This is a genomic window from Micromonospora sp. NPDC048170, from assembly GCF_040652795.1.
GTDB lineage: Bacteria > Actinomycetota > Actinomycetes > Mycobacteriales > Micromonosporaceae > Micromonospora.
The window spans coordinates 57,672-111,132 of sequence record NZ_JBEZMR010000023.1; the positions used below are offsets into that span (position 1 = coordinate 57,672).

Annotated in this window: 52 protein-coding genes (1 of these 52 running past the window's edge); 19 read left to right on the top strand and 33 right to left on the bottom strand. The window is 72.2% G+C overall.

Annotation, left to right across the window (positions count from 1 at the left end; all coding sequences use genetic code 11):
• The 6 genes in view from AB0D32_RS24075 to AB0D32_RS24100 are tightly spaced (at most 8 nt apart) and all read left to right on the top strand, a layout consistent with a single transcriptional unit that may run on beyond the window.
• Positions 1-562, top strand: partial view of a hypothetical protein gene (locus AB0D32_RS24075; RefSeq protein WP_357094343.1) — the 3' portion only. It extends 419 nt beyond the left edge of the window; 562 of the gene's 981 nt are visible here — the last part of the coding sequence; the start codon falls outside the window, past its left edge; it ends in the stop codon at positions 560-562.
• Positions 559-2,124 (top strand): class I SAM-dependent methyltransferase, encoded by a 1,566-nt coding sequence (locus AB0D32_RS24080; RefSeq protein ID WP_357094349.1) that lies wholly within the window; start codon positions 559-561, stop codon positions 2,122-2,124. The genes AB0D32_RS24075 and AB0D32_RS24080 overlap by 4 nt, the downstream gene beginning before the upstream one ends.
• Entirely contained in the window at positions 2,125-3,057 is a 933-nt protein-coding gene (locus tag AB0D32_RS24085; protein ID WP_357094354.1) for a TIGR03560 family F420-dependent LLM class oxidoreductase, read from the top strand.
• A gap of 8 nt (positions 3,058-3,065) precedes the next feature.
• A complete protein-coding gene (locus AB0D32_RS24090) occupies positions 3,066-4,163 on the top strand; it encodes a thioesterase domain-containing protein (protein ID WP_357094357.1) in 1,098 nt (365 codons plus the stop codon).
• Positions 4,160-4,954 carry an alpha/beta fold hydrolase gene (locus tag AB0D32_RS24095; RefSeq protein WP_357094360.1) on the top strand — a complete coding sequence of 265 codons (795 nt, stop codon included), beginning with the start codon at positions 4,160-4,162 and terminating at the stop codon, positions 4,952-4,954. Before AB0D32_RS24090 ends, AB0D32_RS24095 begins: the two co-directional genes overlap by 4 nt.
• Positions 4,951-5,826, top strand: coding sequence for a hypothetical protein (locus AB0D32_RS24100; RefSeq protein ID WP_357094363.1), 876 nt, complete (start codon positions 4,951-4,953; stop codon positions 5,824-5,826). Before AB0D32_RS24095 ends, AB0D32_RS24100 begins: the two co-directional genes overlap by 4 nt.
• A 405-nt stretch (positions 5,827-6,231) precedes the next feature.
• On the opposite strand, the gene AB0D32_RS24105 is transcribed toward AB0D32_RS24100, so the two are convergent.
• Complete coding sequence (locus AB0D32_RS24105) at positions 6,232-7,068, bottom strand: hypothetical protein (RefSeq protein WP_357094367.1); 837 nt, start codon at positions 7,066-7,068, stop codon at positions 6,232-6,234.
• Between the two features lie 374 nt (positions 7,069-7,442).
• Positions 7,443-8,693, bottom strand: coding sequence for a S8 family serine peptidase (locus AB0D32_RS24110; protein WP_357094501.1), 1,251 nt, complete (start codon positions 8,691-8,693; stop codon positions 7,443-7,445).
• A gap of 642 nt (positions 8,694-9,335) precedes the next feature.
• Between AB0D32_RS24110 and alr the strand changes: the two genes are divergently transcribed.
• Positions 9,336-10,478, top strand: a complete 1,143-nt coding sequence (alr, locus tag AB0D32_RS24115) for an alanine racemase (RefSeq protein ID WP_357094371.1) — start codon at positions 9,336-9,338, stop codon at positions 10,476-10,478.
• Positions 10,475-11,536 (top strand): D-alanine--D-alanine ligase family protein, encoded by a 1,062-nt coding sequence (locus tag AB0D32_RS24120; RefSeq protein ID WP_357094374.1) that lies wholly within the window; start codon positions 10,475-10,477, stop codon positions 11,534-11,536. Before alr ends, AB0D32_RS24120 begins: the two co-directional genes overlap by 4 nt.
• Before the next feature lie 27 nt (positions 11,537-11,563).
• On the opposite strand, the gene AB0D32_RS24125 is transcribed toward AB0D32_RS24120, so the two are convergent.
• From AB0D32_RS24125 to AB0D32_RS24140, 4 genes are read right to left on the bottom strand one after another with little or no spacing between them, the layout of a single operon-like run.
• On the bottom strand, positions 11,564-12,070 hold the full coding sequence (locus AB0D32_RS24125) for a hypothetical protein (protein ID WP_357094378.1): 507 nt from the start codon (positions 12,068-12,070) through the stop codon (positions 11,564-11,566).
• Positions 12,067-13,530: a HAMP domain-containing sensor histidine kinase gene (locus AB0D32_RS24130; protein ID WP_357094381.1), complete on the bottom strand. Its 1,464-nt coding sequence runs from the start codon at positions 13,528-13,530 to the stop codon at positions 12,067-12,069. The genes AB0D32_RS24125 and AB0D32_RS24130 overlap by 4 nt, the downstream gene beginning before the upstream one ends.
• Entirely contained in the window at positions 13,527-14,222 is a 696-nt protein-coding gene (locus tag AB0D32_RS24135) for a response regulator transcription factor (protein ID WP_357094383.1), read from the bottom strand. Before AB0D32_RS24135 ends, AB0D32_RS24130 begins: the two co-directional genes overlap by 4 nt.
• A 37-nt stretch (positions 14,223-14,259) precedes the next feature.
• On the bottom strand, positions 14,260-15,393 hold the full coding sequence (locus AB0D32_RS24140) for a phosphatase PAP2 family protein (RefSeq protein WP_357094388.1): 1,134 nt from the start codon (positions 15,391-15,393) through the stop codon (positions 14,260-14,262).
• Between the two features lie 209 nt (positions 15,394-15,602).
• Here AB0D32_RS24140 and AB0D32_RS24145 point away from each other — a divergent pair, with 209 nt between their 5' ends.
• Together AB0D32_RS24145 and katG are read left to right on the top strand one after the other, a co-directional pair.
• Complete coding sequence (locus AB0D32_RS24145; protein ID WP_357094392.1) at positions 15,603-16,031, top strand: Fur family transcriptional regulator; 429 nt, start codon at positions 15,603-15,605, stop codon at positions 16,029-16,031.
• A gap of 23 nt (positions 16,032-16,054) precedes the next feature.
• Positions 16,055-18,331, top strand: a complete 2,277-nt coding sequence (gene katG, locus AB0D32_RS24150) for a catalase/peroxidase HPI (RefSeq protein ID WP_357094395.1) — start codon at positions 16,055-16,057, stop codon at positions 18,329-18,331.
• A gap of 120 nt (positions 18,332-18,451) precedes the next feature.
• Here katG and AB0D32_RS24155 read toward each other — a convergent pair whose 3' ends face one another.
• The 5 genes from AB0D32_RS24155 to AB0D32_RS24175 all read right to left on the bottom strand — a co-directional run bounded on the left by AB0D32_RS24155 (position 18,452) and on the right by AB0D32_RS24175 (position 22,135).
• The gene (locus tag AB0D32_RS24155; RefSeq protein ID WP_357094398.1) at positions 18,452-19,552 is read right to left on the bottom strand and encodes a hypothetical protein; all 1,101 of its coding nucleotides are present in this window, start codon (positions 19,550-19,552) and stop codon (positions 18,452-18,454) included.
• Between the two features lie 101 nt (positions 19,553-19,653).
• Entirely contained in the window at positions 19,654-20,253 is a 600-nt protein-coding gene (locus AB0D32_RS24160; protein WP_357094402.1) for a class I SAM-dependent methyltransferase, read from the bottom strand.
• Positions 20,254-20,334: 81 nt separating this feature from the next.
• Positions 20,335-21,285 (bottom strand): M56 family metallopeptidase, encoded by a 951-nt coding sequence (locus AB0D32_RS24165; RefSeq protein WP_357094407.1) that lies wholly within the window; start codon positions 21,283-21,285, stop codon positions 20,335-20,337.
• Positions 21,282-21,674, bottom strand: coding sequence for a BlaI/MecI/CopY family transcriptional regulator (locus AB0D32_RS24170; RefSeq protein WP_357094410.1), 393 nt, complete (start codon positions 21,672-21,674; stop codon positions 21,282-21,284). The genes AB0D32_RS24165 and AB0D32_RS24170 overlap by 4 nt, the downstream gene beginning before the upstream one ends.
• Positions 21,671-22,135, bottom strand: coding sequence for a hypothetical protein (locus AB0D32_RS24175; protein WP_357094414.1), 465 nt, complete (start codon positions 22,133-22,135; stop codon positions 21,671-21,673). Before AB0D32_RS24175 ends, AB0D32_RS24170 begins: the two co-directional genes overlap by 4 nt.
• Positions 22,136-22,223: 88 nt before the next feature.
• Here AB0D32_RS24175 and AB0D32_RS24180 point away from each other — a divergent pair, with 88 nt between their 5' ends.
• Positions 22,224-22,985: a thioredoxin domain-containing protein gene (locus tag AB0D32_RS24180; RefSeq protein WP_357094418.1), complete on the top strand. Its 762-nt coding sequence runs from the start codon at positions 22,224-22,226 to the stop codon at positions 22,983-22,985.
• Entirely contained in the window at positions 22,982-23,860 is an 879-nt protein-coding gene (locus tag AB0D32_RS24185) for a cytochrome c biogenesis CcdA family protein (RefSeq protein ID WP_357094421.1), read from the top strand. The genes AB0D32_RS24180 and AB0D32_RS24185 overlap by 4 nt, the downstream gene beginning before the upstream one ends.
• Before the next feature lie 53 nt (positions 23,861-23,913).
• Here the strand turns inward: AB0D32_RS24185 and AB0D32_RS24190 are convergent, their stop codons facing one another.
• The 7 genes from AB0D32_RS24190 to AB0D32_RS24220 all read right to left on the bottom strand — a co-directional run bounded on the left by AB0D32_RS24190 (position 23,914) and on the right by AB0D32_RS24220 (position 29,787).
• Positions 23,914-24,816, bottom strand: coding sequence for a sulfite exporter TauE/SafE family protein (locus AB0D32_RS24190; RefSeq protein ID WP_357094424.1), 903 nt, complete (start codon positions 24,814-24,816; stop codon positions 23,914-23,916).
• On the bottom strand, positions 24,813-25,415 hold the full coding sequence (locus AB0D32_RS24195; RefSeq protein ID WP_357094427.1) for a rhodanese-like domain-containing protein: 603 nt from the start codon (positions 25,413-25,415) through the stop codon (positions 24,813-24,815). Before AB0D32_RS24195 ends, AB0D32_RS24190 begins: the two co-directional genes overlap by 4 nt.
• A 112-nt stretch (positions 25,416-25,527) precedes the next feature.
• Positions 25,528-26,928, bottom strand: a complete 1,401-nt coding sequence (locus tag AB0D32_RS24200) for an MBL fold metallo-hydrolase (protein ID WP_357094430.1) — start codon at positions 26,926-26,928, stop codon at positions 25,528-25,530.
• 138 nt (positions 26,929-27,066) lie between these two features.
• Positions 27,067-27,336 carry a metal-sensitive transcriptional regulator gene (locus AB0D32_RS24205; protein WP_357094433.1) on the bottom strand — a complete coding sequence of 90 codons (270 nt, stop codon included), beginning with the start codon at positions 27,334-27,336 and terminating at the stop codon, positions 27,067-27,069.
• A gap of 136 nt (positions 27,337-27,472) precedes the next feature.
• Complete coding sequence (locus AB0D32_RS24210) at positions 27,473-28,393, bottom strand: M56 family metallopeptidase (protein ID WP_357094436.1); 921 nt, start codon at positions 28,391-28,393, stop codon at positions 27,473-27,475.
• The gene (locus AB0D32_RS24215) at positions 28,390-28,749 is read right to left on the bottom strand and encodes a BlaI/MecI/CopY family transcriptional regulator (RefSeq protein WP_357094439.1); all 360 of its coding nucleotides are present in this window, start codon (positions 28,747-28,749) and stop codon (positions 28,390-28,392) included. The genes AB0D32_RS24210 and AB0D32_RS24215 overlap by 4 nt, the downstream gene beginning before the upstream one ends.
• Before the next feature lie 111 nt (positions 28,750-28,860).
• Positions 28,861-29,787 carry a F510_1955 family glycosylhydrolase gene (locus AB0D32_RS24220; RefSeq protein WP_357094442.1) on the bottom strand — a complete coding sequence of 309 codons (927 nt, stop codon included), beginning with the start codon at positions 29,785-29,787 and terminating at the stop codon, positions 28,861-28,863.
• A 187-nt stretch (positions 29,788-29,974) separates the two neighbouring features.
• On the opposite strand from AB0D32_RS24220, the gene AB0D32_RS24225 reads away from it, so the two are divergent.
• The gene (locus AB0D32_RS24225; RefSeq protein ID WP_357094445.1) at positions 29,975-30,571 is read left to right on the top strand and encodes a sigma-70 family RNA polymerase sigma factor; all 597 of its coding nucleotides are present in this window, start codon (positions 29,975-29,977) and stop codon (positions 30,569-30,571) included.
• A complete protein-coding gene (locus AB0D32_RS24230) occupies positions 30,568-31,404 on the top strand; it encodes a hypothetical protein (protein ID WP_357094448.1) in 837 nt (278 codons plus the stop codon). Before AB0D32_RS24225 ends, AB0D32_RS24230 begins: the two co-directional genes overlap by 4 nt.
• A 160-nt stretch (positions 31,405-31,564) precedes the next feature.
• Here the strand turns inward: AB0D32_RS24230 and AB0D32_RS24235 are convergent, their stop codons facing one another.
• A complete protein-coding gene (locus tag AB0D32_RS24235) occupies positions 31,565-31,837 on the bottom strand; it encodes a GlsB/YeaQ/YmgE family stress response membrane protein (RefSeq protein WP_357094504.1) in 273 nt (90 codons plus the stop codon).
• A gap of 247 nt (positions 31,838-32,084) precedes the next feature.
• Here AB0D32_RS24235 and AB0D32_RS24240 point away from each other — a divergent pair, with 247 nt between their 5' ends.
• Positions 32,085-32,465, top strand: coding sequence for a YccF domain-containing protein (locus AB0D32_RS24240; protein ID WP_357094507.1), 381 nt, complete (start codon positions 32,085-32,087; stop codon positions 32,463-32,465).
• A gap of 218 nt (positions 32,466-32,683) precedes the next feature.
• Here the strand turns inward: AB0D32_RS24240 and AB0D32_RS24245 are convergent, their stop codons facing one another.
• Positions 32,684-34,552 (bottom strand): ABC transporter ATP-binding protein, encoded by a 1,869-nt coding sequence (locus tag AB0D32_RS24245; protein ID WP_357094450.1) that lies wholly within the window; start codon positions 34,550-34,552, stop codon positions 32,684-32,686.
• Positions 34,553-34,747: 195 nt separating this feature from the next.
• Here AB0D32_RS24245 and AB0D32_RS24250 point away from each other — a divergent pair, with 195 nt between their 5' ends.
• Entirely contained in the window at positions 34,748-35,245 is a 498-nt protein-coding gene (locus AB0D32_RS24250) for a pyridoxamine 5'-phosphate oxidase family protein (protein ID WP_357094453.1), read from the top strand.
• On the opposite strand, the gene AB0D32_RS24255 is transcribed toward AB0D32_RS24250, so the two are convergent.
• Positions 35,217-35,987, bottom strand: a complete 771-nt coding sequence (locus AB0D32_RS24255) for a DUF2306 domain-containing protein (RefSeq protein WP_357094456.1) — start codon at positions 35,985-35,987, stop codon at positions 35,217-35,219. The two genes, AB0D32_RS24250 and AB0D32_RS24255, sit on opposite strands and share 29 nt — an antisense overlap.
• Positions 35,988-36,214: 227 nt before the next feature.
• Here AB0D32_RS24255 and AB0D32_RS24260 point away from each other — a divergent pair, with 227 nt between their 5' ends.
• Both AB0D32_RS24260 and AB0D32_RS24265 read left to right on the top strand, forming a co-directional pair.
• On the top strand, positions 36,215-36,982 hold the full coding sequence (locus AB0D32_RS24260; protein ID WP_357094459.1) for an RluA family pseudouridine synthase: 768 nt from the start codon (positions 36,215-36,217) through the stop codon (positions 36,980-36,982).
• 282 nt (positions 36,983-37,264) lie between these two features.
• Entirely contained in the window at positions 37,265-38,215 is a 951-nt protein-coding gene (locus AB0D32_RS24265) for an alpha/beta fold hydrolase (protein WP_357094461.1), read from the top strand.
• On the opposite strand, the gene fxsT is transcribed toward AB0D32_RS24265, so the two are convergent.
• From fxsT to AB0D32_RS24325, 12 genes are all read right to left on the bottom strand, one after another.
• A complete protein-coding gene (fxsT, locus tag AB0D32_RS24270) occupies positions 38,209-42,120 on the bottom strand; it encodes an FxSxx-COOH system tetratricopeptide repeat protein (RefSeq protein ID WP_357094464.1) in 3,912 nt (1,303 codons plus the stop codon). The genes AB0D32_RS24265 and fxsT overlap by 7 nt on opposite strands.
• The gene (locus AB0D32_RS24275) at positions 42,117-43,328 is read right to left on the bottom strand and encodes a TIR-like protein FxsC (protein ID WP_357094466.1); all 1,212 of its coding nucleotides are present in this window, start codon (positions 43,326-43,328) and stop codon (positions 42,117-42,119) included. Before AB0D32_RS24275 ends, fxsT begins: the two co-directional genes overlap by 4 nt.
• Positions 43,315-43,992: a TIR-like protein FxsC gene (locus tag AB0D32_RS24280; RefSeq protein ID WP_357094469.1), complete on the bottom strand. Its 678-nt coding sequence runs from the start codon at positions 43,990-43,992 to the stop codon at positions 43,315-43,317. The genes AB0D32_RS24275 and AB0D32_RS24280 overlap by 14 nt, the downstream gene beginning before the upstream one ends.
• A gap of 77 nt (positions 43,993-44,069) precedes the next feature.
• Positions 44,070-44,867, bottom strand: coding sequence for an AAC(3) family N-acetyltransferase (locus tag AB0D32_RS24285; protein ID WP_357094472.1), 798 nt, complete (start codon positions 44,865-44,867; stop codon positions 44,070-44,072).
• Entirely contained in the window at positions 44,864-47,149 is a 2,286-nt protein-coding gene (locus AB0D32_RS24290; protein WP_357094510.1) for an FxsB family cyclophane-forming radical SAM/SPASM peptide maturase, read from the bottom strand. Before AB0D32_RS24290 ends, AB0D32_RS24285 begins: the two co-directional genes overlap by 4 nt.
• Before the next feature lie 314 nt (positions 47,150-47,463).
• Positions 47,464-48,366, bottom strand: a complete 903-nt coding sequence (locus AB0D32_RS24295) for a DUF4231 domain-containing protein (protein ID WP_357094475.1) — start codon at positions 48,364-48,366, stop codon at positions 47,464-47,466.
• Between the two features lie 70 nt (positions 48,367-48,436).
• Positions 48,437-48,883: a SitI3 family protein gene (locus tag AB0D32_RS24300; RefSeq protein ID WP_357094478.1), complete on the bottom strand. Its 447-nt coding sequence runs from the start codon at positions 48,881-48,883 to the stop codon at positions 48,437-48,439.
• A gap of 14 nt (positions 48,884-48,897) precedes the next feature.
• Positions 48,898-49,320, bottom strand: a complete 423-nt coding sequence (locus AB0D32_RS24305; protein ID WP_357094513.1) for a hypothetical protein — start codon at positions 49,318-49,320, stop codon at positions 48,898-48,900.
• A gap of 155 nt (positions 49,321-49,475) precedes the next feature.
• Positions 49,476-50,003, bottom strand: coding sequence for a DUF6244 family protein (locus AB0D32_RS24310; RefSeq protein WP_357094481.1), 528 nt, complete (start codon positions 50,001-50,003; stop codon positions 49,476-49,478).
• Between the two features lie 159 nt (positions 50,004-50,162).
• Positions 50,163-51,221 carry a tryptophan--tRNA ligase gene (gene trpS / locus AB0D32_RS24315; protein WP_357094485.1) on the bottom strand — a complete coding sequence of 353 codons (1,059 nt, stop codon included), beginning with the start codon at positions 51,219-51,221 and terminating at the stop codon, positions 50,163-50,165.
• A gap of 87 nt (positions 51,222-51,308) precedes the next feature.
• Positions 51,309-51,485, bottom strand: a complete 177-nt coding sequence (locus AB0D32_RS24320) for a hypothetical protein (RefSeq protein WP_357094487.1) — start codon at positions 51,483-51,485, stop codon at positions 51,309-51,311.
• 42 nt (positions 51,486-51,527) lie between these two features.
• Positions 51,528-51,977, bottom strand: coding sequence for a PRC-barrel domain-containing protein (locus AB0D32_RS24325; protein ID WP_357094489.1), 450 nt, complete (start codon positions 51,975-51,977; stop codon positions 51,528-51,530).
• Positions 51,978-52,418: 441 nt separating this feature from the next.
• Between AB0D32_RS24325 and AB0D32_RS24330 the strand changes: the two genes are divergently transcribed.
• Complete coding sequence (locus AB0D32_RS24330; RefSeq protein WP_357094491.1) at positions 52,419-52,682, top strand: hypothetical protein; 264 nt, start codon at positions 52,419-52,421, stop codon at positions 52,680-52,682.
• Positions 52,683-53,461: the final 779 nt, after the last annotated feature.

Here is a 53,461-nt window from a genome sequence, read left to right on the forward strand (position 1 = left end):
GGGCACGTCCGAGCTGTTCGAGCACTGGCGGGTCTGCAACGCCACCGCCGTCATGTGGTACTACGGCGGCGACAACGGCGAGTACCTGTACTGGCCGAACGGCGCGAGCGAGCCGGCGACCGCCCTGCCGGAGGCCACGGTCGCGCTGGTCGGCGACAACGAGCGGGTGTTCCACGGCATCGGTGACGTCGGACGCCCGGACCAGTACCTCGAATCGGGCACCATCACGCCCACCTCGGAACTCCGCTGGGACGACGGCCGTTGGGTCCTCGTCGACGGCGACCGCACGATCCTGGACTGGTCGGTGGACGAGGTGCGGATCTCTGTCGTCTGGAAGGCGACCTGCTTCGTTGACGAGGCGGACGCCGCCCGGTACGACGAGCACACCGACGACCTCACCGTCGACCAGGTCACCGACATCTTCCGTGCCGACCTCGCCCGCCGGGGTATCGACGTTGCCGCCCCGGCCGACCCGCTTACCGACAACGCCTGGTTCCGGGCCCTGATCAGCACGTACGGTTTCCCGAAGCAACCCGGCTCCCGGCGCCGGGCGAACCGATGAGCGCCACCGCGATCGGCCCGGAGGCCACCGTTGGCCAGCGGATGCGGGGCGAGGCGCTGCGCCGGGCGTTCCTGCACCAGGACGGGCTGGCGGTGACGGCCGCGCTGGCGGCCCTCGACCAGACGGGAACCCTCGCCCGGCTATCGGCGGGCGCTGCCCTGCCGGTGGGGGAACTCGTCGCGGGAGCCGCACCCGGGGCGGTCGCCGCCTGCCTCCGTGCGGCCCACTCGGCCGGGTGGCTGACGGTCGACAACGCCGATCCCGATCCGCACCGGGCGACGGTCCGGCTGGCCGACCACAGCCCGGCGGCGATGACCGCGCTGGCCGGGTACCGGATGGTGTGGGAAGCCGTCGAGGGCGCCCTCGACGGTGCCGACTGGGCGGATGGCGCCGACGTGGTCGCCCGGCTCGCCGAGTGCGTGCCGGTCGTGCAACGGGCCCGCGCGGACGTCGCCGGCAGCGCGCTCGACCCGCAACGGGCCGAGATCGTCGCCCGGCATGTCGAGGGGGTGCTCGCCACGGCCGCCCTGCCCCGGATGGCCAACGTCCGACAGGCTTCCGGTGCGGAGGCGACCGCAATCCTGTGTGCCCTGGATCTGAGCGACGGCAGCTCGCCCACCACCCTGGCCGGGTACACCGCCTTCTTCCAGCCGATCTACGGTCTGATCGGGTCGTACGCGCGGCCGATCCTCGGCGTTCCGGCCGCGCTGGCCGGCGGGGCGGCCCTGACCCCCGACGACGTCAACGGCGGGGTCGACCGGCGGATCAACGTCGTCGCCAGCGGCGCTGCCCACCGCGGGTACTTCCAGGCGGCGAACACCGCGCTGCGGCGCATCTTCGACGAGCAGCCCCTGGCCGACCAGCCCCGGGCGATCGTCGACGTGGGCTGCGGGGACGGCCGTTGGCTGCGGGAGATGTTCGACACCGTCACCACCCGCACCGAGCGGGGACGGCACCTCGACCGGCACCCGCTGACCGTCATCGGTGTGGACTACAGCGAGGCCGCGCTCGACGTGGCCCGGGAAGGACTGCGCTCCGCCCCGGCCGTGCTGCTTCGCGGCGACATCGGCGACCCGGCCGCGATCACCGCGTCCATTGCCGCCGCTACCGGCCTGGCCGACGACGACCTGCTGCACGTACGGGCCTTCGTCGACCACAACCGGTCGATCAGCGGTGTCGACGACGAGGCGGTGCGGCCGTCGACGGACGCGGACCCGGAGATCTGCGTCAGCCCGGACGGTGCGCTGCTGTCCCGGCAGGCGATCGTGGGGGACTGGACCCGGCACTACAGGCGGTGGTCGCAGTTCTCCCGGCGGCACGGGCTGCTCGTCATCGAGGGGCACACCGTGGCCCCGGTGGAGCTGAACGGCCGGGCCGGCGGCAGTCACGGCTTGGCGTTCGAGTTCTACCACAACCTGTCCGGACAGGGGCCGCTGCGCTGGGAGTCCTTCCAGGCCGTGACGGCGGCGGCGGGATTCGACCGCAGTCACCTGTCGCTGACCTATCCCAACCATGCGCGGCCCACCACGAGTGTGCAGCGCCTTGTTCCCTCGGCGGCGTAGATGAGATTCAGCATGTGGCCCAGCAACCAGGCGTCGTGGGCCGAGGTGCTGCACCTGACGACCCTCGCCGAGTCGGCGGGGTGGGACGGCGTCTGGTTCTCCGATCACCTGATGCCGTTTCTCGGCGACGTGCAGGACCCGATCCTGGAATGCTGGTCCACGGTCGCGGCGTTGGCCGCCGCCGTGCCCCGGATCCGGATCGGGACGCTGGTCAGTGGCAACACGTACCGGCACCCGGCCGTTGTGGCGAAGATGGCCGCCACCATCGACCAGATCAGCGGCGGTCGGTTCACCCTCGGTCTGGGCGCCGGCTGGCAGGAGAACGAGCATGAGGCGTACGGCTTCGAACTGGGTCCGCCCGCCCAGCGGCTGGCCCGGCTCGCGGAGTCCTGCGAGATCATCGTCTCGCTGCTGAACCAGCCCCTCACCGACTTCGACGGCCGCCACCACCGGCTCCGGGGAGCGCCGCTGTCCCCGAAGCCGGTGCAGGACCGCCTCCCGCTGCTGGTGGGAGGCGGGGGTGAGCGGGTCACCCTGCGCATCGCGGCGCGCTTCGCCGACCAGTGGAACGACTGGGGAACCCCCGAGACGCTTGCCCACAAGAACGCCATCCTGGACCGGCACTGCGCCGAGATCGGTCGCGACCCGATGGAGATCCGCCGTTCCGCCCAGGTGCTGTTCTACCTCGGCGACGACCCGGACGAGCTGGCCCGCCGCCAGGCTGCCGGCCCGCCCCTGCCGGCGGTGGCCGGGGACGCGGCCACACTGCGCGCGGCGGTGGCCGACTATGCCGCAGCCGGAGTGACGGAGCTGGTCGTGCCGGACTTCCACCTCGCCTCGCTCGCCGAGAAGGAGAACCTGCTCACCACCTTCCTGCCGCTGGTGACCGCCGGGCTCGCCGGCGAGCACCGGTCGGCGCAGGGACGATCGTAGGAGTGGCCATGCACGTTTCCCTGGTGAAACGACACCGGGACCACGTCGAGTCCCGGCTCGCCTCCATCTGGGAGAGGGTCCTCGACGTCGACGTGGTGATGCCGCAGGACAACTTCTTCAATCTTGGTGGGGACTCGGTCAAGGCGCTGATCGTCTGTACCCGGGTCAAGGCCGAGTTCGGGTTCCGGCTGAGTGTCAACGACATGTTCGAGATGCCCACGGTCGCCCAGTTGGCCACCATCCTGCGCAGTGGCGGACAGGAACGACCAGAGACGAACCTCGTCGAGATCGCCGCCGTCGACAACGACGCCTGGCCGTTGTACTTCGTGCACGCCGCGCCCGGCGAGGTGATGTTCCTGCGGTGGATCCGCCCGCACACCCTGTCCCGGACCGTCCACGGGGTACGCGCCTCCGGCTTCCAGCTCTCCGTGCAACCCGCGAAGACCGTCGAGGAGATGGCCGAGCGCTACGTGGACGCGATCCTCGCCCGGTCCGGGACCGCGCCAGTGATGCTCGCGGGTTACTCCGCCGGCGGGGTCATCGCCTACGAGATGGCCCGCCGGTTGGCCGCCGCCGGTGTGCCCGTGCCCTACCTCGGGCTGGTCGACCCATCGGTGCCCGACATCGAGGAAGCCGACCCGGAGAGCCTCCTGCCCCGGCTGATGAAGACCCGCTTGGCGTTCCTGCTCGACCTCTACCAGCTGCCCAACTCGTGGGTCGGACGGACCGACGCCGTCTCGGCGCTGCGCGACGCCGGTGCCGTTCCCGCCGACTACTCCGCCGACCTGTTCGAACGCACCCTGGAGATCTGGGCGCGGAACGTGCTGGCGACCCGGTGCTACCGCCCCGACACGCCGTACCAGGGGCCCGCCGTGCTCTACACGAGCGCGGTGGAGGTGAAGGGAGACAGCGGGCAGCTCGGCGACTTCGTCGCCTCGGGTGACCCGTACGCCTCCGAGTGGGGCGCACTGCTCCCGACGCACACGCCGGTCTGGCTCAGCGCGGAAAACCACTTCGAGATCATGAATGATCCGCAGCTCTTCCCCCGGATGCGTGACGACCTCGACGCCGCGCAGGCGCACTGCATGGCGTGGGTGGGGCGATGACCGGCACCGGAGTGACGTGGTTCTCCCGCCCGGTGCGGCGGCCCGACGCCGGGACGCTGCTCTATTGCCTCCCGCACGCGGGGGGCAGTCACACCTCGTTCCGGTCCTGGCCGGCGGCACTGCCGGCAGGGGTCGAGGCACGGCTCGTGCAGTTGCCCGGCAGGGCGACCCGCCGCAGGGAACCCGCACTGACGTCGATGGAGACGCTCGTGGGGGCACTCGGGCCGGCACTCCTCGCCGACGCGGATCGCCCGATGGCCCTCTACGGGCACTCGATGGGTGGGCTGGTCGCGTTTGAACTGCTCAGGTGGTTGCTGGCGCACGGGGGACCGCTGCCGCGGATCCTCTTCGTGGGGGCCCGCCGCGCCCCGCACCTGCCCCGGCCACCGGGGGGCACGAGCCACCTCACCGACGACGAGTTCCTTCGGCTGATGGTGCAACGTGGCAGCCTGCCGGCCGCCCTGATCGAACATCCGACGGCCGCCCGGCTGGTGTTGCCCGCGTACCGGGCCGACATCAGGCTGTCGGAGGGTTACGAATACCGGGACGAGGCGCCACTGCCCGTTCCGATCCACGCGTACGCCGGGACCGAGGACACCGCGGTGCCGTACGACGCCGTCGACGCCTGGCGGCGGCACACCGCGGCGGCCTTCTCCATCACCGCCGTCCCCGGTTCGCACTTCTTCGCCGGCGAGTGCCCGGAGCCGGTGATCCGGATGATCGGCGACCTGCTCGAACAGCCCGCGCGTCCACACCCCGAACCGGTGCCGCACCATGAAGGAGACCGATGAACGAGTCCCCCAGGCTCTACGACCTGCACGTCCACACGACGAACTCCGACGGCCGGTGGACGCCGGAGGAGGTGCTGTCCGGGGCGGGGCACCTGGCCGGGCTGGCTATCACGGACCACTCTGGACTGACCTGGTCCGACAAGCTCGCCACGCTCGCCCGTGACCACGGCACCCAGCTGCTCTTCCCCGGCATGGAGATCAGCACCACCCACAAGGGCAACAAGTACCACGTGCTTGCGTACGGGCGGGGGATCCGGGAACCGGACTTCGAGGAATTCGCATTCCACCCCACCCGCACGAAGAACGCGATCTACATGGCCGTCCTGGCCGAGCTGCGCCGGGAGGGCTTCGCCCTGCCCGACGGCGGCGACATCCTGGCAGCGCCGGAGCACCCGGGCAAGTGGATGCTGTCGAAGACGCTCATCGGTGGACACCTGGTCGCCGCCGGCATGGACCCGGACGAGGCGCGACGCGTGCTGACCGAGAAGTACGACCGGCTCAAGCAGGAACACCCGGACCGCTACCTGCCGACGATCGAGACGATCCGCCGCGTACGCGAGGTCGGCGGTGTGCCGGCCATTGCCCACGCATGGTGGGAGTGCCCCTCCGGCCGCAACTCGTGGGCCGGGGTCGGCACCGCGCTCGCGGAGTTCCGTGCCGCCGGGCTGCTCGGTCTGGAGGTGTCCACCCGGCATGTCACCGTCGGCACCGAGGCGGAGCGCAGGGAGGTGGCTGCCGAGCTAGGGCTGGTGCCGACCGCCGGGTCGGACTTCCACGCCAACGGCAAGACCGCCCTCGGCCAGTTCGGCCTGGACGAGGACGAGATGGCGGAGTTCCGGCGTACCGCCGAGGCGGCCGGCTGCCTGCTCTGACCCGCCGGCGGCAGCCCCCCACCGTTGGTCGGGGCACTGGCGGCCGGCAATGCGGACCGTCAGGATCGGCGGAGCCAGCAGGTGAGACCGGCCGACTCGTCGGTGACCAGGTCGCGGTGCTCCGCGAGCGCCAGCGCCGTCTCCTCCGGGGGTGGTGGTGTACCGCAGCGCGATCCGGTCGGTCACGTCGAGCCCGGAGGCAGCCTTGCCCCAGCCCTCGCGCGGCGTCTCGACGACGACCACCTCGTCCGGCGTGAGGGTGACCGGCTCGTCCCCGACCAGCACCGTCGCCGGCAGCGGCGCAGCCGGACAGGTGCCTGCGGTGAAAGCCGTGGAGGCCAACCCGGCGCTTCCGGTCCTACCGCTGGCCAGCGCCTCCCCGGCACCGCGACGGGGCGCCACCGGTCACGGCTGACCGGCCCGGCTCGGCAGTGCCCCCGCTACTAGGTCGGCGACTTCCCGGCTGCCGAGCAACTCGAGTCGTGGCAGGTCCAGCCGTCGCGCGCCGAGTTCGTCGAGCTGCCCGTCCAGCTCGGCCGGGACCGGTTCGTGGGAACGGACCACCAGCGCCGCAGCCGGGTCCGTCGCCGGTGCCGCCGCCGCGATCGTCAGGTAGTCGAGATAACCCGTCATCCGGTGAACCAACTGGTCGGCGAACTCCGTGTCGATGTCGAGCTCCGCGCAGCCGCGCGTCGCCAGTTCCGCGTACGAACTGCTCAGCCAGCCGGCGAGGTCACCGATGTCGGTGGCGCCGGTGCCGGTGGCGTCTGCCCGGGCCCAGGCGCGCTCGTTCGCCTTCTCGACGACATCCTCCCCGAGGCCTGGCGCGAGTCGGGTGAGGGCCTCGGAGTACTCGTACCAGAGGGTTCGGGGCAGCACCGGCAGCGGCTCGAGGAGGACCAGCGCGGGAGGTCGCGGCCCGGGGAGGCGCTCGGTGAACGCGGCGGCGAGGCGGCAGCCCGCGCAGTACCCGACGACGGCCACCACCTCGGGACCGAACTGGTCGGCGGACGCCAGCCAGGCGTCGAGTCGGGCGCTCGGTCCGGCGGCGCCGCCCGGTTCGCCGGTCCATGCGGTGCGGCTCGAGACCAGCACCGTGTACCGCTGTGGAAGCAGCGGGACGAGGTCGGCGAAACCGGCGGTGGTCCGTCCGGCATCCGCGCCGAAGTCGACCGTGAGTACGACTTCGTCCCCGGTGCCGACCCTGAGCGTGTGCCAGCCCGGAATGTCCACGCTTCCCACCCGACCAATCCCGTCAGCGTTTCTGCCTTGCAGTTCGTCCGCGTATCGCGGTCATTGCACTGTGTGACGTACGGTATGGAGTGCCGGGCCGATGGTAGCAGCGTCTTCACATTGCTTCCGGAGGTGTTTGTACTGGCCGGGTCACGGGCCGTTCGTCGGGGTATCAGGCGTCCGTGGATCGGGTCCGCCGGGGGCCGGTGCCGTGGCGAAGAGGTCTGAATGTCAGTGATCGTCGAGATCCGTGAATTGGGAAAACGTCGCTGTCGTATTCGGTGGGGCCGGGGATCGTATCCGAGGATCAGCGCCCGGCGAGATCTGGCTCTCTGGCGGGCGCTGTACCGATGGGATCGCCGCACCACGTGGGCGCGTAGTGGTCAGAGCGCCGGGGACAGGTACAGGAGACGGTTGGGCGACCCGGCCCCCGGGTTGATCACGACCGGGCTGGCGACGCTGAACAGGTAGCTGGCCACCTGGGCCGGTGTCCAGGTCGGATTGTTGCTGAGCACCCGAGCGGCGACGCCGGCGACGAGCGGCGCGGCGTGTGAGGTGCCGCTGATCGTCTGGGTCGCGGTGATCGAGTTCCACCAGGCCGACGTGATGCGCTCGCCGGGAGCGAAGATGTCCAGGCAGGGACCGAAGTTTGACCAGCTTGCCCGGTTGTCGTTCGTCAACGTCGCGCCTACGGTCAGCGCGGTCGGCACCGACGCGGGTGAGACGGTGCAGGCGCTCACGTTCGAGTTGCCGGCCGGGACCGTCACCGTGATGCCGTCGGCGACCGCGTTCGTCACTGCCGTGTTGAGCGCGACGGTGGGGCTGGTCAGCACGCCGATGTTCGCCACGGCCGGTTGCCCGGCGAGGTGGTTGGCGATCATCCAGTTGATTCCGTTGATCAACATCGACAGGGTGCTCGGCAGGGTGCAGTCGAACACCTTGACCGCGACCAGCACGACGTTCTTGGCCGCCCCGTAGGTCGTCCCGCCGACGGTGCCGGCGACGTGGGTGCCGTGCCCGCTGCAGTCGTTGGCCGGGAGCACGCCGTCGACGGCGTCGTAGCCGTACACCGCCTGGCCGCCGAAGTCGACATGGCTGATCTGGATCCCGCTGTCCACGATGTACGCCCGGACGCCGGTCCCGACACTGGTGAAGTTGTAGGTACCACTGAGTCCCAGCGAAGCGTCGATCCGGTCGAGGTTCCACGGCGCGTTCGTCTGGGTGGTGGCCAAGCTGGTCAAACGGTCCTGCTCCACGACCGCTACCGCCGGGTCGGCGGCCAGCCGGCGGGCCACCAGCTCGGAGGTCCGCACGGAGAAGCCGTTCAGCGCGTCGTGCCAGACCTGGTCCGGGCGGAAGCCGTACCGGTCGGCGAGGCGGGACACGCCAGCCTGCCGATCGCCGACCGTACCGCCACTGTCCTTGAGGGTGACCACGTAGCTGCCGGGCACGGCGGTGGCGTTGCCGGTGCCGAGGATCTCGCCGGTCGTCCCGGACCGCGGTTCGGTGGCGGGTGTCGCAGTGGCCGGTCCGGCAGCCACGGTGAGGAGCATGACCGTGGCGGCGAGCGTGGCCATGGCGGCCGTTCCGGCTCGACGCCCGCGGGCGAAGATCGTGTGGCGGTGGAGTCTCATCTCCCAGCCTCCCTTTGTTCCGGCCATTCCGGCGGGCGTACGACCCGCCGATTGAATGGTCCGAACGGTTTTGCTGGATCGTACCGTCGATATATGTCCGGGTTCCATCGTGGAATTCATGAATCCAATAGATGAAGGTCTTTTTTAACGTGGGGTGAGAAGAGTCCTGGCTCGATGTATCAGGGCTGCTTCCGGTGGCCTCGACTGCGGCTGCTGCTGTCATGGGCAGCTATGTGCCCGCTCATTCGTTTCGCGGATGCTGCTGCCGGAGCGGCGGGTGGCGGGTGCCAGGCCGCCCGGCGTCACGTTGGCGACGCCGCAGAAACGGGAACTTGTCGCAGGGCGTGACGGTGCACGAGTTGACGTCTCGGCGACGTCCATTACCGGCTCGTGACATATTGCGGATCACCTGCGGATATGCGGGTGACAGCGTCAGCCGTGTGATCCGAGACCCCGCATCCGTCGCACGACCCCCGGGCCAGGGGGTGACGCTCGTCCAGTCGTACGGCCCGCTGTCCGGCCACGGCCGGCCGCGTCGGGCGGCGAGGGCCGGCGCAGGCACGGCCATCCACTATGGAATGACAGGGTCGGGCGCACGCTGGCTGTTCGGCCTCCCGGGCGTCGCCGCTCGGAGCCGGCGCGGTGAGCGCGTTGGCAGAGGCCGTGGTCGACCTCGCGGCGGTCGCCGGCAACGTGCGGACGATTGCGTACGTCACGCGTACCCCGCTGATGGCCGTGGTGAAGGCGGACGCGTTCGGTCACGGCGCGGCGATGGTGGCCCGGGCGGCGCTGGGCGCCGGTGCCGGCTGGCTGGGGGTGACCTCGGCGGCGGAGGCCCTGGCCCTGCGTGCGGCGGGCGTCACCGCGCCCACGCTCAGCTGGTTGCACCGCCCCGACGACGACTTCGCCGCGTTGATCGGCGCCGACGTCGACATCGGCGTGTCGACGCCGACCCACCTGCACGCGGTCGCCGACGCGGCCCGGCGGCTCGGCGCACCCGCGACCGTGCAGCTCAAGGCGGACACCGGTCTGTCCCGCAACGGCGCCGGCGAGGACGACTGGCCCGAGCTGGTCGCCTGGGCTCGGAAGTACGAGTTGGCCGGCGGCGTCCGGGTACGCGGGGTGTGGTCCCACCTGACCAACGCCGACGTACCGGGACGTCCGGTCCTGGAGCGGCAGGTGGCGAGGTTCGAGGAGGCGCTCCGGATCGCGCGCGGCGTCGGCCTGGACCCCGACCTGGCGCACCTCGCGAACTCGGCGGCCGCGCTGTCCGCCCCGAAGACCCGCTTCGACCTCTGCCGGATCGGGCTGGCCCTGTACGGCGTGGACCCCTTCGGCGGGACCGGAGCCGGCGAGTTCGGGCTGCGCGCCGCGATGACGCTCCGCACGCGCGTGGTCAACGTGAAGCGGGTGCCGGCCGGCACCGGTGTCTCCTACGGACCCGAGCACGTGACCGTGGGGGACACCACTCTGGCCCTGGTGCCGCTCGGCTACGCCGACGGCCTGCCTCGGGCCGCCGAGGGCCGCGCCGCGCTGTGGCTCGCCGGCCGGCGCTGTCCGATCGTCGGCCGCATCGCCATGGACCAGTGCGTGGTCGACGTCGGCGATCTTCCCGTGTCGATCGGCGACCCGGTGGTGGTCTTCGGCCCCGAGCGGGGCGACCGCGATCAGCCCACGGTCGCCGAGTGGGCGCGGTGGGCGGGCACCAACCCGAACGAGATCTTGACCGGCATCGGGGCCCGGGTGGCCCGCGAGTACCTGCACGGAAGGGCGACGACCTCATGAGAACACGACTGGCGATCCTCTACGGCGGGCGCAGTGGCGAGCACGACGTGTCCTGCCACTCGGCGGCGAGCATCCTCGCCGCCCTGGACCGCGACCGGTACCAGGTCACCGACGTGCTCATCGACCGGGACGGCGGGTGGCAGGTCGACGGCCGTTCCGCACCGTTCACCACGGCCCTGCGCGTGCTGGGCGCCCAGGACGTGGTGTTTCCCGCCCTGCACGGCCCGTACGGCGAGGACGGCACCGTCGCGTCGCTGCTTGACTGGCTCGGCGTCCCGTACGTCGGCAACGGGGTCTTCGCCGGTGCGGCCGGCATGGACAAGGCCGCCACCAAGAAGCTGCTCGTCGCCGAGGGCCTGCGGGTCAGCCCCGGCGTGACCCTGCGTCCCGGCGACGACCTCTCCCCGGCCGACCGGCGGTGGCTGGGCCTGCCGGTCTTCGTGAAGCCCGCCCGGGCCGGGTCCAGCCTGGGCGTCACCAGGGTGGACGACTGGGCGCGACTTCCCGACGCGCTGGCCACGGCCCGGGCAGCCGATCCCAAGATCCTCATCGAGCAGGCGGCCCGTGGACGCGAGATCGACGTGGCCGTGTTGCAGCATCCCGACGGCCGGGTGGAAGCCGGCCCTCCCCTGGAGATCCGAGTGCCCGACGCCGAGTTCTTCGACTACGACGCCAAGTACGACGGTGGGGCGGTCTTCGAGATCCCCGCCCCGCTCGATTCCGCCACCACCGAACTGCTCCAGGACCGGGCGGTACGCGCCTTCCACGCCCTCGGCTGCCGTGGGCTGCTCCGGGTCGACTTCTTCCTGCCCGCGAGCGGGTCGACCGAGCCCGTCGTCAACGAGGTCAACACCTTTCCCGGGTTCACCAGCGCGTCGCAGTACCCCCGGATCTGGCAGAAGGCCGGCATCGAGTTTCCGGCCCTGCTCGACATCCTGGTCTCCGGCGCGCTGACCGACCACGGCGGGACGTCGCCGGCCGGGTCGACCAGGCGTGGACCTTCCGGCCCCGCGTCGGCGCCCCGGCCCGCCGCCCGGTCGGCCGGCGTCATTTCGTGATCCTGTTCACTGACCCCCGAATCCCGGTCAGTAGCGGGGACAGAACCGGGGCTTCAGGTCACCGTCGGGACCAGAGAGGGTGACCGCGGCAAACCTCTGCCCGCTGCCGGCCGCCACTGCGGCGCCGTCCAGCGTGCAGACGATCTGGTCGACGGCGGTCGCCGACAACGTGGTCACCGGGCCCGACAAGGTCACCGAGAGGCGGGAACGGTCGGCGCTCGCCGCGACCCCGGACGCCGGGAGGGCGTCGGCCGGCACCTCGCTCGTGAAACCCTCGTCCTGTTCGTGCGCGTCCGGGCCAGCCGCCAACAACCGGAGCGCTTCGGCGGGCGGGACGCCCTCCTCGGCCGGCCGCACCACCAGCGTGAGCGTTCCGTTCCGGATCAGGTAGAGGCCGACGCCCTCGGACGGTCCGCCCCGGGCGGGACTCCCGGTGATCACCTCGCTGGGCTGGATCCCGCAGCCCGCGGCGAGCGGTGCGACCAGCACCAGAACGCCCGCGAGCAGCGCCCGTGCCGCGTTCCGGCCGGTCACCGTACGCCTCCGTCGCCCGCCGGATCCGCCACGCGCGGCAGGCGGAGCCTGAACACGGCGCCGCCGGCCGGCGCGTTGCCGGCGACGAGACTTCCCGGCTGCCCGGCGTACCGGTGCAGGCGGGCGTTCTCCCACGCGACGGCCAGCCCGAGGCCGCTGCCCTCAGACCGGGTCCGCGCGGTGTCCGCCTTGTAGAACCGCTCGAACACGTGCGGCAACACCTCCGGTTCCAGGCCTGGTCCCTGGTCGGTGACCTCGATGGTGAACCAGTCCGGTTCGGCGTGCAGTCGCAGCGACACCGGCACGGCGCCGTGCCGGAAGGCGTTGCCGACCAGGTTGGCGACGATGACGTCCAGCCGGCGCGGATCCAGGCGGGCCATGACGTCCGGGGGCAGCTCCGCCCGCACCTGGTCGGCCCAGCCCCGCACCCGCAGCGTCGCGGTCACGGCCGCGGCCACGTCGACGTCGTCGAGGGCGAGTCGCGCCGTGCCCGAGTCGAACCTGCTCACCTCGATGAGGTCGTCGACCAGCCGGACGAGGTTCTGCGTCTCCTGGCTGACGAGTCGGGCGGCCCGGCCGGCGTCGCCGGGCAACCCGTCCGCCTCCTCGTCCAGGACGTCGGTGACAGCCGTCATTGCGGCCAGCGGCGTACGAAGCTCGTGCGACACGTCGGCCACGAAGCGCCGGGCGTCGGACTCCATCCTGCGCAGCTCACCGACCTGCCGCTCCAGCGTCTGGGCGGTGTTGTTGAAGGTCCTCGCCACGTCGGCCAGCTCGTCGGTGCCCCGGACGACCAGCCGGGTCCTCAGATCGCCCTGACCGAGCCGGTGGGCGGCCCGGCCCAGTTCGCGTACGGGCCGCAGCACCCCAGCAGCCGCGAGCAGGGCCAGCAGGACCGCGAGGCCCAGCGACAGTCCGCCGGTCATCCACGCCAGCGTGGCGAGCTGGTCGATGCTCTGCTTCTCGGGGATCAGGCTGTGTACGGCGTAGACCTCCAGCCCGGACGGCCTGGACGTGCCGTCCGGCTCGTCGATCATCAGCTGGGTCCCGATGAGAAGGACGGGTTGGCCCTTGAGCGAGACGCGTTGCCAGGCGACCTTGCCGCCCCGGACCACCTCCCGCAGCTCGGGGGTGAACGGCTCGGGCAGTTGGCTGCCCCGCGTCCGCATCCCGTGGTAGTGCAGCACCACAGACGAGTCCCGGTCGGACAGGATCGCGGCCATCGAGTCGAGTTCGTCCTGGGTGGGCGGCAGCCGGCGGAGCGGGTAGACCTTGCTGAGCTGGTCGGTCAGCGACACCACCGCCGCGTCCTGCGCCTGTTGGAGGATGACTCTCCGCGCCTGGAAGTAGCTGCCGCTGGCGACTACCGCCGTGGTGGTCAGACCGAGCAGCGTGAAGGCCAGCAACAACCGGACCCGGAGGCCCGAGGCGCGACCGACCGCCCAGCGCCACCGCTTCACAGCGGCCCGAACCGGTAACCGAACCCGCGTACCGTCTGCACGAAGACCGGCGCCGACGAGTCGTCCTCGATCTTCGCCCGCAGTCGCTGCACGCAGGCGTCCACGAGCCGCGAGTCGCCGAGGTAGCCGTGCTCCCACACGGCCTCGAGCAGTTGCTGGCGGCTCAGCACCCGGCCCGGCGTACGGGAGAGCTCGAGCAGCAGGCGCAGCTCGGTCGGAGCGAGGCCGACCGGCATGCCGCCCTTGCCGACCACCAGCGCGGCCCGGTCGATGGTCAGGGCGCCGTGCTGCTCCACGCCCGCCGGCGCACCGCCGGCCCGCCGCGTCTCACCGCCGGTGCGCCGGAGCACCGCGCGGATGCGCGCCTCCAGCACCCGGGGCTGCACCGGCTTCACCACGTAGTCGTCGGCGCCCGCCTCCAGGCCCGCCACCACGTCCATGTCGTCGTTCCGGGCGGTGAGCATGATGATCGGCAGGTCGCCGAGGGCCCGGATCCGCCGGCAGACCTCGAACCCGTCGATCCCCGGCAGCATGAGATCGAGGACCACGACATCGGAGGCGCCCTCGTGCACGCGTACCAGCCCCTGCTCGCCGGTCGCCACCGCGTCCACCGTGTGGCCCTGCCGGGTCAACGCCAACTGAAGCCCGTCGCGCACCGTCTGGTGGTCTTCGATCAGCAGGACGCGGGGCATGTCGCCAAGTATCGCAGCATGAACCGAATTCACTTTCTCACCATGTGGGAGGCCCGGCATCGACCCTCGGGTCTCCTGCCGTCCTGACCGTCCCCTGCCGGGGCCCGTCGGGATGGTTCGGGCGGGTCACCGGGACGACGAAATCGGCCGAACGCACCAGGAACACCGCCGATCCCACGGCCAGCACCGTCAGCGCGGTCGCCGTCACGATGGCGACGAGCGGCCCGCGCTCCACCGAATCGCTCAGCCCAGGTACGGCCACCAGCAGCGCCCAGACCAGCACGAGCAGCACGACGGCTGCCTCGACCAGACGGTGCGGTGCGGTCCACCTGCCCGACCGGCCGCGCCGATCGCCGGCAGCCGGCGGGACGGCACGGCCGGCGACCCGTCTGCCGGCGTGGCACACCTCGGACCGGTCGACTCGGACGGCGCCGTACGGCTCGGGCCCGGGGGCCGTACCCGGGTCGACGTCGATCGCGGGGTGGGCTTCGCCGCCCAGGTGAGCCAGCGCCGCGGCGGCCAGGCAGAACAGCGACACGGCCAGCAGGACGCCGCCGAGGGTATCGCTGAACCGGTGCCAGCCCGCGATCATCGTGGCCGAGGCGACCACCGAGACGCCCAGCGCGCCCGGGACGGCGAGCCACCGGCGAGCCCACCCGGGCAGGACCAGCACGAAGGCCAGCAGCAGGGCGGTCGCCGCCGTCACGTGACCGCTCGGGAAGCTGTTGTGGGTGGTCGAACTCTCGATCTGGAAATCCGGGCGAAGAAGCACCAGCTTCGCCACGCCAGCCGCCGCCACCGCGCAGAGGACCATCCCGACGCCCGTCACGGCCACCACCAGCCGCCGCCGAGCCAGACCCGCCAGCAGCACCGAGCCGAGCAGGACGGCCAGGAGCACCGGGCTGCCGAAGAGGGCCAGCACGGTCTTGGCCGGGCCCACGAGGTCGCTCTGCTGCTCGTATCCGCCGCCCCGCTCCGCGCGGGGCAGGAGCAGCCCGTCGAGCCACTGACCGGCCGGCGTCCAGAGGAACACCGCGCAGCTCAGCGCAAGGGCGAGCAGGGAACCGAGCGCCGCCTTGACCAGGGGGCCGGGGCGCACCGGGTCCGCCCGGCGCGACGGGGCCGGCGCCAGGGGGCGGTCGATCCAGGAGTACGGCCATTCAGGGAACACGTCAGCCATGGTCGCCACGCCACGTCCGGGCACCGTCCGCGGAATGTCTTCGTTGTGTCACAGGTCCGGGGCCAGGGCCTTGGCGACATCGTCAGGCGATGCCGAGTGGGAGCCGGTGGTCGGTGGAGCCTGTCGGCTGATCGAGCCGGCGTCAGGTTGAGTCGAAGCAAAACCTGATTCATTCCAGAAGAGTGGACTATATTCATCAGGTGCCGTCCGACTTCGAGACTCAGCTGCGAGCGGTCTCGTTGCGCGTGACCCGGCCCCGGTTGGCGGTGCTCGCAGCGCTGCGCGACCATCCGCACGTCGACACCGACACGGTGATCGCGCTGGTACGGGCGGATCAGCCCACGGTCTCCCACCAGGCCGTGTACGACGTGCTGCGTGCGCTCACCGACGCCGGTCTGGTGCGCCGCATCCAGCCTGCCGGTGCGACCGCCCGGTACGAGTCCCGGGTGGGGGACAACCACCACCATGTCGTGTGCCGCTCCTGCGGCGCGATCGCCGACGTCGACTGCGCTGTCGGCCGCGCTCCCTGTCTCACCGCCTCCGACGACCACGGCTTCGTGGTCGACGAGGCGGAGGTCGTCTACTGGGGCATCTGCCCCGGTTGTGCGACCGAACGCACATCCCAGTGATCCGCCAGTTCGGAAGGAAGCAGATGAGCGACACCCAGGACAACGCTCCCTCCAGCGCGCAGGGCGTGGACCAGAAGGCGGCGGCCGGCTGCCCGGTCGCGCACGACTCCGTGACCGCGCACGGCAGCGAGAGCGAGAACCCGGCGATCGACTCGCCGACCCCGAAGACCGGGGGGCGTCCGCGTACCAACCGGGACTGGTGGCCCAACCAGCTTGACCTCTCGGTGCTGCACGCCCACTCGTCCAAGAGCAACCCACTGGGGGAGGACTTCAGCTACGCCAAGGAGTTCGCCAAGCTCGACGTCGATGCCCTCAAGCGGGACATCATCGAGGTTCTCACCACCTCGCAGGACTGGTGGCCGGCCGACTTCGGGCACTACGGCGGCCTCATGATCCGGATGAGCTGGCACGCCGCGGGCACCTACCGCATCCAGGACGGCCGCGGCGGCGCCGGTGACGGCGGCCAGCGGTTCGCCCCGCTCAACAGCTGGCCGGACAACGCCAACCTCGACAAGGCCCGCCGGCTGCTGTGGCCGGTCAAGCAGAAGTACGGCCAGAAGATCTCGTGGGCCGACCTGCTCGTGCTCGCCGGCAACGTCGCCCTGGAGTCGATGGGCTTCAAGACCTTCGGCTTCGGCTTCGGCCGGGAGGACGTCTGGGAGCCCGAGGAGATCTTCTGGGGGCCGGAGGACGCCTGGCTCGGCGACGAGCGCTACGTCACCGAGAAGGACATGGCGGCCGGCGTCGGGGCGACCGAGATGGGTCTCATCTACGTCAACCCGGAAGGCCCTCGCGGCAACGCGGACCCGGTCGCGGCGGCGCACTTCATCCGCGAGACCTTCGCCCGGATGGCGATGAACGACGAGGAGACCGTTGCGCTCATCGCCGGCGGCCACACCTTCGGCAAGACCCACGGCGCCGGCATCGCCGACGACCACGTGGGCCCCGAGCCCGAGGCCGCCTCGCTGGAGGCGCAGGGCCTGGGCTGGCTGAGCACCTACGGCAGCGGCAGCGGCGGGGACACGATCACCAGCGGTCTCGAGGTGACGTGGACCGACCGGCCGACGCAGTGGAGCAACCGCTTCTTCGAGATCCTCTTCGGCTACGAGTGGGAGCTCACCACGAGCCCCGGCGGCGCGAAGCAGTGGGTCGCCAAGGACGCCGAGGCGATCATCCCGGACGCCCACGACCCGTCGAAGAAGCACAAGCCGACGATGCTCACGACCGACCTGTCGTTGCGCGTCGACCCCGCGTACGAGAAGATCTCGCGCCGCTTCCTGGAAAACCCCGACGAGTTCGCGCTGGCGTTCGCCAAGGCCTGGTACAAGCTGCTGCACCGCGACATGGGTCCGGTCAGCCGCTTCCTCGGGCCGTGGGTCGCGGAGCCCCAGCTGTGGCAGGACCCGGTGCCGGCCGTCGACCACGAGCTCGTGGGTGACGCCGACGTCGCCGCCCTCAAGGCGAAGGTGCTGGAATCCGGTCTCACGACTGCCCAGCTCGTCTCCACCGCCTGGGCGTCGGCCGCCAGCTTCCGGTCCACGGACAAGCGCGGTGGCGCCGACGGTGCGCGGATCCGTCTCGAGCCGCAGCGCAGCTGGGAGGTCAACCAGCCCGAGCAGCTCGCCTCGGTCCTGGAGACCCTCGAGGGCGCACGGCGGGAGTTCAACGAGGCCGGCGGCGCGAAGATCTCGCTCGCGGACCTGATCGTGCTGGCCGGCTCGGCCGCCGTCGAGAAGGCGGCGCGCGACGCCGGCGTCGAGGTGACCGTGCCGTTCCACCCGGGCCGCACCGACGCCACCCAGGAGCAGACCGACGTCGAGTCCTTCCAGGTTCTCGAGCCGCGCGCCGACGGGTTCCGCAACTACCTGCGTCCCGGCGAGAAGACCCAGCCGGAGGTGCTGCTCCTCGACCGTGCCTACATGCTCAACCTGACCGCGCCCGAGATGACCGCCCTCATCGGCGGCCTGCGCTCCCTCGGGGCGAACGTCGGCGATACGCGGCACGGCGTGCTCACCGACCGGCCCGGCGTGCTCACCAACGACTTCTTCGCCAACCTGCTCTCCCCGGGCACCCGGTGGAAGGCGTCGGAGTCCGACGAGCACGTGTACGAGATCCGGGACCTGGCCACCGACGAGGTGAAGTGGACGGCCACTGCGGTCGACCTCATCTTCGGCTCCAACTCCCAGCTCCGGGCCCTCGCGGAGGTCTACGCCAGCCAGGACGCGCGCGACAAGTTCGTCGCCGACTTCGTCGCCGCCTGGACCAAGGTCATGGAACTCGACCGGTTCGACCTCGCCTGACCGGCTCTGACCGACGGCCCCGGTCGATCCACCAGCGATCGACCGGGGCTCGTCCGTCCATCGGACCCGGCCCGCTCACCGGAGGCCGTAGCGATCCCCCCGCCCTGGCGGACGAACCTCTCAACCCACCGCCGTCGGCCCGTCCCCGCCGGGCTGCGGCGGCTTGGCCTCCCGCCGTGCCGGGTCCCGGACCAGAGCCGCCGCCCACGCCCGCAGCCGCTCACCGGCGCCGGATCCCGCGACCACCGTGACACCCCGGCCGCTGGTCGCCATGCCGAACCCGATGAGCGCCGCCCCGACCAGAACGGCGCCGCCGGTCAGCACAGCGACACCGAAGCCACCGGTCGCCATCCCGAAGCCGATCAGCGCCACCCCGACCAGGGGGCGGCTGCCTGTGACCTCGGCGACGACGAAGCCGATGCCCGCCACCCCGACGCCGATCACCGCCACTCCGACCAGGACACGGCCGCCGGTCAGGACGACGATGCCGACGCCGATGAGTGCCACCCCGAGGCCGACGGCCGCCACCGTGGCCAGGACGCGACCGCCGGCCAGCTCGGCGACGACGACACCGATGAGTGCCACCCCGGCGCCGACGAGCAGCACCCCGCCCAGGATGTGGCCGCTGGCCAGCATGGCGACGGCGAAGCCGATGCCCGCCGCGCCGATGCCGACGGCCGCCACCGCGGCCAGGACGCGGCCGCCGGCCGGCACGGCGATCCCGAGGCCGATGCACGCCGCTCCGGCGCCGATGCCCGCCACCATGGCCAGGGCGCTGCCGTTGGCCGGCACGGCGGCACCGGCTCCGATGAACGCCACTCCGACGCCGATGAACGCCACCCCCGCCGCCAGTGTGAAAGCGTCGCGGCCGGTGCTGGAGACGAGCACAGCGGTGGTGGCCAGGGCCGCCGCGACCAGGGTCACCGTGGCGGCCCAGGACGCTGGCCCGACGGCAGCTGTGACCGCCCCCACCAGGGCCAGGGCCAGCAACACCCGGACGGTGTAGCCGACCAGCGGCGCCTGCGGCGGCAGTCCCCGCAGCCAGGACACCGCCGTCAACACCCCGCCGGCCACCGCCGCCGCAGCCACTCCCCGGTAGCCGACGTCGTTGCTCAGGACGTTGATCCCCATCCCGCCAGCCGCCCCGAGCAGACCGGTGGCCAGCCGCCCCCGCCAGTCCACCCGGGCCCGTTCTCCACCGGCCTCATCACGTGTCGCCACTCTGTCATCACGCGTCGCCACCCTGTCAGCATGACCGCAGCGATCGAGCCCGGCCACTGCCAGGCCTCACGATTCAGGCGGCGGGACCGGGGCGCAGGTGGTCACGGCCGGGTCGCGACGACCACCGTGTCCAACGCGTCGACCGTTCCGTCCGGGGTACGTACCGGCCGGTGGGCGGTCTCGGCCCGGTGGACCCGCAGGCCGGGAAGTTCGGCGACGACGGCATCGGGCGTCTGGAGGACGGCGGGGTCCTGGGGGCCGCCGGTGCCGGCGGTGAGATTGGCCAGGTCGTGGCCGACGAGGACGAACGATCCACCAGGGCGTACGGCGGTGGCCGCCCGGCGCAGGACGGCCGCCAGGTCAGGTCGGGGCAGGTGCAGATAGGCGACGAGGACCAGGTCGTACGCGCCGGACTCGGGCTGGTGGACGGTGACGTCGGCGACCTGCCAGTCGACGTCGACACCACGCTCCCGGGCGAGTTCCTGACCGCGCCGCACCGCCACGGCGGAGAAGTCGACGGCGGTGACCCGCCATCCCCGTTCGGCCAGCCAGACGGCGTTGCGACCTTCGCCCGCCGCCAGATCGAGCGCTCGGCCCGGCGGCAGGTCGGCGGTCTCCGCCACGACGAACCGGTTCGGGTCGGCGGTCCAGACCAGGTCGGGGGCGTTGGCGTAACGGGCGTCCCAGTCGGCACTGTCCACGAGCGAGATCCCTTCGTCGGTGGCTGTCGTTTCCCGGGCCATCATCCACGGCCCCGGCGAGTGGGCGGGGGTGATTCGGGCTCAGTTGCCGGCGGGGGCGGCCGGGTGTGAACAGGTCGTCCTGTGCATGGTGACCCCGGCGGCGGTTGCCGTGGTGGCCAGGGGGAACGCCAGAAGCAGGATGATCGTGGCGGTGCCGAACAGGTGTCGTGCCGGCGACCTGGGTGGGGTGGGGGCGAGGAGGCGGCGCACCCGGTCGACGGAGGTCGCGCCGGCGCCGAGGGCGTGACCGGGGGTGGTGCCGGCGAGCCGGACGATGGCGGCAGCCACGGTGTGCCGGCCGTGGCGGGCACCCGCCCGGTCGTCGGCGAGGTGCTCGACGAGGCGCCGGATCTCGTCCTCGGCGGCGCGGGCCAGGGGGAGTCCGGGCAGAGCCCGGTGGAAGGCCGCCGCCACGGCCACGAGCAGGTGGTGGCGACCGCGCAGGTGGGCGCGCTCATGCCGCAGCACGGCGTCGAGCTGCTGCGGGGTGAGCGCGTCGACCGCACCGCGGGTGACGACGACGTGCCCCGGCCTGCCGGGTAGGCAGTAGACCATCGGCGTGGCGTGCTCGACCAGGGTGCACCCGTCGGTGGGCCCCGCCTGGGCCACCGGGGCCAGGGCCGCCAGGTGCTGCCGGCGCCACCGCCGGGCCGCGCGGACGGTGGCGACCGCGCTGATCGCGAGGCGGCCGGCGAGCGCGGCGGTGGCGGCGAGAGCGAGCACGGCGAGGGTCTCGTTGGGAGCGCCGAGCCGGGCCAGCGCGCGGGCGCAGGCGTCGACGATGCCGTCGAACCCGGCGGCGAGCGCGGTGGGCGGCACGGCGGCGAGCAGCCCGGCGCCCAGGACGGCTCCGGTCGCCGACACCAGTGCGCCGAGCCAGAGGCCGATCGCGATGCGGGGGACGGCCCGACTCCACGACCTGGCGGTGACGGCGCGGGGCACCGTGACGGCGACGACGGTCGCCCAGGCGAGCAGGAGAAGGCTCGTCACGCCGGCTCCTGCCGGTCGTGCAGGATGGCGCGCAGCAGGGCGGCCTCGTCGGGACTCATGGCGTCCACGAACCGGGCGAGCGCGGCGTGCTGGTCGGCGGCGGAGGAGAGCGCGTCGGCCATCACCTGGCTGACGTGTTCCTCCCGGCCGATCCGGGGCCGGTACCGGTAGGCGCGGCCGGCCAGGTCGCGCTCCGCCCAGCCCTTGCGGTGCAGGTTGTCCAGGACGGTCATCACCGTCGTGTAGGCCAGGCCCCTGCCGGCGAGGGAGTCGACCATCTGCCGGACGGTCAGGGGCTCGTCGGCCGCCCAGAGCCGGTTCATCACCTCGGACTCCAGGGGGCCGAGGGAGCGTTCCGCGTTGCGGTCACGGCGGCCGGGCCCGATCACCGGTCGACTCCACCGCCCACGGCGGCGGGCACCGGGCACTGCCGTTCGCCGAGCACCCGTCGGCGCAGTGCCCAGCCGAGCAGGACGATCGAGGCGACGGCGAGCAGCGGCTGGGCCGGCGCGAACCAGGTCATCGCGCCGCTCGTTCCGAGGGCGAGCAGCACCAGCTTGTTGCAGACCGGGCAGCCCACCGCCAGCAACGACAGCACGCCGCCGACCGTGCCCACCCGCCCCTCCGCCCGGGGGGAACGCGGCGCGTCTCCGGGCCGGACGTAGGTGGCCAGCAGCAGACCCGACAGCACGGCGGTGGCTATCAGGACCGGCCAGGCCCACCAGGTCGCCGGAACGCTGCGGCCGAACAGCGGGGTGTCGATCAGGTCGGTCGGTACGGCGATCACCACCGCCGTGGCGGTGCCGCCGACCGCTGCGGCGAGCAGCCGGCGCGGGATCCAGGTCCGCATGGCGGCCCTCCTCAGCTTCGTACGAAGAATGATAGTACTAGTCTCACTAGTACTAAGCGCAATAGTAGATGTGTCTCGGGGAGCTGTCGTGAAGCCGTCCACCCGTTCCACCCCGCCTCGGCCCGGAAGCCGCGCGGGCGGGCCGCACGCGCTCCGGCGTACTGCCGGTTGGCTCGGTCCGGTGCTGGTCATCGCCGTGGTCGCGGTGCTGATCGTGCTCGGCCGGCCGCCGTCCGACCAGGGGTCCACCGCGCCCGGCGGGCAGGCGGCGGGCGCCGGAGAGGAGCGGGAGAACCCGTTCGCAGGGCTGGCCCGGCGAACGCCGGGGGACCCGGTGGCGCTGGGTGAACCGGACGCGCCCGTGGTGATCATCGAGTACTCCGACTTCCAGTGCCCGTTCTGCAGGCGGCACGCCCGGCAGGTCGAGCCCCGGCTGATCCGCGAGTACGTCGACAAGGGACTGGTCCGCATCGAGTGGCGGGACCTGCCGTACCTCGGGCCGGAGTCCCGCGCCGCCGCGGCCGCCGCCCGCGCGGCCGGTGCGCAGGGCAGGTTCTGGGAGTTCCACGGCGCGCTGTACGCCGAGGAACGGCGGGTCAACAGTGGTGCCCTGGACGACGAGACGCTGCGCGCCGCCGCCCGCGAGTTGGGACTGGACCTGGGGCGCTTCGACGCCGACCGCGCGTCAGCGGTCACCACGGCCGCGATCGACCGGGACGGGCAGGAGGCCACGTCGATGGGGATCACGGGCACGCCGGCGTTCATCGTCGGCGGCACACCGATCATCGGCGCCCAGCCGTTCGAGGCGTTCAAGCAGACCATCGACAGGGAACTGGAGTTGGCGCGGTGAGCGACGTCGGCTACCTGGCGGCCCTGCTCGGCGGCGTACTCGCCCTGTTGAGCCCGTGCAGCGCGATGCTGTTGCCGGCGTTCTTCGCGTACGCCTTCGGCAGCCGGCGCCGGCTGGTGGCCCGCACCGGCGTGTTCTATCTGGGGCTCGCCGCGCTCCTGGTGCCCCTCGGCATCGGGTCCTCCGCCGTCGCGGGCGTGTTCTTCCGCCACCGCGACACGCTCGTCCTCGTCGCCGGCCTGGCGATCATCGGACTGGGCGTCGCGCAGTTGGTGGGGCGCGGGTTCGCGTTCGGGCCGGCGCAGCGCTGGCTGGGCCGGCTGACCGGTGACTCCCCTGCCTCGGTGTTCGCCCTCGGGGCCGTCTACGGGGTCGCCGGTTTCTGCTCCGGGCCCATCCTCGGCGCGATCCTCACCGTCGCCGCCACCTCCGACCGGCCGGCCTCCGGCGGGGCGTTGCTCGCCGTCTACGCCCTCGGCATGACGGCGCCGCTGTTGCTGCTCGCCCTGGTGTGGGACAGGTGGCGCATCGGACAGCGGCGCTGGCTGCGCGGCCGGCTCCTGGCCGTCGGCAGGTTCCGGGTGCACAGCACCTGCCTGATCTCCGGACTGCTGTTCATCGCGCTCGGCGTGTTCTTCCTGGCCTTCGACGGCACCGCCGGGCTGTCCGGAGGCCTGGGGTTGACCGACGTCGAGGGCGCGGCACAGGAGTGGGTGACCGGTACGCTCGGTTCGGTGCCGGACGAGGCGGTACTGCTGCTCGTCGCCGCCACCGCGCTCGCCGTCCTGGTCCGCCGGTGGCGGCGCGGCGTCCCGGACGAGACCGACCCGGATGAAACCGCCCCGGACGACGCCCCGGCCCGATCCCGAACGTGATGTGCCGGGAATCCGGATCGAGGATTCCCGGCACATCACGTTTCGCGTCGGTCTCAGCGGCGGCCGGTCGCCACCAGGTCATGGTCGGCCTGGCGGCCCCGCCGTCGGCCCCGCTGTCGGCTTCGCCAGGCGGTGAAGCCGACGACCGTCGCCAGGGCCAGGCCGAGGGCGACCCACAGCAGCGGACTGGTCCGCACCTGGTCGGGCATCTGCTGGGCGAGGACGAACACGCCCATGACCACCACGAACCAGCCGAAGACCTTGCGCAGCACGTCTTCGGGGACACGTCCGGCGAGGCGACCGCCGAGCAGGCTGCCGACGACGGCGGCTGCCGTCACCGCAGCGGCCAGACCCCAGTCGATGCTGACGCTGGACAGGTAGCCGGCGAGGCCGGCGAAGGACTTCATCGCGATGACGACCAGCGAGGTGCCCACCGCGACCGGCATCGGCAGGCCCCCGAGCAGCGCCAGTGCCGGCACCACCAGGAAACCGCCGCCGGCGCCGACCAGGCCGGTGACCAGGCCGACCACGACACCGTCGAGGACGACCCGCCGGACCGGAAGCTCGCGCGGCGCGGGCCGCCCCGCCGCGGGACGCCGGCCGCGGATCATGGCGATGGCGGTGGCCAGCATCATCAGGGCGAAGCCGGTGAGCAGCACCCCGGCCGGGACGAACTCGCCCAGGCGGCCTCCGACGTACGCGCCGGCCATGCCGGCCACGCCGAAGAGCAGTCCGGTGCGCCAACGGATGCGCCCGGCCCGCTTGTGCGGCAGCACACCGACCGCGCTGGTGACGCCGACGACGAGCAGCGAGGTGGCGATGGCCTCCTTCGCGGGCAGGTCGGCGACGTAGACCAGCAGCGGCACGGCGAGGATCGAGCCGCCTCCGCCGAGCAGGCCGAGGCTGATCCCGATCAGCACGGCCAGCCCGACGGTCAGCGCGAGGCTGCCGCTCACGCCCGCCGCCCGGTGCCCAGCCCCCCACGCAGCTGGCCGACGACGGTGTCCAGGTCGCAGCTGGCGCCCCGGTTGTAGGGGAGCTTGCCGAGCAGCATGCCCATCGCGCAGGTGTTGGTGACCGCGGCGAAGGTGAGGCCGGCGCCGATGAAGCCGGCGACCCACTTCAGCTGCGGCACGAACACCGAGCCGAGGACGCTGGCCAGGACGATGGAGCCGGCGACCAGACGGACCTGGCGCTCCAGGTCCCACCGGGGCTTGCCCTGGGCGATCGGGGCGTGGACGGCCTGCCAGGCCATGATGCCGCCGTTGAGGATCTTCAGGTTGGGCAGGCCGATCCCGGCGAGGGCCTGTTCGGCCTGGACGGCACGGGCCCCGGAGCGACAGATCAGTACGACGTCCTCGTCGAGGTGGCGGCGCAGTTCCTCGCGGTGCTCCTTGAGCAGGTCGAGCGGCACGTTGTAGGAGCCGGGGATGTGCGATGTCTCGAACTCGCCGGGCGTGCGTACGTCGAGCAGGCGCGGGGCGCGGCCGGAGCCGATCAGCTCTCGCAGGGTCGCGGCGTCGAGCGTCGAGGGGGTGGCCGGGGTCGTGGTCATGTCTCTCCTCAAAGGGTGTGTCGGTTCTGGTGCGGGGGTGGCCTCCGGCCCCGCCGGATGGGGTGCCGGACGGCACCCCACCCGGGACGTCAGCGCGGGGGCGGACGGGTCGTCAGGGGGTTGGGGCCATCCGGACGCCCGCCGGCTCGGCCCGGCCGAACATGTCGTCGATCAGGACGACGTTCCGGCCGGCGTTGGCCAGCAGGGACGCGGCGGCGGTGGCGCGGTAGCCGGAGCCGCAGTGCACCCACACCGTCCCGGCGGGCACGTCGCCGAGCCGCTCGGGCAGGTCGGGCAGTGGCACGTGCACCGCGCCGTCGATGTGGCCGGCCTTCCACTCGTTGGTCATCCGCACGTCGAGCACGACCTGCGGGGCGGGCAGGTGATCGGGGGTGTTCCCGGACTGCGCGGCCGCGAGGGCCGGGAAGTCGGCGGCGGCCAGCTCACGCAGCTCCGCCGGATCGGTGGCCCACTGCTCGGGCGTTCCGGTGGCCTGGGCGGCCGGGCGGTCGATGCCGATGCGTACCAGCTCCCGCTGGGCGGCGGCGACCTGCTCCGGCGTCTCCGCCAGGAGGGTGATCGGCACACCCCAGTCGATCAGCCACCCGAGCCAGGTCGACATGGGGCCGTCGAGGCCGAGGCTGACGGTGCCGGCGAGGTGCGAGGCCGCGTACGCCTTGCGGTGGCGCAGGTCGACCACCCATTCCCCGGCGGCGATCCGCTCCCGCAACTGCCCGGCCTCGGCGCGCCGTACGGGGCTGAGGTCGACCGGGACGGGCCCGGCGGCGTTGGCCACACCCATGTGGGCGTAGTACGCGGGGTAGGCGTCCAGCCCGGCCAGGGTTTCGGTGACGAACTGGTCGGCGGCCAGCCGCAGCGCCGGGTTGGCCTCCTTCTCCCGCCCGATCGTGGACTCCGGGGCGTCGGCCTGGCTGGCCGAGCAGAAGCTGCCGAAGCCGTGGGTCGGCCACACCTCCGCGCCGTCGGGCAGCAGGTCGGCCAGCTTCCGTGCCGAGTCGTGCTGGTGGTGGGCGAGGGTGTGGGCGTGCTGCTGGCCGAGCAGGTCGGTTCGGCCGGTCGTGCCGAACAGCAGCGACCCGCCGGTGAACACTCCCGCCGGGGACCAACCACCGTCGCCCGCCTCGTCCAGCACGTACGACAGGTGGTGGAACGTGTGGCCCGGCGTGCCCACGACCCGCAGCCGCAGCGAGTCCGACACCGGCACCAGGTCGCCGTCGGCGACCGCCACCCGGTCGAACCCCACCTCGTCGGCCGCCGCGACCAGGTACTTCGCGCCGGTGATCCGGGCCAGTTCCAGACCACCGGAGACGTAGTCGTTGTGGATGTGCGTCTCCACCACATGGGTGATCCGGACACCCTTCTCACCCGCGAGATACACGATCCGGTCGATGTCCCGCTGCGGGTCCACCACCACCGCCACCCGGCCGTCCGTCGCCAGGTAGCTGCGGTCGCCCAGGGACGAGGTCGCGATGACCGACACCTGCACCGCCATCCGTCTGCTCCTTTCGTCTTCCTATATACCCCCGGGGGTATGTAGGAAACAGTCGTCACCCTTGGTCGAACTCGGACGCGTCCTTGCCCGCCCCGGCCGCGAACGGGCCGCCGGGGCGCCAGCGTCAGCCCTGGCGGATCACGCCAGAGCCAGGAACAGCTTCTCCAGTTCCTCTTCGGTCATCTCCGGCTGCTCGCCCCGATCGCGGGCTGTCGAGCAGTGCCGCATGCCGGAGGCGATGATCTTGAAGCCTGCCCGGTCGATCGCCTTCGACACCGCGGCGAGCTGGGTCAACGCCTCGCGGCAGTCCTGGCCGTTCTCCATCATCTCGATGACCGCGTTGAGCTGCCCTCGGGCTCGCTTCAGGCGGGTCAGCGCCTCGCCGGTCATCTCGGGCCGCAACTTCATCTCGTCCACCTCCGCTTCCCACCGTAACACGTACCCCCGGGGGTATACGCCGGTCGGCGTGCGGCCGGCCGATGACGGTCACAACATACCCCCGGGGGTATGCATTCCCGGCGACGGTATGCGGGCCGCGCGAGGCTCAGACGCAGCAGATGAGGGCGCCGACGGCACTGACCAGTCCCGGCGCGAACACCGCAGCCAGCGGAAGGGCGACCCGGGCCGGAGCGCGGTGGCCCGGTGCCCCGGCCTGTAGGCGGTGCAGCCGTGTCAGCACGTCCGCTCCGGCCATCGGCAGGGCGTGCGCGGGGTGCGGAGCACCGTCGAGGGCGATCAGCGCCGCGCGAACCGCGGGTGCGCCGCAGGCGCGCACGGCGGCAGCGTCGGCAGACAACTCGACCAGGAGTCGGATGGCGCGCGGGGCGCGGCGGGTCAGCGGCACCCACGGCGCGGCCGCGGCCAGGACCTCGGCGAAGCCGACGATCAGGTGGTGCCGGCCACGCAGGTGGGCCTGCTCGTGACACAGCACTGCCGCGCGTTGAGCCGGGGGCAGCCGCAGGACGCCGGCGCTGACGACGAGCAGCCCCCGGCGGCCGCCGACGCTGTAGGCCAGTGGCGCGTGGTGCGGCACCCGCAGCACCGGCTGGTGCTCCGGGGTGAGGGTTTCGCCAACCAGGGTCACCAGGTCCTGATGCGCTTGCCGGGACTTGCGCTGGGAACGCCAATGCCGGACGGCGACGACCACACATCGCGCGACCAGCACGGCGACCGCCACCACGCCGGTGATGCCGAGAACCTCGTCCTGCGCCGGCAGCCGGCCGTGGCGCATCGCGAGCCAGCAGTGGCGCGCGAGATGTTCCGCCCAGTTCCCGATGCGGTCGGCGGGCGCGAGCAGCAGCACCAGCCCGGCGACGAAGGTCAGCAGCACCGCGGCCAGGCTGCCCCACCAGGCGAGCAGCACGGCGACCGGATCACGGACCCGGCCGACGGCGCGTTCCAGCAGGGCCGGCGCCAACCAGGCCACGGCGAGCGCACCGACGATGAGGGGGAAGGCCGGGCTCACCGACGATCCGACCGCTCGTCGAGCACCTGCCGCAGCACGGCCAGTTCCCGGTCGGAGGCCGATCGGGCGAAGTGCAGCAGCACCACGTCGGGCTGGAGGCTGGTCTCCAGCATGCGCCGCAGGGTCCGGGCGACGAGTTCCTCCCGGCTGCCGGCGGGCCGGTAGTGGTAGGCCTTGCCGTTCTTGTCACGCAGCACCCACTGCTTGCGGTGCAGGTTGTCCAGCACGGTCATGACGGTGGTGTAGGCCAGGGGGCGTCCTGCCAGCTTGCTCAGCACCTCGCGTACCCGCAGGGGCTCGTCCGCCTGCCACAGCACGTCCATGACGGCGGCCTCCAACTCACCCAGGCCGTTCACCGCGGACCACCTCGACCACCTGCCGGTCGGTGCCGTTCGCTGACACACCGCCTCCACATCCACGTCACCCTACGCTGACGTCGGAGCCCGGCGATCCTCGTGCGCCCAGCCTCAAGCTTCTTCCGGGCTCCTGCCCCAGTTGGTGATGATGTCCGGCCAATTGGGGTTTTTTGCTCGGCTGCTCTTCGTGTGGATGGTCGTCTGCATGGGCTGCCAGCTGACCCCGGCGTCGCCGCTGCGCAGTACCCGGCCGTCACGGGTGGCGAGGAAGATCAGATCGCCGTGGGTGGTGAAGGCCGCCGGGGTGTCCGGAGCCCTCCCTCCGGTCGCCGACCAGGCAGCTCCGCCGTCCACCGACAGCAGGATCAGGCCGTCGGCGGCGATCCCGTGCAGCCGGATCCGGTCAGCCCACTCCAACAGCAGGAGCGGTGGCCCGGCTGCTCCGGTCCAGGTCCTGCCGCCGTCGACGGAGCGTCGCAGACCCTGCTCGGTGGTCGCGAGCAGGGTCTCGGGGCGCCCCGGCTCGACCGCCAGGTCCAGCGCCGCGATCCTGGAACGCGCCTGCCAGGTGCGGAGGTCGCTGGTGGCCAGCAGGGAGCTGGTCGTGGAGTCCAGGCCGTAGGTGACGCCGGCGACGCTGCGTAGGGAATGGAAGTCGGCCTGGCCGGACAGGGAGAGCGGTCGCCAGGTGAGTCCCGCGTCGGTGCTCTCGATCAGGCCCAGGTTCGCGGGACCGGCCTTCCCGGCTGCCGGGTGCCCCGAGGCGAGGAAGTGGTTCCGCCCGATCACGGTGAAGCCCATGGTGTCCTGCCGCCCCTCCCCGACATGGACGGCCTCGGTGTCGGACACGCGAACGACGCCATCGTGGGTTGCCACGTAGAGCTGCTCGTCCGCGGGGTTGACGGCCATGGCGTGCACGTGGCTCAGGCGACCTGCCGACGAGGCATCAGAAGTGGACGACTTCCCGCGCCCGCTGACGCCTGCGATGACGGCGGTCGTGAGCAGGACCGAGGCCACCGCTACGCCTGTCCAGATCATCCGATTCGATCGATTGGCAGGCACCCGGCCTCCTAGCGCGTGAACTCCCGGTCCGGACACTGGCCCCGATGATACGCAAACCTACTATGGATGATTAGTAGACCCTGGCTCCCTCGCCTGCTCCGGTTCGTCGACGTGCCCTGCGACCCGGTGAAACAGTAGGGACCCTGCCGGACAGGTAGAGGGTGTGAGGAAACTGCAGCCGGATCGGGAGGGGCGCTTTCGAGCGCTGTACGCCGATGCCTACGTCGACGTGTTGCGCTTCGCCCAGCGCCGCGTGCACCCCAGCCACGCCGAGGATGTCGTCGCCGATGCCTTCCTGGTGGCCTGGCGTCGCGCGGAGGAGGTGCCGAACAGACCCGACGACGCGCGGGCCTGGTTGTTCGGCATCGCCCGCCACTGCCTGCTCAACACCCAGCGCGGTCTCGGACGGCAGGACGCCCTGGCGGTCCGGATCGCCGAGACGGCACCGGTCACCCCGGCCGGCGGACCCGAGGCCGACGCGGTCGTGCAGCGCCTGGACCTGGCCGCCGCCTGGAAACGCCTGAGCGCAGGTGAGCAGGAGACGCTGTCACTGAGCGTCTTCGAGGATCTCACCTCGCCCCAGGCCGCCCGGGTGCTGGGCATCAGCGCCGCCTCCTACCGGTTGCGGCTGCTGCGCGCCCGCCGCGCCCTGCGCCGTCAACTCGATCTCGTCCAGCGACCGGGCTCCTCACCTGCTCGGGCATCCCACACCTCAGCAGCGTCACCGTCGACTCCCCAGCAGATGGAGACCCACCCATGAACGTGCACACTCCGGACTCCGCGAACTCCCGCCTCGATGCGGCCCTGCGATCCCTCGACGCCGCCAGCACCCCGACCGCCGAGCAGCATCAGCGTGCCGCGGCCACGCTGGAACGGATCGTGGCGACCGCACCTGCCGCGGACACCAACCCCGGCGCGGCAGCGCCGGTGCGACGTACCCGGCGCCGTCTGCTGCTCGTCCCCGTGGCCGCGGCCGCGCTGACGGCTGCCGCCATCGTCCTGCCCACCGGCAACGACGGCGGACGGGCGTACGCGTCCTGGACCCCCGTACCGACCGCGCTGACCGCCGCCGAGATCGACGCCGTGGCACCGGCCTGCCGCAAGCGGCTGCGCGGCGGATCCCTGGACCTGGAGCGGGCCCGGCTCGTGCTGGCCGAGCGTCGCGGTGAGCACGTCGCCCTGCTGTACCGCACCGACGACCCGGACATCTCGGGATCCTGCCTGGCGCGCAACCTCCAGGGTGACGACGACGTCGACGACGTGGACGTCGGGATCGGTGGCAGCACCGGACCCGCACTGCCGGCGCCTGCCCGGGGCTTCACCCAGGGGACCATCGCCGACTACCGCGACGCTTCGGTCACCGATGGCGCCGCTGGTGCCGACGTCGCCGGAGTGACCATCCACGCCGGCAACCTGACCGTCCAGGCGTCGGTGAGCAACGGCCGCTACGTCGCATGGTGGCCGGGCGCCGCCCTCGAACGGGACCGCGACCAGCCCAGCGGGGAGGACGGCGCTCGGCCGATCATCACCTACGACCTGACGCTGACCGACGGCACCGTCGTCCGCGACGCCCAGCCCACCCTTCCGTCATGACGGACCGCCACTCCACGACAGCCGACTACTGACCCGGAGGTCGGCCGGGCGCGAGGGGGCACGTACGACGGGCTCCTGCCGCAGGCGCTCCCGATGCGGGCCGACAGCACGCCGCCGGCCCAGCCCCACGGGGCTGGGCCGGCGGAAGGCCGTGTGCCGGTCAGCGGATGCGACGGCGGCCGTAGGCGCCAGCGGCGATCCCGACGCCGATCGCGGCGAAGATGACCTGGATGGCCAGTTCGATCCAGTCGATGCCGGCAGTGTCGTCGACACCGAGAGCACCCGCGACGAGCGTGCCGAGGATCGCGGCGACCACGCCGATGAGCAGGGTCAGCCAGATCGGAATGTTCTGCTTGCCCGGTACGACCAGCCGGCCCAGCGCGCCGATGATCAGACCGATGATGATCGCGGTGAAGAAGCCGGTGACTTCCACGAGAGCCATCCCTCCATAGGGTTGTCGTCCGATTCGATCATTGCCCTGCGTGACAGGCGCCGAAACCGCCGCCGGCTCACCTGCCCCCAACCTCTCAACGAGGACACCCGGGTGCCCGATGCCCGAGTGGGATTCGCGGCCCCCGGGCACCCGTGGGACCTCGCCGGCCCGCTGCCTCGTCGACCGCGCAGCAGACCGCTGTCGGCAGCTCCACCCGAGGTGGCGCCCGGTGGCCATGCTGGAAGGCATGATCCGCTTCGTGCTCAACGTGTTGTGGCTCGTCTTCGGCGGGGGCATCGTGCTCGCCGCAGGCTACGGCCTTGCCGCGCTGATCTGCTTCGTCCTGGTCGTCACCATCCCGTTCGGCGTCGCGTCGCTGCGGCTGGCCGTCTACTCCCTGTGGCCGTTCGGCCGCACCGTCGTGCCCAGGCCCGGCGCCGGGGTCGCCTCAGGGCTGGCCAACGTCCTGTGGGTCGTGCTCGCCGGCTGGTGGCTGGCCCTGTCCCACATCCTCGCCGGCATCGCGCTCTGCTTCACGATCATCGGCATCCCGTTCGGCATCGCCAACTTCAAACTCGTCCCCGCGGCGTTCTGGCCCCTCGGACGCGAGGTCGTCGACGCACCCTGAGGCGGCGCCTCAGCGCGGACGGCGGGCAACGATGCTGGACCGCCGCGCATACCCTCTCGGGCATGGGAGCTGTCAAGCCGTGGCACCTGGCCGTCCTGACGATCTGCTGCCTCCTGCCGATGGTGGCGGCGATCGTCGGCGGCATCCTCGCCGCCCGCCGGTCGCGCGACCGGCGCTGAGCGGCCGCGAACGTCCGGCGGGCGTCCACGACAGACACGTCAGGCCGGCACCGGCTGGTCGAACTGGGTGCGGTGCAACTCGGCGTACCGGCCGCCGCGGGCCAGCAGGTCGGCGTGCCGGCCGCGTTCCACGATCCGGCCGCGTTCCAGCACCAGGATCTGGTCGGCGGAACGGATCGTGGAGAGCCGGTGCGCGATGACCACGCTGGTCCGGCCGGTCAACGCCTCACCCAGCGCCGCCTGCACCGCCGCCTCGGACGTCGAGTCGAGGTGCGCGGTGGCCTCGTCGAGGATCACCACGCGCGGGCGCGAGAGCAGCAGCCGGGCGATGGTGAGGCGCTGACGTTCGCCGCCGGAGAGGCGGTAGCCCCGCTCGCCGACGACCGTCTCCAGGCCGTCCGGCAGCGAACGGATCATCTCGGCCAGCCGCGCCCGGCGCAGCACGTCCCACAGGTCGTCCTCGTCCGCGTCCGGGCGGGCGTACAGCAGGTTGGCGCGGATCGTGTCGTGCAGCAGGTGGCCGTCCTGGGTGACCACCCCCAGGGCGTCCCGGACCGAGTCGCCCGTCAGGTCGCGGACGTCGTGACCGGCGAGCCGGACGGCGCCCTGCTCCACGTCGTACAGGCGGGGCAGCAGTTGCGCGATGGTGGACTTGCCCGCACCCGACGAGCCGACCAGGGCGACCATCTGGCCCGGCTCGGCACGGAACGAGACCCCGTGCAGCACCTCCTCGCTGCCGCGGGAGTCGAGCTTCGCCACGTCCTCCAGCGAGGCCAGTGAGACCTTCTCCGCCGACGGGTAACCGAAGCGGACGTCGTCGAACTCGACCGCGACCGGCCCGTCGGGCAGCGGCCGGGCGTCCGGCTTGTCCTCGATCATCGGCTTGAGGTCCAGGATCTCGAAGACCCGCTCGAAGCTGACCAGGGCACTCATGATCTCTATCCGCGCGCTGGCGAGCGAGGTCAGCGGGGCGTACAGGCGGGACAGCAGCAGGGCGAGCGCGACGACCGCACCGGCGTCGAGCTGCCCGCGGATGGCGTACACGCCGCCCAGGCCGTACACCAGGGCCAGCGCGAGGGAACCGACCACCGTGAGGGCCGTGATGAAGACCGTCTGCAACATGGCCGTACGGACGCCGATGTCGCGCACGCGCCGCGCGCGGGCGGCGAACTCGGCGGACTCCTCCGCGGGGCGGCCGTAGAGCTTGACCAGGGTGGCACCGGGAGCGGAGAACTTCTCGGTCATCCGGGTGCTCATCGCCGCGTTGAGATCGGCCGCCTCCCGTTCGAGCCGGGCCAGCCTCCGGCCCATCCTCCGGGCGGGCAGCACGAAGACGGGCAGCAGCACCAGCGCCAGCAGGGTGATCTGCCAGGAGAAGGTCAGCATCACCGCGAGCGTGAGGAGCAGCGTCACGGCGTTGCCGACCACGCCGGAGAGCGTGTCGCTGAACGCCTGCTGCGCCCCGATCACGTCGTTGTTGAGCCGGGACACCAGAGCGCCGGTACGGGTCCGGGTGAAGAACGCGACCGGCATCCGCTGCACGTGGTCGAAGACGGCGGTCCGCAGGTCGACGATCAGGCCCTCGCCGATGCGGGCCGACTGGTATCGGGTGAGCAGCCCCAGCCCGGCCTCGGCGAGCGCGATCAGGGCGATCGCCACGGCCAGCCGCACCACGGTCGACGTGTCGGTGCCGGACACGATCGCGTCGACCACCCGTCCGGCCAGCACCGGCGCGGCCACGGTCAGCACCGCCGCCACGACGCTGCACCCCAGGAACCACGCGAGCAGGCGCCGGTGCGGGCGTGCGAAGCGGCCGATCCGCTTGAGGGTCGCCCGGGAGAAGGGCCGCTGGTCACGCTGATGCATCGCGTGGTGCAGGGACATCCACGCGGTGACTTCCATGCTCATACGCTGAAACTAGAACCTGGAGTAAGGTTCAGGTCAAGGAAGCAAGGTCCGTTGTGGACGCGACAAACGCGCGACGGATCGACGGGCCGCCCCTCCGACACTCCGCGACTGCGGGTCCACCGCTCGCAGGCACCGTCACCCTGAGATACTCTCCGTGCTGTTTCCATCACGCTGTCGTCGTTCGAAGGGGAACCCATGGTGGATCGTGAGCCGGTCGCGGAACCGTCCTTTGCCAGCGAAGGCTCCAAGCCGATGCCCTGGTCCCAGGCGCGTGAGCGGCTGGCGGAGGCAGGAGAATTCTTCCTGTCGACCGTCCGGCCGGACGGCCGGCCGCACGCCGTGCCGTTGCTGGCCATGTGGCTCGACGACGCCATGTACTTCTGCTCCAGCGAGACCGCCCACAAGGTCGACAACCTGGCCGCCAACCCGCACTGCGTCCTCACCGTCGGCGGGCCCGAGCTCGACCTCTCGATCGAGGGCACGGCATCCCGGGTCGCCGACGCGGCGAAGCTGAAGCGGGTCGCCGAGGGCTACGGGGCGAAGTACGGCTGGGAGGTGACCCCGGTCGACGGTGGGATCGACGGCGACGGGATCGGCCCGTCGCCGTACATCGTCTACGAGGTGACCCCCGCCAAGGTGATCGGCATGGACAAGGGGTCCGGGTTCAGCGCCACCCGGTGGCGGTTCGACTGAGCGTGCCGGCCGGGTGCGTCAGCTGAGCGCCGAGGCGAGGCGGGCGGGCGGTACGACGCAGCCACCAGTGGGCGATGGCGACGTTCACCAGCGTGCTGAGCCACCCGCCCGCCTCGGCGGCGACGACCGGGTTGAAGGTGACCCCGGTCAGCGCGCTGACCAGGAAGATCACTCGCCCCCACAGGGTCTGCAGGGCGAAGGCGAAACTGTAGATCATCCACTTCCGGTGCTCGGCGTAGCGGCGCTGGCGGGCCGTACGGAATCCGAGCGCGGTCGTGACGATCCACCCCAGGCACGCGAGGGCACTGCCGAGCAGCCCGTTCGGCATCGCGGCGAACGGGATGAGGACGAGCGCGAGCAGCGCGGACGGGATGGCACCGGCGAACACGTACAGCCGCCCGCTGATCCGGTGCACCTTCGGATACCTCAGGCGCAGCCACGGCCAGACCTGGAGGCACAACGTCACCAGCGCGATCGTGCCGAAGAGGATGTGCACCACCAGGACGGCGTAGTGCGACGGGAATCCCTCGTTCAGCGGTATTCGCGAGCGGCTCGGGTCGAGACCCAGGTAGGGCGGCAGGACGAACAGTAGGAAGGCCCCGTTGAGGGCGACCAGTGGCACGATCCACGGTCGCCTCCACCACGGCCCGGACGATCCGCCGGCGCCCACCCGCCTCGCTGGCGGTCGGGACTGTTCGGCCTGCCCAGCCGGGCCGCCGGCCTCCTCCACGTACTGGGTCACGGTCGATTCCTCCCAGGTCCGGACCGCGCTCTCCACGCCGGTCTGCCTCGACCCCCATGTGCCGTTTTCACCGTAGAGTCCGACAACCCGCCATATTTCTTTTACCGTGCTCGCCTCACTATTGGTCCGCTCCGTATGGCGACGCACGGAGTGGCGTGATCGACCGGGTTGCTATCCTTCGTCGGCGACACAAAGCGGTGCAGGACAGTTCGGGAGCCGAGGCGATGATGACCACCTTCAGTTGGTCGGAACTTCGGCGGGATCCCGTCCACGAGGACGACCACCTTCTCGTGCTCGACAAGCCCCCGGGCATCTCCGTGATGGGCGAGCGGCACGCCGAGTCCCTGACCGACCTGGCCGCCGCCGCCGGGGAGCCGGTGCACTGGGTGCACCGCATCGACAAGGTGACCTCGGGACTGCTGCTGCTGGCCAGGACGCCGTCGGCGCACGCGTCACTGACCCGCCAGTTCGCCAACCGGGGCGCCGACAAGCGCTACCTGGCGTGGGTCGAGGGGGCGGGGCTGCCCGACCGCGGCACCATCGACCTGCCGTTGCGGCCGGGCCGCAAGGGCACCATCCGGATCGCGGGAGAGCGCGAGGCCATCCGCTACGACGACGACCGCCGTCGCTTCGCGTTGCCGGAGTCGGCCGTCGACCGGTCCAAGCCCTCTTACGAATCGCGTACGGAATTCGCCACGGCGCTGGTCAACGGTGACCGTACGCTGCTGGTGCTCAAGCCGGTCACCGGCCGGCGCCACCAGATCCGCGTCCACCTGGCGTGGCTCGGTTTCCCGATCGTCGGTGACCCGCTGTTCCACCGCGGGCAGGCGGACCAGCGGACGTACCTCCACTCGTGGGGCTGCGAGATCACCTGCGACTGGCGGGGCGAGCCGCGCACCCGGTTCTGGGCCGCGCCCGGCGAGGAGTTCCTCGACGTCTTCGCCGACGGAGGGAAGCCCCGCCTCGACGAAGCCCTCGACGCGCTGACCGGCTGACGGCGCGGAGCAGGGGCCGCGCGGGTTCGGCCCCGCATGGTCCGGCCGTGGCCGGGCCGGAGCCGTCGCCGGCGTCCCGGTCGACGGGGCCGCCGGAAGTTCCAGCCGAGGTGGGCCGTAGGTGTCGTTTCCGACAGATCCGGCCCCATGTTCCCGCTCGGCATAGCGGCGCAGCGGGCCCGACCATTAGGCTCGATTGCTGAGTGGAGCCGCCGCACATCGTCTCCACTCGATACCGGGTTGCGAGTATTGGCTGGTTGCGGCACCGAAGGGCAGGACGGAGTGACCCGATACGGCGAGCCAGGGGCCGACTTCGCCGCACGCGAGGACAGCAGACGCGTGGCGTACGAGGTGACCGGCGCGCCCGACGGCTTCCCTGTCTTCCTGCTCCACGGCACACCCGGCAGCCGCCGTGGCCCGAAGCCCCGCGGCATCGTGCTCTACCGCATGGGCGTACGGCTGATCGCCTACGACCGGCCCGGATACGGCGACTCCGACCGCCGCGAGGACCGCGACGTGGCCGACGCCGCCCGCGACGTGGAGGCGATCGCCGACCACCTGGGCGTGGAGAGGTTCGCCGTCGTCGGCCGCTCCGGGGGCGGCCCGCACGCCCTCGCCTGCGCGGCCGACGACCGGCTGCGCGGCCGGGTGACCCGGGTGGCGGTGCTGGTCAGTCTCGCCCCGTGGAACGCGATCGAGCTGGACTGGGTCGGCGGCATGAACACCGGCAACGTCCGCGGGTTCGGGGTCGGGAGCCCCGACACCGCCGCCGTGGTCGAGGAGATCCGCCAACGCGCCGAGCGGGCCGCCGCGGACCCGCGGCTGCTCCTGGCGGACCTACGGACGGAGATGAGCACGGCGGACCGCCGGGCGGTCAACGACCCGGCGCTGCGCCGGCTCATCACCGACACCTACGCCGAGGCGCTCCGCTCCGGCCCGTACGGCTGGATCGACGACGTGTTGGCGTTCCGCCGCCACTGGGCGTTCGACCTCAGGGCCATCGACACCTCGGCGACGCCGGTCCGGCTGTGGCACGGCGCCGACGACAACTTCGCCCCGGTCAGCCACGGGCGCTGGCTGGCCGCGCAGATTCCCGGCGCCGAGATGGAGGTCCGGGCCGGGGCGGCGCACTTCGACGCGGTCGAGGAACTGCCACGCATCCTGCGCTGGCTCGTCGACCCCGAGCCCGCGTTCAGCGCCGACCTGCTGATCGGCGCGCGGCCCGGTCAGTAGGGGTGCGGGTCGAGCACCCGGCGCACGTACCGTCCGTCGCGTAGCACCACGACGCTGGGGTGGTGCTGCCCGATCCGGTTGGCGAGCCGGTCGGCGATCCGCATCCGGCCGATGCTCACCCGCCCGCCGGACAACGCCTGGTGGGCGGTCTCCAGGTTGCCCCGGCTGCGCAGCGTGTCCGGGTGCTCGGCCCCGAGCACCTCGGTGAGCTGTTCCACCACGGCCCGCAGCCGGTCGCGTCCCTTCTCCGCCTCCCCGGCGAGGATGGTGAAGACCGCGACGTTGTTGGCCGCAGCCATGGCGAACGGGTGCCGGTCGCCGAGCGTGGTGAGCATCGCCTCCGTCGTCGCCTCGGTGAGCGAACGGCCGGTGCCCGTGTCTCCGGCGTCCCACAGGGCCACGCCCAGGTTGATCCGGCAGACCTGCGAGTACGGGTGGTCGGCGCCGAACACCCGGACGAAGCTCTGCTCCACCTCGCCCAGCTCCGTGAGGGCCTGTGCGCTCTGCCCCTGCAACATCAGGTTCGCCGTCCGGCTGAGCCGGCTGAACAGGGTGTCGGGGCTGGCCGGCCCGAGGGTGGCCTGGAGCCGCTGGTAGGTCTCTTCGAGCAGTTGGGCCGCCTCGGCGATCTCCCCGGTGCTGCGCAGCGACACCGCCAGGTTGGCCTGCGCGGTGAGCACGTCGCGCGAGTGGTCGCCGAAGAGGTTCCGGTAGCCCGTCACCACCTCCCGCAGCAGCGCCACGGAACCCTCGTAGTCGCCGGTCTCCCGCAGGTCGCGGGCGAGGTTGTTGGCCGACGCCAGAGTGTTCGGGTGCTCCGGGCCGAGGACCACCCGCAGCCGGCGGTTGGTGGCCTCGTCGCCGTCGAGGGCCCTGTCGAACATCCCCATCAGCCGGTAGGACGCGGCCAGGTTGTTCGCCGCGGTCAGGGTACGCCGGTGGTCCTCGCCGAACACCTCGACCGACGCGGCGTACGTCCGCAGGTCACGCTCCAGGGCCTCCCGGTAGCGGCCCAGGGTACGCAGGTCGGCCCCGTGACCACCGGCGGTCATCAGCGTGTGCGGGTGACTGTCGCCGATCAGCGCCTCCTGCTGGCTCAGGGTGTCGTCGTCCAGCCGGTGGGCCTCCTCGAACCGGCCGAGGCTGCGCAGCACGTTCGCCCAGTTGAACCGCAGGTGCAGCAGTTGGACGCGCAGCTTGCGGTGCTCCAACCCGTCCGGCGGCAACTCCGCCAGCAGCGTCGACCAGACGGCCTCGGTCTCCCGCGCGTACCGCTCGCCCTGCTCGTAGCCGCCGTTGACGTAGATGTAGCGGACCCGGTCGATGACCAGTTGCCGGACGTCGTCGTCCCGGCAGGAGATCGCGTCGGAACCGTCGAGGTGCGGCCAGAGCATCCGGAACCGCTGCCGGTTCGCCGGGTCCTCCACCTCACCCGGCGGCCGTGACCCGGCGAGGATCTGGTGCACCTCGTGCTTGGCCGTCACCAGCTCGTCGTCGGACATCCGGGCCCGCAGCGCGGTCTGCAACAGCCGGTGCACCTGCACCCGGTGGGCGTGCGGGTCGAGCTTGATCAGCGCGAGCTTGTTCATCCGCTGCACCAGCGCCGCCGCGATGTCACGTTCGGACACCCGGTCGGCGACCCGGGCGGCGACCACCGGGTCGTACGGGGCGATGACCTGGGCCACCTGGTCGCCGTAGAGCAGGTCGAGGGAGATTTCCGGGGCGAGGACCGACGCGAGCTGGAGGAGGCGGTACGCCCCCGGGGAACCGTCCCGCAGGCGTTGCAGCGGGAGGTCCCAGACCTCCGTCTCCAGGCCGGTGCGGCGGAGCCCGGCCAGGTATTCGTCGACCGGCGTGCGGGTGTCGGCCAGCCACGCCCCGACCGTCGCGACGAAGATCGGCACGTTCTCCACGGCGTCGGCGACCTGCTCGGCCTCGGCGACGCTCATCAGGTGCTCGCCCAGGCGGGCGCGCAGGTGCGCCACGCTCTCCGCCCGTTCGAACGCTTCCACGTCCACCGCCCGCGCCAGGTCGCCCCAGTCCGGGTTGCGGGTGGTGACCAGCACGTGGCCGTTGCCCTGCGGCAGGTAGGGCCGGACGTCCTCGTACTGGTCGGCGTTGTCGAAGATGAGCAGCCAGTGCGGCGGCGGGCTGCCGTCGGCGCGGCGCTCGGTCTGCCCCAGCCGCTGCCGCAGGGCGCGGTTGGTCTCCGGGATTGTCGCCTGGCTCGGCAGCCCCAGCTCCTCGCTGAGCTCCGTCATGATCACGTCGACGAACTGCGGCGGGTCCGCCGCCACCCACCAGATGATGTCGTATGCGCCCCGGAACCGGTGGGCGTACTCGATGGCGAGCTGCGTCTTGCCGAGACCGGGACCGCCCCGCAACGCGACAGGGGTTCCGCTGCCGCCCGACGCCCTCAACTCCTCCCGGAGCGTGCGCAGCAGATCCTCGCGCCCCGTGAAGCGCGCGTTGCGGGCCGGCGCGTTGAAGACCGTGGCGCGTACCCCCGGGAAGCGGGCGGGGCGCAGGCCGGCCGCGCCAATCGTGCGCCCGACCAGCTTCAGCAGGTGCGTCGCCGCGTCCTCGGCGGTGAGGTCGTGCACGGCCGTCCAACTGCCCACCGGGACGTCCGCCACGGGCTGGGTGTCGTCGACGTGCACGGCCAGCCAGGCCGACGCGCCCCGGTCGCCGTCGGTGCCGTGGCGGCCGCGCCGGGCCGCCAGGTAGGCCCGGGACACCAGCCGGACCTCGCGGAAGGCCGCACCCGCAGGCTCGGGCGCCGGCCCGTCCAGCGAGGCGGTGACCACCCGCAGGTCGGCGGAGTTGAGTACGGCCTGCGCCCACTCCGCCCAGACCTGGTCCTCGGGCACGTGCCGGAGCAGGATCAGCTCGTCCACCACCACCGGCTTACGCTCGAAGCGCTGCACCGTCCGGCGGCGCACCTGGTCGTCCATCCTGGGCAGGCCGGTGATCCTGCCGTTGGTGATGTGGCTGGTCAACGTCTCGTACGCGGACAGCAGGGTGGTCCGGCCCCCCGGCTCGTCGCCGAACGTCGCCAGCGTCTCCTCGTAGGCGTAGTAGGCGCGGTAGGGCACCTCGACGGTCAGCCAGTAGGCCTGCCGTTCGCCGTCGGTCATGCCCCCCGGCAGGCCGGCGAACCGCTGCATGGCCAGCAGGCGGCCGGCGTCCCGCTTGGTCTTCTCGCCGTCGTCGACCCGCATCGGCACGGGCAGCACCCGCCGCGCCCGGCGCCCCTCGTAGTCGCGCACCCGGGCGGCCACCGCGGCGGCGCCGTCGATGCCCTGGTCACTGAGGGTGAAGCAGTCGACCAGGACGTCGGGCAGGTGGATGGTGCAGATCTCGGCGACGTCGCTGATCCCGGTGCGGCTGTCGATGAGCGCGTAGTCGTAGTGCCGCTTCATGTCCTCGCGCAGCGCGTCGAAGAACTGCGCGCCGCCGAGCCGGTTGTAGAAGTTGTCCCAGTTGAGGCCGGTCACGCTGGTGGCGTAGTCGGGGTTGTGCCGGCCGGCCAGGAGCAGGTCGAGACTGCCGCCGCCGGGAAACTCCCAACCCACCGAGAACGCGTACCGGTGGACCCGGGCGTACTCCCGGTGCCAGTCGCCGGGCCGGGGGTCGGCGCCGGTCTCCTCGCGCCGGCGGGCGTTCTCCCACTCGTAGTCCAGGATCAGGTCCATCACGCCCCCGGTCGTGGCGACCTGTTCCGGGTCGAGGAACGGGGCGTAGAACCGGTGCAGACCGGGGGACTCCAGGTCCCAGTCGGCGACGAGGACCCGTTGGCCGTTCGCGGCGAGGATCCAGGCGGTGTTGGCCAGCGCCATGGTGCGGCCCGTACCGCCCTTGTAGGAGTAGAAGGTGACGACCTGGCCTTCGCGCGACGGCGTCATCGCTCTTCCTTCCCTCGCAACATGTCGAACGGCCGCACCGGTGACGGTCCCGGACCGGATCCCGGCGGGCTGCCGGACGGCCGGGACGGCCGCAGGCTCGGCTTCGGGGTGGCCGGCCCGGTCGGTGGGTCCACCGGCCCGTGCCGGAGGAACTGCTTGCGGGCCTCGGTCACCAGCAGCGGCGCGCAGCGCTCGAACTCGTCGATCGCGCGTGCCGGCAGGACCCGGGGGAACCCGGCGTCCTGCAACGTACCGGCGATCGACTCGGGTGCCGACTCACCACGCTCGTGCCCGGCGGCGATGACCAACGGGACGACCCAGCGGGGTAGGCCGTCGAGCGCGCCCCGGACAGCTTCGGCACCGGTCGCGGCGTCCACGAGCACCACGGTGGGGCTCGCCGGCGCCAGGGTGCGGGCCGCCGCCAGGTCGACGACCCGGGTGGGCAGGCCGAGCCGCTCGGCGGTCGCGGCGACGTAGTCGGCGACCGCCAGCTCGTGCTGCCCGGCGTACGGCCGCCACTCCGCGTGGTCGGTGAGGGCGGTGATCACCAGCGCCGGGCCGTCGCTGTCGGTGACCGGGTGGCTGGACAGTGTCGCCGCCCGGGAGCGGGTCAGCGGCTGGGTCTCGGCCACCGTGACGATCCGCTCCGCCAGCGCCGCGAGGACGTGCCGGTACTGCCGGTGGTAGGCGCTGAGCTTGCAGAGGGCGCGCAGGCCGTTCTCGGCGTAGTCGGCGCGGTCGTCGGCGTCGCGTACCAGGTCGAGGGCCCGGGTCGTCTCCAGCCGGTCGCCCCAGGAGGGCAGCGGGAGCCACAGCACCGGCAACAGGTGCTGCTCGGCCTGCGCCGGGGCGAGCCGGGTGAGCCGGCTGCGGAACGACTCGCGTTCGCCGAGGGCCCACGCGTTGCGGAAGTAGTTCGGTGAGTGCAGCGGCACGAAGACGTGCGCGAGGCTGAGCGCCTCGGTGAGGGTCTGCCTGAGGTCGGCCCCGGGGCTGACCTGGCCGTCGAAGAAGCCGGTGTCGAGGTCGCCGCTCCGCGTGGCGATGCGTCGGACGGCGGCGGTGAGGTCGTTGAAGAACCGGCCGACCCAGTAGTCGGTGTCCGGCCGGCCACCGGCCGACAGCGGCACCGAGTGCGCGTAGCTGAGGAAGAAGTAGGTCTCCCGGCGAGGTGCGGTGCGGGCCGGGGCGGAGTCAGGCCACGTCATGGCCGCCCTCCTCGAACGTGGTGCGCAACTGCCGCACGTCGGTCGGGACTTGAGCCTGCACCCAGTGCGTCTGGTATGCCCGGGCGATGCGCTGCGCCAGCCGCCAGACCACCGCGTCGTAGGCGGCCTTGCCGGTCTCGCCGAGGCTCAGCAGACCGTAGATGCCCTCTTCGTGGTATTGCGGGGCGATCTCCGAGGGTAACCGGGTGGGGGTGAACATCTGCCGCCGCGACACGGCCTCCGGCAGCCGGCGACGGTCCACCACCGACCAGTTGACCGGGATCACCGGCGTCTCCCCCACGGACGGGTCGGCACCCGGCCGGGTCACGATCGGCCGGCGGGTGAACGCGTCCCACTCCCGGGCGCACCAGGCGCTGTTGAGGTAGTGCGTGGAGATCAACGGGATGAAGACCTGGCAGTGGCCGGCGGCGAAGGCGAGGTCGTCGGTCCACACCTGCCCGCCGTCGAGCATCCGGTCCATGAAACCGGCGGTGCGCCCCGGGCCGAGGCCGAGCAGCTCGACGACGTGGTCGGACAGGTCGACGAAGAGCTGGAAGACCTTCTGGTTGGTGTCCCGTGGCGCCGCGACCTGGTTCTTCTTGTGGGCGTAGCTGAGGAAGAACACGGGGGCGCTCTCGTCCTCCCAGAACGTTTCCTCTGCCACCTACCGCTCCCGACCGGTGCAGCGACTTCCGGCCGTCCACAGTATCGACCGCGGCCAACCCCGCGCTGCCCCGTTCGTCACCGGCGGTGCTCATCCATCCACCCTCGGGCGAAGTCGACGGCCGTCCGGAGGCCCACGAGCCGGCAGTCGGCGCCGCCGACCCGACCGGCCCGCACCGGCCCGGCGTCCGTCAGCGCCCGGCCGATCAGCGGGAAGTCGGTGTCGTGGAGGTCCGGGGCCCGGAAGTCGCGCCGGACCCGCCGCCCGGCGGCGTCGCGCACGTAGCACCGGTACGCCCGGTCGGCCGGCGGCCGGCGCAGCCGGTACTCGGCCAGGTGGAACGCCGTGCAGACGGACCAGTCGACGCCGAGCAGCAGCACCACGGCGTCGGCGGCGTAGAGCGCGCCGAGGGGCGAGCGGTCACCGAGATGACAGTCGAGGTCGTGGGCGGCGGTCAGCCGGGCCGCGTCGGGGCCGAGGGCGGCGAAGGAGGTCTGCGGATGCCGGCTCCGCGACGCCCCCGACTGCCGGCGTACGTGCTCGGCGAAGATCCCCATGCCCTCGGCGGGGCTGTGCTGCGGGTCGAACGGCGCGATGGCGGCCTCCGCCGCCGCGACCTCGGCGGCGGTCATGCCGGCGGTCGCCACCCGGAACGGCCGTGACGTGGTGGAGTTGCCGGCTGTCTGGGCCGGTACGACCACCGTGCCCGACGCGCCCAGCACGTCGCGCAGGGCGGCCAGCAGCACGGCGGGGCCCCCGGCCACCCGACCGACCCGGGACAGGGCGCAGTGCACCAGCACGGCGGCTCCCGGCGGCAGTCCCAGCGCGCGCAGGTCCGCCGTCAGCGTGTCGCGCCGGAGCGGGCCGGCGGTCACGACCACCCGTCCACGGCGGTGCGCATCCCGCGTGCGAACCGCTCGCCGGCGGCGGTCAGGACGCCGAGATCGAGCAGGGCGTCGAGGGCCCCGTCGGTCCAGGCCCGGTAGCGACGGAAGTGCCCCTCGGCGGCCGGGCCGGGGCGCCGCCGCCACACGTCGGCGACCGCCAGGTGGGCGTACACGCCGTGCAGCACGCCCTCCACCGGGCGGGGGTCGTCCCGCCACGGCACGCCCAGCGTCCGGGGGTCGTCGCGGTCGAACAGGTCGCAGACGTCCAGCACCGCGCTGAGCTTGAGGTGCTGCACCTCGTGCACCAGCAGCACGGCGAGGGTGGCGTCGTCGGGCACGGCGGTGACGGCCACCGCGCCGAAGGCGGTGCCGGCGGCGGCGCTGCGGAACCGGCCGGTCGGCTCCGCGCGCAGCGGCACGACGGCCCGCAGCAGGGTGCGTACCCCCGCCCCGTAGCCGGTCGCCTCGGCGTCGATCCGTCGCACCGCCCGCTCCACCTGCCGCGTCCAGCGCAGCGCGGCGGCGCCGGACAGCCGCGGTTCGACTGGCAGGTCGTAGCAGTCCCGGTGCGGATCGGTGTCCTCCAGCAGCAGCTGCCGCCCCCCGCCGACGCGGACCGGACGCACCGGCAGCCAGCCGTCCGGCCCGTCCTCCCGGGCCGGGTCGCCGTCCACGTGGTCCCCGCCGGCGTCGGCGGTGACCCGCCGGCCGGCGAGCCGGACGTCCCCGTCGTCGGTGACGAGCCGGACGACGCCCCGCTCGGCGTCGACGGCGAGCGCGCCGAGCGTCGGCAGGCTGACCACCCCGTCGCGCACCGGGACGGGCAGGTCGGCCCGGACCCGGGCGCGGACGGCGGCGGCAGCCGCCACGCACGCCAGGTAGGACAGTTCGGCCGCCCCGTCCCGGCACCGCCGGGCCCAGCGGCGCACGAACGGGTGGGCCAGCACGGTGCGGACGGCGTCGGGGTGCGCCTCGTCCAGGTGGACCAGCAGCCGCCACCCGTCGGCCGCCACCGGATCGCCCGCGGCCCGCTCGCTGAGCGCGACCAACAGGGCGCGTACCAGCGCCAGGTGGACGGCGGCGAGCTGCTCCGCCGAGCCCGCCGTGCCCGGGCCGGCGGCGAGGTCGTCGAGGACCCGGGGACTGAGCGAGTCGGTGGGGCGGGCGGGCCCGTCGGCGACGGGGGTCGTCGTCACCACCCGGACGAGTTTCAGCAGGTCCGGGCAGTAGACGGACGGGTTGTCGAAGCCGTTGCCGGCGCGGTACCGGTGGGCGTATAGCCCGCCGCCGCAGTGCCCGACCACCGGGCACGCGCGACAGGTCGCGCAGAGGCCGGCAAGACCGGTCTGCCGTACGGCGATCGCCGGGTGCGCCGCCGCGTCGTCCACCCCGTGCCGGAAGACGTCCAGGCCGGTGGCGGCGGCGCCGTCGTAGGCGGACTTGAGCGAGTCGACCTGCTCGAAGGTGCCGTCGGCCTCGACGACGACCAGGTCGGCAGGGCCGAGCCCGACCGCCTCGCTGTGGCTGCCGTGCCCGGACGCGGTGGAGAGCAGGGACTCCAGCAGGCGGATCGGCACCGGCCGTCCGTCGGCCAGCCAGCGCCGGTGGATGGCAAGCAGCCAGTCGGCGTACGGCGTGGCGACGCCGTCGGGCCGGCCTGGCGGACTGTCCCAGTTGGCGTGCGGCAGCAGGAAGTCGACGTGCGGCGGCTCCTCGGCCAGCAGGGCCTCGTACACCCGGATCGGGTCGTTGGCGAGGTCGACGGTGCAGAGGATGCCCGCGTAGCTGCTGCGGTAGGCGGGGCTGCGCAGCAGCGACAGCGCCCGCAGCACCTGGCGGTGGCTGCTCGCCCCGTTGGCGTGCCGGCGGTGCCGGTCGTTGGCGGCCCGGTCGCCGTCGAGCGAGATCCCCACCTTGACGTCGTGGGCGACCAGTACGTCGCACGTCGCCGGGGTGAGCAGCACACCGTTGGACTGCATCCGCAGGTCGAGCCGGACCACCGGGTCGATGACGCGCCGCAGGGTGGCAGCGGTGGCGTCGAGCCGGGCGGCGCCGGCGAGCAGGGGCTCACCGCCGTGCAGCACCACCCGCACGACGTCGAGCCGGTGCGCCGCCGCGTGCTCCGCGATCCGGTCCGCGACGGCCGTCACGGTGGCGGGGGCCATCATCCGGGGCTGGCGCCGCCAGGACTGGTCGGGGTGTTCGTAGACGTAGCAGTGGTCGCAGGCGAGGTCGCAGCGGCTGACCAGCTTGAGCACGTACTGCGTCAGCGGGGCGACCCGGCCCGTCGGCTGCCTGCCCGGCCCAACCGGCTCAGATCGCAGAGATGAAGGCCGCGACGTCGACACGGGCCGGACGATCCTCCCTCCGGCTGGTCACGTGGGCGACGGACCGGGCCCGGTCGAGAGAGATCCGGCCGAGTGGGGTGCGCCGGAGGTCGTCCAGTGGCGGCGGGGTCGGATCGGGCTGGCATACGGTGCGATCCACGTCGGTTCCCCCATTTTGAGTCGGGAGTGGACGGACAGCCGTCTACGACGACGGCAGGGAGGACTATCGACGATGCTATATGGCACAACCTGTGATGTCACGGCTGCGCAGCGCCATCCTGCTCGATCATCTTCGCCATCCACCCCTCGTTGGACAGCGAGATGATCCGCTCCGCCTCGGCGACGAACGCGGCGTCGTCGGCCCAGCCCAGCCCCGCCTCCCGGGCCGTCCGCAACCGGGCCAGCTGGTCGGCGGTGCGGGCGTACTCGATCTGGTGGTGCTCGTACTGCTGGGCGTATCCGTAGCCCACCAGCGCCGTGGACACGGCCGCCGCGACACCGATCCAGGCGGTGAGCCCGAGGCCGTCGCCGAGCACCCCGACCGTCGCGGAGAGCAGGGCGGCGGCGACCGTGAGCCCCGTCGCCGCGTACCGGAGCCGCCGCGCGGCACGGGCCATCCGGCGGGCCGCCGGCAGGTAGTAGCCGTCGATCTGCCGCTGCACCCGTTCCGTCACGTAGGTGGTGACGTCGGAGACGGCCGGCAGCGGCCGGACCGCCGGCGGCACGTTTAGGGTACGGCCGACCAGGTCGCCGGCGTCGTCCATGAGCGCGTCGAACCGGCCGAGCAGGACGGCCTCCCGGTCCGTACCGGCGAACGGGGCGACCCCGGCGAGGTAGCGGTAGGTGTCCGCCTTCAGCGATTCGGAGACCGAGCGGAGCCGGGTCCACGCGTGCACCGCGTCCCGGGAGGCCCACCGGGCCGCCAGCGGCACCAGGAGCAGCGCCGCCGCCGCGACGATCGCGAGCGCCCGGCCCACCCCGGAGTGGGCCTGCCCGAGCTGGTTGGCGAGGGTGCCGCAGACGGCGGCGCCCACCGTGAGCGCGGCGACGGTCAGGCGGGCGCGGGTGATGACGCGCTTGGCCTCGCCGGCCGCCCGCGACCACGCCGCCTGCCGCTGCCAGACCGTCGCGACCGTTGCCGGAATATCGAAGTTCGCCACGATCGGATGGTAGGACGGCCGCGCCCGCGCCACGGGACCCGAGATGGACAGCCGACCGGCGGCCGGCCGGTCAGCCGGGCAGCAGGCTGTCGTACGCCTCGTCGTACCAGTCGGCCTCGTTGTGCCGGCGGATCGTGCCGTCGACCCGGGTCAGCAGCAGCCAGTTGTCGTTGAGCACCAGCGCCGCGTCCTCGGGCCGGCTGGCCAGCACCCGACCCACGGTCCGCAGCATGTGGGGCCTGCCCTTGTCTGCCAGCGTGTCCTTGCGCATGTGAAAGCCGATGTCGACGTGGGTGGCCGGCTCCCACACCCACACCGCCCCGTCTGCCTCCGCCTCGTAGTAACCGTGGCTGCCCGACGTGATGCTCACGACGAACCCGCGTTCCTCGTTGAGATCGGCGCTGAGCAGGCGGTTCCCGGCCGGCGTGGGTGTCTCGGCGGCGCCCGGAGCGGCGAGCCCGGCCACCAGATCCAGCGGAACTTCGCCAGCGAGTGTCAGTCGATAGGTGATGGACATGTGTTCGGCCTTCCTCAGTCCCGCCGGACGATCTGGACGATGGTGCCGTTCCGGGTGACCGCCACCAGTTCCTTCAACGCCGGTACCGGCCAGTCGGCGAACTGCTTCTGCAGGGCGGCGAGGTTTCCACGCCAGTCCTTGAGGTTCAGCACCACGCGCTGCGTCTGGGCGTCTTTGATCTTTCTCGTGACAGCGCTCCCGACGGCTCGCACCGAAGTGGTGGGAGCGGGAGCGTAGCAATCGAAGACGTGTCCCTCGACCAGGTAATCCGGTGATCTCTTCGGATCGACGACGTCGCCGGTGTCCAGCAGCGCCTTCGCGATCTGCTGTTTGGTGGGGTTCTGGTGCACCCGGTAGCCCCTGTCGGCGACCCTGTCGGCGCCGTCGTTCTCCAGTTCCAGGCTGCGGCGTTCACTCGGCCTCTCGTTGGCCGGGATCCGGGTGCGTGGTCCGGTGGGTGCGCCGCCGGGGGTGCCGGTGGCGGGCCTGGTCCAGGGGGTCAGGCGGTGGCCGGCGGTGTCGTCCGGCATGGGAGAGGTGGGGGTCGGAGCTGTGGTGGTGGGGCTGGTCGGTGTGGTGCCGCCAGCCCTGGTCAGTTTCCCGCCGACCCCAGTTGCCGTGCCTCGGCGATGGCCGTCTCGACCGTCTGGCGGGTGGTGGTGGTGCGGTGGGCGACCGTCGTCAGGACCTGCTTGATGCTCTCCAGTGACTGCAGCAGCGGCCCGGGCTGGCCGCCGTGCAGGACGGTGGTGACGAGTTGCCGGGTCTGGTCGACCTGGGCGATGGTGGCGGCGGCCGTGTCGCGGATGCCGTCGACGGCGGCCTGTACGGGTGTCAGGCCGGTGATCGTCTCGTGTGGGCTGGCCTGCTGCGGGACGGCTGTGGTCGTCTTCGTGGCTTCGCCGATGGTGTTCGCGAGGCTGCCCAGGCCACCCCGGATGGCCGAGACGCCGTCGCGTACGCGGGTCAGGCCGGCGGCCACGGCGGCGAAGCCGGCGGCGGCGGCGCGCAGGGCCACCTCCTGCGCCTGGTTGTCGGCGGCGGACGCCAGTGCCTGTGCCCTGTCGACACCGGTCGTCAGCGTACGCAGTTCCCCAGTGATCTTCTCGATGTGCGACACGCGGCCGACTTCCCCGATCGACGACAGTGAGCTACCCGAGACTGAAACCTAGCGACAAGTGCCCTGGGCCGCCAGAGAGTGGGGACGGGCGGGCCGCAGGATCCGGCCCGGAACCGAGGTAGCCCCCGATCCCGGGCCGGGCGCCGGTCGTACGACCGCTCAGGCCGGCGTGGTCGCGGCCTTGCGGTGCCGCTCGGCCCGTCGGCGCACCTGCGTGTACGCGCTGGTCAGCCCCATTGCCCGGCGGACCTCGACGAGCGTCTGCCGCACCTCGCGGCGGGTCCGTTCGGTGCCCTCGAAGATCAGCTGGTCGACCAGCCCGGGCTCGGCCTCGATCCGGGCCCGGCGCTCCCGGACCGGGTCCAGGAACCGGTTGAGCGCGACGGCCAGTTTCTCCTTCACCTCCACGTCGCCGACCCGCCCGGCCCGGTAGCGCTCCTTGAGGTCGTCGACCTGGGCCCGGTCCGGGTTGAAGATGTCGTGGTACGCGAAGACCGGGTTCCCGTCGACGGTGCCGGGCACGTCGGCGCGGATCCGGTTCGGGTCGGTGTACATGCCCATCACCGCGCGACGGACCGTCGCCGGATCGGCGGAGAGCGCGATCGTGTTGCCCAGGCTCTTGCTCATCTTCGCCCGGCCGTCGGTGCCGATCAGGATCGGCGTCTCGGACGCCATCGTCTCGGGCACGGGGAACACCTCCCCGTAGAGGTGGTTGAAGCGCCGGGCGATCTCGCGCGTCACCTCCACGTGTGCCGCGTTGTCCTTGCCGACCGGGACGACCTGCCCCTTCACGCAGAGGATGTCGGCGGCCTGGAGCACCGGGTAGCCGAGCAGCCCGTACGGCATCTCCTCCTTGCCCGCGGCGCGGGCCATGTCCTTGAGTGACGGCACGCGTTCCAGCCGGGGCACCGTGACCAGGTTCTGGAAGAGGGTGTTCAGGTCGCCGACCTCCGGGATGGCCGACTGGAGGTAGAAGGTGGCCCGCTCGGGGTCGATGCCGGCGGCCAGGATGTCGGTGACCATCTCCCGGGCGTTGCCCGCGACCCGCTCGATGTCCTCGCGGGTGTTCCGCGTGGTGAGCATGTGCAGGTCGGCGATGATGAAGAAGCTCTCGTAGCGCTGGTGCAGCCGCACCCGGTTGGCGATGCTGCCGACGTAGTGGCCGAGGTGCAGGCGTCCGGTGGGACGGTCCCCGGTGAGCATCCGTGGAACGGACATGGTGGTACGCCTTTCGTGTCTGGTGGACGAGGTGTGCGCGGGCGCGCGCCGACCGGGGATGTCACCCGGGATCGGTTCGGGGTCGGCTCAGAGAGCCGACCGCCATCGCGCGCCGTCGCGGAACCGCAGCCCAACGGCACGAAGAACGTCGATGATCCGCTCGCGACCGTCGTCGGAGCAGGTCGGGAAGGTGGTCACGACGCCGAGCGGAAGGCCGTCGAGCGGGTCGACGACCTCCGGCGCGTAGCTGATCGACCGGACCATGCCACCCACGGTAGCCGGTCCTGTCCGTGGCCACGCCCCTGCTCAGCCCTGCCGGTAGGTCTCCCGGTAGTAGTCGCCGACCCGGTCCCGGTAGCCGGGCTGACCGTACGCGTCCGGGTCGAAGGCCGGTGACTCCTTGACCTGCTCGCGGGTGCGGTCCAGGTGCACCGTGCGGTCCAGGTGCTCCACCCGCCTCACCGTCCCGGCCGGCAACAGGACCCGGCGGCCGAAGATCCATGGACCGGTGTCCACCACCAGCCAGCGGGCGTCGGTGTCGTCGCTGGCCTCGTCGACCGAGCCGATCCGCCCGTCGGTGGCCTCCACCCGGTAGCCGACCAGGTCGAGCGGGGTGCCGGGGCCGGGGGCGTCCGGCCCGTCGCCGCCGGACTCCGGCCGGTCGGGCGGGGCGGAGTCGGTGGCGGCTCCGGAGTATCCGCCGGCGAGGGCGGACGGGTCGCGCCAGGTCCAGGGGTTGAACGTCGACGGCTGCACGGGTCACCTCCGATGACGGTCTGCGCCGGTCCCGCAAGGCAGTGCCCAACCCGCGCCGACGGGAAACAACGCGTCCTTCTTCGGCTCGCCCGCGTTCGTCCGACATTCGTTCCGTAGCCCCGGAGCGGACCCGTTTCTGTTACGGAAATTGCACCCCGGCGCGGTCAGACGGATGCCCGGCCCGGCACCGTCCACCTGGTGTTCTTCTCCGAAGCAGCGATCGAGGGAAGACCGGTGGTAGTCGCTCGTATCCCCTTTTCCGTGCCATCCCGTGGCCACGCGATCGGTGCCATCGCCGAAATTCGGAAATGGCGAGCCGGGGTTCCGGATGCCCGTCGCGGCTGGCACCGCGAGGCGCCCGTCGCGCCGGATCCCGTGACCTGCGCCCTGGCGTACGCCGGCCGGCCGGGCCGTTCGATCGCGCTGGCATACTTGGCAGCCATGGTGCTGTCGCGAGGCTGGGCGCTCTTCCTCACCGGGGTCGGGATCTGGACCTGGGTGATCTGGCCGAGGTTCGCGGTCGCCATCTGGAAGGACCCGCGGTCCTGGTCCACCGGCACGGTCGGGGAGTTTCCCGCCACCGGCTTCCTCTGGATCCACGCCCTGCTGATCGTGGCGTCCCTGGTGATCGGCTCCACGGTCGGTGTGCTCGGCGTCCGCGCCTGGCGGGCGGCCAGCAGGCGTGCCGACCGCCCGACGCCCTGACCGGAAAACCTGGTGGCTTCCGGGTACCGACGCTCTCCACCCGCAGCTGTCCGTCGCGGAGCTTGGGTGCGGTTGGCGGCAGCGCACTGGCGCTGAGCAGGTGGGATAGTCAGGCGGGAATGATGTGACCGGGGACGCTACCCCCGGATTTGACGTTCAAACCCGCAGACGCGTAACTTTCTCTCTGCCAGCGCGGAACGGGGCAAAACAGGGCGAAGGTCCTGACCCCGAACGAAGCTGGTGCCGGGTCGGACGGGAGCAACTCCTGGAAGACATGGCCCCGGGCGGGGCTCGCCGGATCTGCCGCGAGGCGGATTTGGCGCAGCGGAGCCGACCGGGTAAGGTTCACGGCCGGCAGGGAACCGGGCGAGCTCGCGGGAAACCGCAGAGCGACCGGTCTGCCAAATCCGATGATCAATCGCAGCGGTACGCCGCTGTGCGCGGTCTTCGATGCCTACCCGCACGAAGCACGACAGACCGGGACAAACGGTTTGACACGGCGGAGACGGTCAGGTAGCGTAGTAAAAGTGCCCGGCGCGGGAGCGGCGGGGATGTGAACGGTTTGCCTCGGTTGGGGTTCCACGGTGTGGGGTTCTGGTCGGTGTGTGGTTGTTCTTTGAGAACTCAACAGGGTGCTTGATAAGCCAGTGCCAATTTGTTTATACCCGGGACTGGTCGGACCGTATGGTTTGGCTGGTTTTGGATTCCTTTGGCAACACTTTTTGTTGTCGGGACAGTTTTTCAACAAGTTTTTGTTGGAGAGTTTGATCCTGGCTCAG

Coding starts and splice junctions, on each gene's coding strand:
- AB0D32_RS24080 (WP_357094349.1), top strand. CDS start 559: ATGAGCGCCACCGCGATCGGCCCGGAGGCCACCGTTGGCCAGCGGATG.
- AB0D32_RS24085 (WP_357094354.1), top strand. CDS start 2,125: ATGAGATTCAGCATGTGGCCCAGCAACCAGGCGTCGTGGGCCGAGGTG.
- AB0D32_RS24090 (WP_357094357.1), top strand. CDS start 3,066: ATGCACGTTTCCCTGGTGAAACGACACCGGGACCACGTCGAGTCCCGG.
- AB0D32_RS24095 (WP_357094360.1), top strand. CDS start 4,160: ATGACCGGCACCGGAGTGACGTGGTTCTCCCGCCCGGTGCGGCGGCCC.
- AB0D32_RS24100 (WP_357094363.1), top strand. CDS start 4,951: ATGAACGAGTCCCCCAGGCTCTACGACCTGCACGTCCACACGACGAAC.
- AB0D32_RS24110 (WP_357094501.1), bottom strand. CDS start 8,693: ATGAGACTCCACCGCCACACGATCTTCGCCCGCGGGCGTCGAGCCGGA.
- AB0D32_RS24120 (WP_357094374.1), top strand. CDS start 10,475: ATGAGAACACGACTGGCGATCCTCTACGGCGGGCGCAGTGGCGAGCAC.
- AB0D32_RS24135 (WP_357094383.1), bottom strand. CDS start 14,222: ATGCCCCGCGTCCTGCTGATCGAAGACCACCAGACGGTGCGCGACGGG.
- katG (WP_357094395.1), top strand. CDS start 16,055: ATGAGCGACACCCAGGACAACGCTCCCTCCAGCGCGCAGGGCGTGGAC.
- AB0D32_RS24175 (WP_357094414.1), bottom strand. CDS start 22,135: ATGCGGACCTGGATCCCGCGCCGGCTGCTCGCCGCAGCGGTCGGCGGC.
- AB0D32_RS24195 (WP_357094427.1), bottom strand. CDS start 25,415: ATGACCACGACCCCGGCCACCCCCTCGACGCTCGACGCCGCGACCCTG.
- AB0D32_RS24200 (WP_357094430.1), bottom strand. CDS start 26,928: ATGGCGGTGCAGGTGTCGGTCATCGCGACCTCGTCCCTGGGCGACCGC.
- AB0D32_RS24205 (WP_357094433.1), bottom strand. CDS start 27,336: ATGAAGTTGCGGCCCGAGATGACCGGCGAGGCGCTGACCCGCCTGAAG.
- AB0D32_RS24220 (WP_357094442.1), bottom strand. CDS start 29,787: ATGATCTGGACAGGCGTAGCGGTGGCCTCGGTCCTGCTCACGACCGCC.
- AB0D32_RS24230 (WP_357094448.1), top strand. CDS start 30,568: ATGAACGTGCACACTCCGGACTCCGCGAACTCCCGCCTCGATGCGGCC.
- AB0D32_RS24240 (WP_357094507.1), top strand. CDS start 32,085: ATGATCCGCTTCGTGCTCAACGTGTTGTGGCTCGTCTTCGGCGGGGGC.
- AB0D32_RS24245 (WP_357094450.1), bottom strand. CDS start 34,552: ATGAGCATGGAAGTCACCGCGTGGATGTCCCTGCACCACGCGATGCAT.
- AB0D32_RS24250 (WP_357094453.1), top strand. CDS start 34,748: ATGGTGGATCGTGAGCCGGTCGCGGAACCGTCCTTTGCCAGCGAAGGC.
- AB0D32_RS24260 (WP_357094459.1), top strand. CDS start 36,215: ATGACCACCTTCAGTTGGTCGGAACTTCGGCGGGATCCCGTCCACGAG.
- fxsT (WP_357094464.1), bottom strand. CDS start 42,120: ATGACGCCGTCGCGCGAAGGCCAGGTCGTCACCTTCTACTCCTACAAG.
- AB0D32_RS24275 (WP_357094466.1), bottom strand. CDS start 43,328: ATGACGTGGCCTGACTCCGCCCCGGCCCGCACCGCACCTCGCCGGGAG.
- AB0D32_RS24300 (WP_357094478.1), bottom strand. CDS start 48,883: ATGTCCATCACCTATCGACTGACACTCGCTGGCGAAGTTCCGCTGGAT.
- trpS (WP_357094485.1), bottom strand. CDS start 51,221: ATGTCCGTTCCACGGATGCTCACCGGGGACCGTCCCACCGGACGCCTG.
- AB0D32_RS24320 (WP_357094487.1), bottom strand. CDS start 51,485: ATGGTCCGGTCGATCAGCTACGCGCCGGAGGTCGTCGACCCGCTCGAC.
- AB0D32_RS24330 (WP_357094491.1), top strand. CDS start 52,419: ATGGTGCTGTCGCGAGGCTGGGCGCTCTTCCTCACCGGGGTCGGGATC.